36 protein-coding genes, 1 rRNA gene, 1 pseudogene and 1 riboswitch are annotated in these 43,230 nt (G+C 69.3%); of the genes and pseudogenes, 19 read left to right on the forward strand and 19 right to left on the reverse strand.

Annotated features, from left to right (window positions below; all coding sequences use genetic code 11):
- A 5S ribosomal RNA gene (rrf, locus tag ITP53_RS61740) occupies positions 1-74 on the forward strand; the annotation flags it as partial.
- Between the two features lie 257 nt (positions 75-331).
- Here the strand turns inward: rrf and ITP53_RS25245 are convergent.
- Complete coding sequence (locus ITP53_RS25245) at positions 332-1,096, reverse strand: PhzF family phenazine biosynthesis protein (RefSeq protein ID WP_195897925.1); 765 nt, start codon at positions 1,094-1,096, stop codon at positions 332-334.
- Between the two features lie 169 nt (positions 1,097-1,265).
- On the opposite strand from ITP53_RS25245, the gene ITP53_RS25250 reads away from it, so the two are divergent.
- Entirely contained in the window at positions 1,266-1,649 is a 384-nt protein-coding gene (locus tag ITP53_RS25250) for a cell division protein SepF (protein ID WP_195897926.1), read from the forward strand.
- Positions 1,650-2,073: 424 nt separating this feature from the next.
- Here the strand turns inward: ITP53_RS25250 and ITP53_RS25255 are convergent, their stop codons facing one another.
- The 5 genes from ITP53_RS25255 to ITP53_RS25275 all read right to left on the reverse strand — a co-directional run bounded on the left by ITP53_RS25255 (position 2,074) and on the right by ITP53_RS25275 (position 9,335).
- The gene (locus ITP53_RS25255) at positions 2,074-3,402 is read right to left on the reverse strand and encodes a hypothetical protein (protein ID WP_236051169.1); all 1,329 of its coding nucleotides are present in this window, start codon (positions 3,400-3,402) and stop codon (positions 2,074-2,076) included.
- A gap of 120 nt (positions 3,403-3,522) precedes the next feature.
- Positions 3,523-5,250 carry an arginine--tRNA ligase gene (argS, locus tag ITP53_RS25260; protein WP_195897927.1) on the reverse strand — a complete coding sequence of 576 codons (1,728 nt, stop codon included), beginning with the start codon at positions 5,248-5,250 and terminating at the stop codon, positions 3,523-3,525.
- The gene (locus tag ITP53_RS25265; protein WP_195897928.1) at positions 5,247-7,526 is read right to left on the reverse strand and encodes an HAD-IC family P-type ATPase; all 2,280 of its coding nucleotides are present in this window, start codon (positions 7,524-7,526) and stop codon (positions 5,247-5,249) included. Before ITP53_RS25265 ends, argS begins: the two co-directional genes overlap by 4 nt.
- Before the next feature lie 42 nt (positions 7,527-7,568).
- Positions 7,569-8,588: a phosphate acyltransferase PlsX gene (gene plsX, locus ITP53_RS25270; RefSeq protein WP_268961136.1), complete on the reverse strand. Its 1,020-nt coding sequence runs from the start codon at positions 8,586-8,588 to the stop codon at positions 7,569-7,571.
- Between the two features lie 189 nt (positions 8,589-8,777).
- The gene (locus tag ITP53_RS25275; protein ID WP_195897929.1) at positions 8,778-9,335 is read right to left on the reverse strand and encodes a DUF1707 domain-containing protein; all 558 of its coding nucleotides are present in this window, start codon (positions 9,333-9,335) and stop codon (positions 8,778-8,780) included.
- 178 nt (positions 9,336-9,513) lie between these two features.
- Between ITP53_RS25275 and ITP53_RS25280 the strand changes: the two genes are divergently transcribed.
- Positions 9,514-10,830 carry a KamA family radical SAM protein gene (locus ITP53_RS25280; RefSeq protein ID WP_195897930.1) on the forward strand — a complete coding sequence of 439 codons (1,317 nt, stop codon included), beginning with the start codon at positions 9,514-9,516 and terminating at the stop codon, positions 10,828-10,830.
- A gap of 377 nt (positions 10,831-11,207) precedes the next feature.
- On the forward strand, positions 11,208-11,867 hold the full coding sequence (locus tag ITP53_RS25285; protein WP_195897931.1) for a hypothetical protein: 660 nt from the start codon (positions 11,208-11,210) through the stop codon (positions 11,865-11,867).
- A 643-nt stretch (positions 11,868-12,510) separates the two neighbouring features.
- Here the strand turns inward: ITP53_RS25285 and ITP53_RS25290 are convergent.
- From ITP53_RS25290 to ITP53_RS25300, 3 genes are all read right to left on the reverse strand, one after another.
- Entirely contained in the window at positions 12,511-12,684 is a 174-nt protein-coding gene (locus ITP53_RS25290; protein WP_195897932.1) for a hypothetical protein, read from the reverse strand.
- A 151-nt stretch (positions 12,685-12,835) separates the two neighbouring features.
- Positions 12,836-13,702: an ABC transporter ATP-binding protein gene (locus tag ITP53_RS25295; RefSeq protein WP_195897933.1), complete on the reverse strand. Its 867-nt coding sequence runs from the start codon at positions 13,700-13,702 to the stop codon at positions 12,836-12,838.
- Positions 13,695-14,630 (reverse strand): ABC transporter permease, encoded by a 936-nt coding sequence (locus ITP53_RS25300; RefSeq protein WP_195897934.1) that lies wholly within the window; start codon positions 14,628-14,630, stop codon positions 13,695-13,697. The genes ITP53_RS25295 and ITP53_RS25300 overlap by 8 nt, the downstream gene beginning before the upstream one ends.
- 473 nt (positions 14,631-15,103) lie before the next feature.
- Here ITP53_RS25300 and ITP53_RS25305 point away from each other — a divergent pair, with 473 nt between their 5' ends.
- From ITP53_RS25305 to ITP53_RS25325, 5 genes are all read left to right on the forward strand, one after another.
- Positions 15,104-16,741 (forward strand): peptide ABC transporter substrate-binding protein, encoded by a 1,638-nt coding sequence (locus tag ITP53_RS25305; protein ID WP_195897935.1) that lies wholly within the window; start codon positions 15,104-15,106, stop codon positions 16,739-16,741.
- Between the two features lie 124 nt (positions 16,742-16,865).
- Positions 16,866-17,810: an ABC transporter permease gene (locus tag ITP53_RS25310; RefSeq protein ID WP_195897936.1), complete on the forward strand. Its 945-nt coding sequence runs from the start codon at positions 16,866-16,868 to the stop codon at positions 17,808-17,810.
- Positions 17,803-18,747, forward strand: a complete 945-nt coding sequence (locus ITP53_RS25315; protein ID WP_195897937.1) for an ABC transporter permease — start codon at positions 17,803-17,805, stop codon at positions 18,745-18,747. Before ITP53_RS25310 ends, ITP53_RS25315 begins: the two co-directional genes overlap by 8 nt.
- Before the next feature lie 13 nt (positions 18,748-18,760).
- The gene (locus ITP53_RS25320; RefSeq protein ID WP_195897938.1) at positions 18,761-19,798 is read left to right on the forward strand and encodes an ABC transporter ATP-binding protein; all 1,038 of its coding nucleotides are present in this window, start codon (positions 18,761-18,763) and stop codon (positions 19,796-19,798) included.
- Positions 19,782-20,798 (forward strand): ABC transporter ATP-binding protein, encoded by a 1,017-nt coding sequence (locus ITP53_RS25325; protein WP_195897939.1) that lies wholly within the window; start codon positions 19,782-19,784, stop codon positions 20,796-20,798. The genes ITP53_RS25320 and ITP53_RS25325 overlap by 17 nt, the downstream gene beginning before the upstream one ends.
- Positions 20,799-20,901: 103 nt before the next feature.
- Here ITP53_RS25325 and ITP53_RS25330 read toward each other — a convergent pair whose 3' ends face one another.
- The 3 genes from ITP53_RS25330 to ITP53_RS25340 all read right to left on the reverse strand — a co-directional run bounded on the left by ITP53_RS25330 (position 20,902) and on the right by ITP53_RS25340 (position 23,645).
- The gene (locus ITP53_RS25330; protein ID WP_195897940.1) at positions 20,902-22,095 is read right to left on the reverse strand and encodes a S8 family serine peptidase; all 1,194 of its coding nucleotides are present in this window, start codon (positions 22,093-22,095) and stop codon (positions 20,902-20,904) included.
- Positions 22,092-22,694: a hypothetical protein gene (locus ITP53_RS25335; protein WP_195897941.1), complete on the reverse strand. Its 603-nt coding sequence runs from the start codon at positions 22,692-22,694 to the stop codon at positions 22,092-22,094. The genes ITP53_RS25330 and ITP53_RS25335 overlap by 4 nt, the downstream gene beginning before the upstream one ends.
- Before the next feature lie 144 nt (positions 22,695-22,838).
- Complete coding sequence (locus ITP53_RS25340) at positions 22,839-23,645, reverse strand: SAM hydrolase/SAM-dependent halogenase family protein (protein WP_328815694.1); 807 nt, start codon at positions 23,643-23,645, stop codon at positions 22,839-22,841.
- A 118-nt stretch (positions 23,646-23,763) separates the two neighbouring features.
- Between ITP53_RS25340 and ITP53_RS25345 the strand changes: the two genes are divergently transcribed.
- From ITP53_RS25345 to ITP53_RS25355, 3 genes are all read left to right on the forward strand, one after another.
- Positions 23,764-24,063, forward strand: coding sequence for a DUF3263 domain-containing protein (locus tag ITP53_RS25345; RefSeq protein ID WP_195897943.1), 300 nt, complete (start codon positions 23,764-23,766; stop codon positions 24,061-24,063).
- Between the two features lie 39 nt (positions 24,064-24,102).
- The gene (gene otsB, locus ITP53_RS25350) at positions 24,103-24,873 is read left to right on the forward strand and encodes a trehalose-phosphatase (RefSeq protein ID WP_195897944.1); all 771 of its coding nucleotides are present in this window, start codon (positions 24,103-24,105) and stop codon (positions 24,871-24,873) included.
- A 109-nt stretch (positions 24,874-24,982) separates the two neighbouring features.
- Positions 24,983-25,576, forward strand: coding sequence for a hypothetical protein (locus ITP53_RS25355; protein WP_195897945.1), 594 nt, complete (start codon positions 24,983-24,985; stop codon positions 25,574-25,576).
- Here the strand turns inward: ITP53_RS25355 and ITP53_RS25360 are convergent.
- Positions 25,555-26,979, reverse strand: a complete 1,425-nt coding sequence (locus ITP53_RS25360) for an alpha,alpha-trehalose-phosphate synthase (UDP-forming) (protein ID WP_195897946.1) — start codon at positions 26,977-26,979, stop codon at positions 25,555-25,557. The two genes, ITP53_RS25355 and ITP53_RS25360, sit on opposite strands and share 22 nt — an antisense overlap.
- 31 nt (positions 26,980-27,010) lie before the next feature.
- Between ITP53_RS25360 and ITP53_RS25365 the strand changes: the two genes are divergently transcribed.
- The 5 genes from ITP53_RS25365 (at position 27,011) to groL (ending at position 31,752) form a co-directional block, all read left to right on the forward strand.
- On the forward strand, positions 27,011-27,565 hold the full coding sequence (locus ITP53_RS25365; RefSeq protein WP_195897947.1) for an RNA polymerase sigma factor: 555 nt from the start codon (positions 27,011-27,013) through the stop codon (positions 27,563-27,565).
- A 79-nt stretch (positions 27,566-27,644) separates the two neighbouring features.
- Positions 27,645-27,786, forward strand: a riboswitch (SAM riboswitch).
- A 13-nt stretch (positions 27,787-27,799) separates the two neighbouring features.
- Positions 27,800-29,032 (forward strand): threonine synthase, encoded by a 1,233-nt coding sequence (gene thrC / locus ITP53_RS25370; protein ID WP_195897948.1) that lies wholly within the window; start codon positions 27,800-27,802, stop codon positions 29,030-29,032.
- Positions 29,033-29,056: 24 nt separating this feature from the next.
- Positions 29,057-29,335 carry a MoaD/ThiS family protein gene (locus ITP53_RS25375; RefSeq protein ID WP_195897949.1) on the forward strand — a complete coding sequence of 93 codons (279 nt, stop codon included), beginning with the start codon at positions 29,057-29,059 and terminating at the stop codon, positions 29,333-29,335.
- A 245-nt stretch (positions 29,336-29,580) separates the two neighbouring features.
- On the forward strand, positions 29,581-29,781 hold the full coding sequence (locus tag ITP53_RS25380; RefSeq protein WP_049559825.1) for a cold-shock protein: 201 nt from the start codon (positions 29,581-29,583) through the stop codon (positions 29,779-29,781).
- A gap of 342 nt (positions 29,782-30,123) precedes the next feature.
- The gene (gene groL / locus ITP53_RS25385) at positions 30,124-31,752 is read left to right on the forward strand and encodes a chaperonin GroEL (RefSeq protein ID WP_195897950.1); all 1,629 of its coding nucleotides are present in this window, start codon (positions 30,124-30,126) and stop codon (positions 31,750-31,752) included.
- 145 nt (positions 31,753-31,897) lie between these two features.
- Here the strand turns inward: groL and ITP53_RS25390 are convergent, their stop codons facing one another.
- Complete coding sequence (locus tag ITP53_RS25390; RefSeq protein ID WP_195897951.1) at positions 31,898-32,428, reverse strand: YbhB/YbcL family Raf kinase inhibitor-like protein; 531 nt, start codon at positions 32,426-32,428, stop codon at positions 31,898-31,900.
- 63 nt (positions 32,429-32,491) lie between these two features.
- Positions 32,492-34,548, reverse strand: a pseudogene (locus ITP53_RS25395) (HelD family protein).
- Between the two features lie 154 nt (positions 34,549-34,702).
- On the opposite strand from ITP53_RS25395, the gene ITP53_RS25400 reads away from it, so the two are divergent.
- Positions 34,703-35,038, forward strand: coding sequence for a hypothetical protein (locus ITP53_RS25400; RefSeq protein WP_195897952.1), 336 nt, complete (start codon positions 34,703-34,705; stop codon positions 35,036-35,038).
- Positions 35,039-35,266: 228 nt separating this feature from the next.
- On the opposite strand, the gene ITP53_RS25405 is transcribed toward ITP53_RS25400, so the two are convergent.
- From ITP53_RS25405 to ITP53_RS25415, 3 genes are all read right to left on the reverse strand, one after another.
- Positions 35,267-36,919 carry a DNA repair helicase XPB gene (locus tag ITP53_RS25405; protein WP_195897953.1) on the reverse strand — a complete coding sequence of 551 codons (1,653 nt, stop codon included), beginning with the start codon at positions 36,917-36,919 and terminating at the stop codon, positions 35,267-35,269.
- 63 nt (positions 36,920-36,982) lie between these two features.
- Positions 36,983-37,333: a DUF4190 domain-containing protein gene (locus tag ITP53_RS25410; protein ID WP_195897954.1), complete on the reverse strand. Its 351-nt coding sequence runs from the start codon at positions 37,331-37,333 to the stop codon at positions 36,983-36,985.
- A 154-nt stretch (positions 37,334-37,487) separates the two neighbouring features.
- On the reverse strand, positions 37,488-39,032 hold the full coding sequence (locus tag ITP53_RS25415; RefSeq protein ID WP_328815703.1) for a class I adenylate-forming enzyme family protein: 1,545 nt from the start codon (positions 39,030-39,032) through the stop codon (positions 37,488-37,490).
- Positions 39,033-39,388: 356 nt separating this feature from the next.
- Between ITP53_RS25415 and ITP53_RS25420 the strand changes: the two genes are divergently transcribed.
- Positions 39,389-40,792: a hypothetical protein gene (locus ITP53_RS25420; protein ID WP_195897956.1), complete on the forward strand. Its 1,404-nt coding sequence runs from the start codon at positions 39,389-39,391 to the stop codon at positions 40,790-40,792.
- A 126-nt stretch (positions 40,793-40,918) separates the two neighbouring features.
- Here ITP53_RS25420 and ITP53_RS25425 read toward each other — a convergent pair.
- A partial coding sequence (locus tag ITP53_RS25425) for a helicase C-terminal domain-containing protein (RefSeq protein ID WP_236051170.1) occupies positions 40,919-43,230 on the reverse strand: 2,312 nt, incomplete at its 5' end.

Below are 43,230 nucleotides of genomic sequence, written 5' to 3' on the forward strand. Positions count from 1 at the left end.
ACCCGGAAGTTAAGCTTCTCTGCGCCGATGGTACTGCACTCGGGAGGGTGTGGGAGAGTAGGTCACCGCCGGACAATCGTTAATATGGGGGAGGCCCTCGACCAGTAGGTCGGGGGCTTTTCCTGTTGTGGCCTGCCGTTGTTGGTGGGCGGGGCTTCACGCCGGGTGCGTGGGGCCCTTTTTTGTTATCGGGCTCCGGGCGGACGGGGGGCTGCCTGGTTCCCGCCTGGGCTCGGTGGGAAGGCGCTGCGCGCCGAGCAGCGGCCGACCATCATCGACCCGTCTCTGCGTCACCTGCCATCAAGCGCTCGCGCGGTCGGCAGCCCCGTGGCTAGATCTCCAGGGTTCCCGTGAGCACCGTTACGGCCCGTCCCGCCAGGCGGACTCGGTTGCCGTCGTGTGTCACGTGGACGATGCCGCCCCTGGCCGACAGTTGGGCGCCGGTCAGGGAGGCGCGGCCGAGCCGGGCCGACCAGTACGGCGAGAGCGCGCAGTGGGCCGAGCCCGTCACCGGGTCCTCCGGTACGCCGACGTTGGGGGCGAAGAAGCGGGAGACGAAGTCCGTCTCCGTGCCGAGCGCCGTGACGATGACGCCCCGCGCGTCCACGGCCCCAAGAGCGGCGATGTCAGGGGCCAGCGAGCGCACCGTCTGCTCGGAGTCCAGCTCGACGAGCAGGTCGAGGTGGCTCTTTCCGACCTGCACCGGGGTGACGCCGAGTGCTTTCTCCAGGCCGGCGGGAACGGCCGCGGGGGTCACCTCCTTGGCCGGGAAATCCATTGTGAGCGTGCCGTCGGGCAGGCGATTCACGGTGAGCGTGCCGCTGGCCGTGCTGAATTCGAGCTGACCTGTCGCCGCGCCCGTGGAATAGAGGACGTGAGCGGTCGCGAGGGTGGCATGACCACATAGAGTGACCTCCGTCGCAGGGGTGAACCAGCGGAGGGAATCTCCGAGCAGGAAGGCGGTCTCGGAGAGGTTCATCTCGGCGGCTACGCTCTGCATCCATCGGTCAGTAACCGGAGAGTCCAGCAAGCAGACCGCTGCAGGATTACCCTTGAAAGCTGTGTCGGTGAAGGCATCCACAGTGAAGAGGCGCATGCCGCTGATGGTATCCGGAGGGGTGGAAATCCAGCTGCAAGCGGGTTGCAAGCCGTACAAAATGGAATTAGGGCTGGGCGTGTCGCGTGGCGAATGCGGAATCGTCGGTTACCGTCCAATGTGTAGGGACGTGCCGATTACGGTGAGTTCCTGAGGAAAGGACAAGCCGATGGGGGCAGTGCGCAAGGTGGTGAGCTACCTTGGCCTGAGCGGGGTCGATCACTACGACGAGGCCTATGACGACGACGAGCACTACGAGGACGAGTACGTCCCCGCCACCGAGCGGGCCGCCAGGCGGTGGCGTGCCAATGTCGACGCGTCACGCATCGTGATGGTCCAGCCGCTCAAGTACAACGACGCGCCGTTGATCGGTCAGCACTTCCGTGACGGACAGACGGTGATCATGGACGTCACGGGCATGGCGCTGCCCGAGGCGACGAGAATGGTCGACTTCGCGGCCGGGCTGGCGTTCGGTTGCGAGGGGCGGATCGAGCGCATCGCCGAACGGGTCTTCCTGCTCGCGCCCGCTCACGTAGAGATCGAGACCACCTGAGCGGCTTCGGGATTGCCCGAATGCATCGGGGCGCACCGGGCAGGCCCGGAGTCGCCCGGCTATACACGGCCACCTGGGCGGCCTTCGTACTCGACCAGGAGCATCGACCCCGGGTGACGGGACGTCGACCACCCCCCGTTCCCGATCCCACTTACCGCTCTCCGACCTGTTCGAGAGGCGGTCGGCCGGAGCGAGATTGCCACCCCTCCACGCGGTGTTGGACCGTGGGTTCGAAGTGCGGGCCCATCACTCTGCGTGAGGTGATTGTCGCCTGGGTCCGGGCTGGTCTCGAGCGTCCGAGCAGGCCCAGGTCTGTCACGCTGAGCAACCCTGGACAGGTTCAGGGCCGTCGCGTTGGGCGGTCGCTCGCCCAGGAGCCAGGCGTAAGGGCATGGTTCGGGTGTCGTGCTGAGTGGGTCGGGGGCTATGCGGCGCGGGGGCCGCGGCGGATCAGTCGCGTCAGTTCGGCTGCGTCGTCGGCTGCTTGCTTCGCGCGGGTGTCCGCTTCGCGGGCGTAGGCGTGCAGGGCCCACACCGCTCCCTCTGCCAGCTCCTTCAGCTCGTTGACCTGGGCGGCGACGTAGCGGGCGTCGGCCTCGACGAACTTGCGGCGCTGCCAGAGCTGCCAGCCGGCCAGGCCGATCATGGCGACGCCCGCGGCGGCGAGCAGCGGGGCGAACGCCGCGCCCACCAGGCAGGCGACGCCGGCCACGATCAGCAGCATGGCGGCCCACGGTCGGGGGCGGGGCACGACTCCGTCCGCGACGATCGCCGCCTCCGCGGTGGCGAGCGACTCCTGGTCGGGGCCCTCGGGGCGCAGATGGATGCGGTGGCCGAGGAGCGGGACCGTGAGCGTGGTGGGCGGTTCGAGGCGGCTGTCGGCTTCGAGCTCCTCCGCGACGCCACGCAGGATCGGCCCCGCCACGTGCAGCGCGATGGCCGCCAGGTGCGGGTCGGCGCCGGGGCTCAGGTCGTCGAGCAGGTAGGAGTTGATCGAGGCCATCGGGCCGGCCGGTCCACTCAGGCCGACCAGGGACCGCAGCACCGCCAGCGGTTCGTCCTCGGCCCACGTCGTGGCCGGACTGCCCGCGCTGTTGTCGAGCGGCGCGGGGGAGTCGTGCTCACCTTGCCGGGCCGAGGTGATCTCGGCACAGCGGCCGCGTAGCCTGGCGAGCCGGCCGGCGGCCTGAGTCGGCCGGGCCAGCTCCGGAATCTCCGCCATCTCCGGAAAGTCGATCAGGGACGGAGGCACCACGACCGAGGGCTCATCCGGCAGGAGCGCCTGCAGCCACTGCTGCGGATCGGCGTGCTCGGGCACGGCTAGCGCGTCGAGCTTGCGTAGTACGAAGATCTTGCCGGCGGGGCCGTAGGCGCCCCTGGCGGCGGCCAGCCACAGCGAGCGCTGGCCGTGGGTGACGGGCCGGTCGAGCGACAGTTCGCCGAACGCCGTGCCGAGCCAGGAGGCGTGGATGCGACTGCCCTGCCCGGACACGGCGAGGGCCAGGCACAGGAAGAGCGCCGTGTGTTGCTGCTCGCGGCCGGCCGCCTTGCTCAGCGGGTCGAGGGGGTCGTCGCCGCTGAGTATGGCGACCAGCGCCTCGACGGCCGGGGGCAGCCAGTAGCCGGGTACGTCGCGAAAGCCCGGTGGGGCGGGAGGTGCGCTGCCGTCGGCGGCGAGGTGCGCGAGCAACGCCTCGGCGTAGCGGTGCACCTCCGTCGCTGCTTGGGGGCTCGCAGTCAGGTCCGTGCTCAAGGCAGAGAACTCCCCCATTTCGGCCTCTGATGATGACCGCGTAAAGCCTAGCTGTTGGGGCGCGCCAACGGGGTGAAGGCGCGCCCACGACGGAACGGGAGACTTTGAGCCAACTGCCTGTTACATGCGCTCGGGAACAGGGACGCCCAGAAGGTCGAGCCCCGTCTCCAGCACCCGCAGGGTCAGCGCGCAGAGGGCCAGTCGCGAGGCCCGGGTCTCCGGGTCGACGCCCTCCTTGAGCACCGGGCACTGCTCGAAGAAGTCGGTGAAGGCGGTGGCGGTGGCGTAGATGAACGCGCACAGCCGGTGCGGCTCGCTGGCCTCGGTCGTCTGCTCCAGCACGGACCCGAAGCCGAGCAACTGCAGGGCCAGCGCGCGCTCGGCGGGTTGGCCGAGCACGATGGGGGCGGTCGCCGTGGCGGGGTCCACGCCACCTCTGCGGAAGATCGAGCGGATCCGCGCCTGCGCGTACTGCAGGTAGGGGGCGGTGTTGCCGGTGAAGGCGAGCATGCGGTCGAAGTCGAGGACGTACTCGCTGTTGTGGCTGACCGACAAATCGGCATATTTCACGGCGCCCATGCCGACCGCGTGCGCGATCTCCTTCTGGGTCCCCTCGTCGTAACCCCGGTCGGAGATCGCCGCCGCGGCGCGGTCGATGGCCTCCTGGAGGAGGTCCATCAGCTTGACGGACTCGCCGGAGCGGGTCTTGAACCTGCGGCCGTCCTTGCCCAGCATCATGCCGATCTGCACGTGCTCGGCCGACACCGTGTCGGGCAGCCACCCGGCCATCTTCGCCGCGGCGAACACCATCTTGAAGTGCAACGCCTGCTCGGAGCCGACGACATAGAGGATGCGGTCGGCCTTGAGGTCGTGGACGCGGTAGCGAATGGCCGCCATGTCCGTGGACGCGTAGCCGTAGCCGCCGTCGCTCTTCCTGATGATGAGCGGCAGCGGCTTGTCGTCCGAGCCGGTGAAGCCGGGCGGGAACACGCAGAGCGCGCCCTCGCTGATCACCGCCGCCCCGGAGGTCTCCAGGTCTTCGCACGTCTTCTCGAGCATGGTGTTGTACATGCTCTCGCCGGCGATGTCGTCGTCGGTCAGTGTGACGCCGAGCAGGCGGTAGACCTTGTTGAAGTAGCGGAGGGTGGCGTCCATGAAGACGTGCCAGAGCCGCATCGTGGCGGGATCGCCCGACTGCAGCGTGGTCACCCGCACCCGGGCGCGCAGCTTGAACGCCTCGTCGCCGTCGAACTTGGCCCGCGCCGCCTGGTAGAACTCCGTGCCCATGCCGGCTTCGAGCTGCGCGACCGCGGTCTCCTCGCCGATGTCGAGCAGGTGCTCGATGAGCATGCCGAACGGCGTGCCCCAGTCGCCCAGATGGTTTTGCCTGATCACGGTGTTGCCGAGGTGCTCGTGCAGCCGGGCCAGCGAGTCGCCGACGATCGTCGTGCGCAGGTGGCCGACGTGCATCTCCTTGGCCGCGTTGGGCGCGGAGTAGTCGATCACCACGGTCTGCGCCGGAGTGATCGGGGCGACGCCGAGCCGCGGGTCGGCCAGCATCTGCCTGGCCTCGGACTCGATCCACGAGTCGCCGAGGGTGATGTTGAGGAACCCGGGGCCGCTGACCTCGACCTCGCCGGGGAAGTCCGCCAGCTCCGCCCTGATGGCCTCGGCGACCTCCCGCGGGGCCCGTCGCAGACGCTTGGCCAGGCTCATCGCGACGTTCGCCTGGAAGTCGGCGAACTGGGACGGCCGGATCAGCGGGTCTGCGGCGGCGTGCTCCGAGCCGAACGCGCGGGCCAGCGCCTGCTGGACGCGCTCGGTGAGCACAATCTGCGGGTCGGTCATGCTCTAAGGGTACCGGCGACCTTGACCGCGGCGCTGATGGCGACGGCGGCCACGATCGAGATACCGACGGCGGTCAGGTCGTTGCCGAGGTCACCGGGTTCGAGCGCGAAGAGCTCCCTGACGAAGGGCAGTGTGAGCCCGATCCCGAACGCCACCGCCATCGACCCGACCAGTGCCACGCGCCACCAGTTGAGCGGCCTGGCGATCAGCACCAGCACCCACCACGTGGTGAGGAAGAGGGTGATCACCGCGGACGTCTGGTCCTGGACGAGCGTGGAGGTGCCGCTGTGCGCGGCCCAGAACGACAGCAGGACCGCCACCGCGCACAACACCCCCGCGGGTACGGCGAAGCGCATCACCCGCCGGACGAACCCGGGCCTGGCCCGCTCGAGCGTGGGCGCGAGCGCGAGGAAGAGCGCGGGGACGCCGATGGTCAGGGCGTTCGTCAGGGTCGAGTGGCGCGGCGCGAACGGGAACATCACCCCGGCCACCCCAACGGCCAGCGACAACACGATCGCGTAGAAGGTCTTGGTGAGGAACAGGCCGGAGACGCGTTCGATGTTGGCCAGCACCCGCCGGCCCTCGGCCACGACGTGCGGCAGCGTGGCGAACTGGTTGTCCAGCAGCACGACCTGCGCGACCGCCTTGGTCGCCGGGCTGCCCGCGCCCATTGCGATGCCCAGGTCGGCGTCCTTCAGCGCCAGCACGTCGTTGACCCCGTCGCCGGTCATGGCCACGGTGTGGCCGCGAGCCCGCAGCGCGCGTACGAACTCGCGTTTCTGCCGGGGGCTGACCCGGCCGAAGACGGTGTGGGAGTCGAGCAGTTCGCCGAGTTCGTCCGGGTCGTGGGGGAGGGTCCTGGCGTCGACCGCACGGTGGCCGTCCGGTATGCCGAGGCTGGTCGCGATGGCCGCGACCGCGGCCGGGTTGTCGCCGGAGAGCACCTTGACCGTCACGCCCTGCGCGGCGAAGTAGCGGAGGGTCTCCTCGGCGTCGGGCCTGATGCGCTGCTTGAGCGTGACCAGCGCGACGGCCTCGGCGGAGTCCGCCGCGGCGAGGTCGTGCGCACGGCACAGGGCGAGCACGCGGGTGCCGGTGGCGGCCAGTTCGGCGGCCAGGTCGTAGCCGTGGCCGCCGTCGAGCAGCACGTCGGGAGCCCCCAGGAGCCACGTGCCCCGCTCGCCGAAGTCGGCCCCGCTCCACTTGCGCGCGGAGGAGAACGGCACGGTCTCGCCGGCCTTCCACCCGTCCGCGGAGTCGGGGTAACGGGCCCGGATGGCCTGGGCGGTGGCGTTCGGCTGGTGGTCGAGGTGGGCCAGCGCGGCCAGCGCGGCGTCGACGGGGTGGCCGTCGCCCAGCGGCAGCACCTGGTCGAGGTCCATGCCGCCGGCGGTGAGGGTGCCCGTCTTGTCCAGGCAGAGTACGTCCACCCTGGCCAGGCCCTCGATCGCGGGCAGCTCCTGGACCAGGCAGCGGCGCCGGCCCAGGCGGATGACGCCCACGGCGAACGCGATGGAGGTCATCAGCACCAAGCCCTCGGGGATCATGGTGACGATGCCCGCGACCGCGCCGGTGATGGCGGTGCGGAAGTCCGCCGAGTTGCTGAGCTGGCTGTGGATCAGCAGGGCGCCGATCGGGATGACCAGCCAGGTGATGTACTTGATGAAGTCGGCGACGCCCTGGCGCAGCTCGGAGTGGGCCAGGTGAAACTTGCTGGCCTCTTCCGTGAGGCGTAAGGCGTACGCGTCGGTGCCGACCTTCGTGGCGACGAACGCGCCCGCGCCCGCCACCGCGAAGCTGCCCGACAGGACCTGCTCGCCCGGCCGCTTGTGCACGGGGTCGGCCTCGCCGGTCAGGAGCGACTCGTCCACCTCCAGCCCGTCGGACTCGACTACCTCGCCGTCGACCAGCAGGCGGTCGCCCGGGCCGAGCAGGATGAGGTCGCCGAGCACCACCCGGCGCGGCTCGATCCGCTGCTCCCTGCCGTCGCGGCGGACGCGTACGGGCGCCTCGTTGATCACGGCGAGCCGGTCGAGAGTGCGCTTGGCGCGCAGCTCCTGGACGATCCCGATCAACGCGTTGGCCACCATGATCAGCCCGAAGAGGCTGTCCTGCCACTCGCCGAAGATCAGGATCAGCGCCCACAGGACGCCGATGACCAGGTTGAACAGGGTGAAGACGTTCGCTCTGATGATCGCGCTGAGCGACCTGCTCGACCGGCGCGGTACGTCGTTGGCCTTCGCCGCCGCCACCTGTGCCGAAGTGAGCCCGACCACATGACCCCCCGATTCTGTGGATCGGTCTCACACCCTAAAGGCTCACCACAGTCTCGGGGCGCGATGCGCGGGGACTATCCGGTCGCCGATCGCGGCCACGGTGCCGGCGCCGGACAGGTCGGCGGCGAGCCGGCACGCGGCGCTGATCCCTTGGGCCTTGGACGAGCCGTGGGCGATCACGACGGTGCCGTTCAGCCCGAGGAGCACGGCGCCGCCGTACGCCTCCGCGTCGAGGCGGTGGCGCAACTCGCGGATGCGCGAGCGCTGCAGCGCGGCGCCCAGCCTGGCCAGGCTGCTTTCGCTGACGGCCGCCCGCAGCTCGGCGAACGCGTAGCGGACCGCGCCCTCCACGCTCTTCAGTGCCACGTTGCCGGTGAACCCGTCGGTGGTGATGACGTCCACCTTGCCAGTCAGCAGGTCGTGGCCCTCGACGTTGCCGGCGAAGCGCAGGCCGGACGCGGCCTGCAGCAGCTCGTGGGCGCGTCTGACGAGCTTGTTGCCCTTCTCCGGCTCGCTGCCGATCGTCAGCAGGCCGACGCTGGGGGAGTCGATCTCGTACGCGAGCTCGGCGTACGCCGCCCCGAGCTGGGCGAACTGCACCAGCATCTCGGGTTTGGCCTCGGCGTTGGCGCCCGCGTCCAGGAGGAGGGTGGGCCGGGGATGCGTGGGGAGTGCGACCGCTATGGCCGGTCTGAGCACGCCTGGCTGGGCCTTGAGCCTGAGTCTGCCGGTGGCCACGAGGCCCGCAGTGGAGCCCGCTGACACGACCGCGCTCGCGTCGCCCCGGCGTACGAGGTGGCAGGCAACCGCGATGCTGGAACGCGGACGGCGCAGGCTGGCCAGCGCGCCCTCGTCCATCGCCAGGGCCTCCTCGGCCCGGACGATGGGGACCTCCTTGGTGGCGTCGTGGTCGGCCAGCGCCTCGTAGAGCACGCGTGGGGAGCCGACGAGGACGACGGACAGGCCGCGTTCCCGCACGGCGTGCACCGCTCCCGCCACGATCTCGTGTGGTGCGTGGTCGCCGCCCATGGCGTCGAGCGCGATGGGCCTGCTGTCGGACAATGATCACCTCGTACGGCATCGAGCCCGCCGTCACGGCTTGGCCGGAACGCGGGCTCGGCATGTCCGCATCGTAGGCGAGGCAGCTGCCAGGTTAAACCGGCGGGTAGACCCTCATGGTTCCCCCGGCGACGCCTTCCAGTCGCACGCGGCCACGCTCGACGGCTGAAACGCCCGCGTGGCCGGGGATCGTCAGCGGAGGTTCCAGTCGTCCGTGCTCCTGGACACGATCACCTTGGAGAACTTCGACGATCCCGTGACCCGGATCAGCGGGCCGTCCGCCTGCGAGCCGCCCGACACGTCGCGCTTGCCGAACATCGAACGGCCCTCGTCGATCACACGGGCGTTCTCAGGAACGCGCACGATCATCTTGCTGAACCAGGCGTCCGCCTCGATCGTGATCTCGCGGCCGGGCAGCACGGCGTCCGACAGGTCGATGATGAGCGCGCCGAACCGCCCGGACAGCCGGGTGTTGCGGGAGGCGACCCAGCGTCCCTTACGGACGATCTTGCTGAACTTCGAGTCGATGACCTGCTGCTCGATCGCGGCGGGCACGTTGGACGCGGACACCGCGGGCAGGTCCCGCGTGATGGGGACGAGCTCCCCGACCGTCTTCGCCGTATAGGCGGATTCGAGACGGTCGGCGTGCTCGACGCTGGTGAGTCTTCCTGAGGCGAGGGCTTCGCCGAGCACCGCGGCCACGTGGTCGCGATCGGCGTCTGAGGCGCGCAGGTCGGAATCGTCGCTCATGAAAAATCAGTGTATGCCCATTCGCGATATGTCGCGAGTGTCCGCGAACCTCAAGAGAAACTTGGAGCCCAGCGGAACCGGTGACGCGGCGCGCCGCGTCCGGGTATTAAGGACCGTAGACGCGCGACGGGGTCGTGAGGTTTACACCTGATCGAACAAAAAAGATAGGACAGGCTTAGTGATCTTGAACCAAGCAGGCACACGACGCTTTCGGGCGTACACGTCCAAGCACCTCGACGAGCTCCTGAAGCGTGCGGGGCTCGGCGACGACGAGCGGCTGAAGGTCCGCGCCGTCGCCACGGTGCTGCCGTTCCGGACCAACGCCTATGTCGTGGATGAACTCATAGATTGGTCGGCCGCCCTCGACGACCCCATGTACCGGCTCGTCTTCCCTCAGGAGGACATGCTTCCCGCCGCCGACGTCGCCAGGCTGGCCGACCTGCTCAAGGCCGAGGCGCCGAACGCGGAGATCCAGGCGGAGGCCAACCGCGTCCGCGCGCAGCTCAACCCGCATCCAGCGGGCCAGAAAGAGCTCAACGTCCCCAAGCTGGACGAGGAGCCTGTCCCGGGTATGCAGCATAAATACCCCGAAACTGTGCTGTTCTTCCCTAAACAGGGGCAGACCTGTCACGCGTACTGTACTTACTGCTTCAGATGGGCGCAGTTCGTCGGTGACGCGGACCTGAAGTTCGCCTCCGACGACATCGACCAGATGGTGGCCTACATTCGCCGGCATCCCGAGGTCACCAGCGTCCTGATCACCGGCGGCGACCCGATGATCATGGGCGAGACCGTCGTCAGGCGATATATCGAGCCCCTGCTCGAGGTGGAGCAGCTCGAGTCGATCAGGATCGGCTCGAAGGCGCTGGCGTACTGGCCGCAGCGCTTCACCACCGACCCCGACGCGGACGCCACGCTCGGGCTGTTCGAGGAGGTGGTGAACGCCGGCAAGAACCTCGCCTACATGGCCCACTTCTCGCACCCGCGCGAGCTGGAGTCGCCGCTGGTCGAGTCGGCGGTCAAGCGCATACTCGGCACCGGCGCCACGATCAGGACCCAGGCGCCGATGATCAGGTCGATCAACGACGATCCGGCCATCTGGTCGGGGATGTGGCGGCGGCAGCTCAGGATGGGGATGATCCCCTACTACATGTTCGTCGAGCGCGACACCGGGCCACAGGACTACTTCGCGGTGCCGCTGGCGCGCGCGTACGAGGTCTTCAGGGACGCGTACTCCTCCGTCTCCGGGCTCTGCAGGACCGTGCGCGGGCCGTCGATGTCGGCGACGCCGGGCAAGGTGTGCGTCGACGGCGTCACGGAGATCGCCGGGGAGCGGGTCTTCATGCTCCACTTCATTCAGGCCCGCGACCCGTCGCTGGTGGGCCGGCCGTTCTTCGCCCGCTACGACCCGTCGGCGGTCTGGCTCACCGATCTGCGCCCGGCCTTCGCCGACCGATTTCCGTTCGAGGCCGCGGAGGCGCTGCTGCCCGCCTGAGCGCGTCCACCGCGACCGGAAAATCTTCGCCACCGGCCCGTGACATCTTTTCGCGACCCTTTGTTCACGGGCCGGTGAGGCGCTGCGCGCCGGCCATCGGCGCGCTTCCACGCGCGTCCGCATCAATAATGCATTTCCCTTTTTGTCTGCCCGCTCAACGCTCTCCCCCTACTCGGTAACCGGCCTGCAAACCCCTGCTACATGGGCATTCATGCGCCTGCGGCCGGTCACTCAGAGTGATAGAACAGCTGCGTAGCTCAGCCGTGACGGCACGCTTCGTGTGGTGCCCATAGCGCGTACGCCACGGCATTCGGGGGTTATCGATTCGCATTTCCACCGCATTTGAGAGCGATCGATCACGAGCCGGGAAGGCAATCATGAATCGAGTAGTCAAGGCGGCGGTCGCCGTCACAGCATTCAGCTTGGCGGCGGCTCTGTCCGTACCAGCTCAAGCGGAAGTTCGATACAACGCCGCCAGGTACGACGTCGGAGGCGTCGGCGGGGCACTCAGTCCCATCAGCGGTCTGCTGGGCGGCCTGGTCGGCGGGGGCCTGCTCGGCGGGCTCCTCGGCGGCGGCAGCAAGGCCAAGGACGGCCAGTCGACGGGCACGCAGATGTCCGAGGCCGAGCAGGACGCGATCTTCGAGAGCCGGGCCCCGTACACCAGTACGCCGAACTCGGCCGAGGACGTCACCAACCACGGCGGACCGCTGCCCGAGCTGTCGCCGATCCTCAGTGGGTTCTCGCTCGGCGGGAGCGGACTGACCTCCTCCCTGCCCCTCCTGTCCGGCGCGGCCCGCATGGCCCAGCCGGCGACGTCGGCGTTCACGGGCTCGCGGGGCGGGTACGCCGCGGAGGACACGACCGTACGCGGCGCCATGGGCACGGTGACGGGCACGCTCCAGGGCGCCTCCGTCGACCCGCTCACCCCGATCGTCAAGGGTGCCACCGGCGTCGTGGCGGCCAGTGGGGCCTCCGGCGTCTACCAGGGCCTGGCGTCCGCGCTCGGCTGGGTCACCACCGGGCTGGTGAGCTAGGCGGGAAGCTCCCGTGTTCGCGGGCGTCCCAAGGTGCCGACGCTCGGGAACCGGCCGTGACGGTCGCGGGGCGGGCTCGTTCGCACGCCCCAGCTGGACACCGCGTCTCGCTGTGATCGGGACGCCGCCGTAACCGGCGCCACGTCCCGCTGTGGTCGGGACGCCGTCGTAAGCGGCGCCGCGTCTCGCTGTGGTGGACACCGCCGCACTGATGCGGCAGGCCGACAGGGCGCTCTCAGGTGCCGAGCGCCCGGGGCACTGGCGCGCGTGGGTGGTGGGCCGCCGCGCAAGCAAGCGGTCTCATGACGGGCCTGGGCGGACGCGCTCGGGCCCGGGGCTCGCATCGCGCCGCCCTCGCAGGGCAGCGGCGCCGCGAGCACCCCCTGCCGGCCCCGCCTCTCTCGGGGCCGGCAGTTTCGCTTTCACGGCGGCTTCTCTTTTACGGCGGTTTCTCTTTATGCGGTTCGCTTTCAGGGCGGTTTTTTCTTTTACGGCGGGCCGAGTGGGCCTGCGCCACCCGCCGCACGTGGCCATGGCCTCCAGGAAGACGGCCGCTGACCGCCACGTGGCCGGGCGCCGTTACGCCGCGCATCCTTGACCGGCTCGCGGCTGACGTGGGACCCGTGGTCGTCCCTGAGAAGCGTCAGGGGAGCCGGATGCCGGTGCGGCGGGCTATCTGGGCCTGGAGCCTGGCCATCTGCCAGTGCAGCTCCAGGAGTTGCTCAGCGAGCTGCGTCCTGGGGATCTCGGACACGTCCTCGGTGTCCAGGTGGTCGATCGCGGTCGAAAGCTCTCCCATCGCGCGCCCCCACTCCATCGCCGTTCCTCGGCTCGAATTGACGTTCGAATACTATCGGAACGGCAGGCTCGCTGTCAGTCATTCGCCCCTCCGGTCACCCTCGTTTCGCGCATGAAGGAAGCCCGGCCGCGGGCAGGCGGCCGGGGACGGGAAGGGTGGTGGGCGGGGGTCAGCCCTTGTTGTAGGCGGCGAGGACCTGCTTGGGGTCGCCGTCCATCTTGATCTTGCCCTTGTGCAGCCAGATCACCCGGTTGCAGGTCTCCTCGATGACCCTGAGGTCGTGGGCCACGAGGAAGACCGTGCCGGCCGACTCACGGATCTTGCGGATGCGTTCCTGGCTCTTCTTGCGGAACTCGCGGTCGCCGGTGGCGAGGGCCTCGTCGATGAGCAGCACGTCGTGGGTCTTGGCGGAGGAGATGGCGAAGCGCAGGCGGGCGCCCATGCCGGAGGAGTAGGTGGACATGGGCAGCTGGACGAACTCATCGATGCCGGAGAAGTCGACGATCTCCTGGTACTTCTCGCGGACCTCGGACGGCGTCATGCCCATCGCGTAGCAGCCGAGGACGATGTTGCGCTCGCCGGTCAACTCGCGCATGAGAGCCGCGTTGACGCCGAGCAGCGACGGCTGACCGTCGGTGTAGACGGCGCCTTTGTGCGGCGGGAGCAGGCCCGCGATGGCCCGCAGCAGCGTCGACTTGCCCGAGCCGTTGCGGCCCACGATGCCGATGGCGTCGCCGTGGTAGGCCACGAAGGTCACGCCCTTGACGGCGTGGACCTCTTTCATCTGCGGGCGGCCCTGGCGCCTGATGAGGCGTGTGAGGGCGTTGACCGCGTTGCCCTTCTCCGAACCGGAGGCCGCGCCGTAGACGCGGTAGACGATGTGCAGGTCGTCGACGATGACGGTCGGAGTGCCCGTGGGGACGTCCAGTGGCCGCTTGCCCTGGGGCTCCGGGTTGGGATGCACTCTCACATCCTTGCCGGTGACGGCGGGCTTCTCGCCCTTCACCTGTGACAGCTCCTTGGTCAGTTCAGCCACGCCCGTACCTCTCCTCGGACCGCCAGAAGTACCAGAAGCCGAAGCCGAGTGAGAACACCGCCCAGAATACGCAAGACATCCACACCATCGGCGGCGGGTGGTGGCCGAACTCCGTGTTGTGGCTCCCGATGAGGATCTCGCGCATCCACTCGATGTACGAGGCCGCCGGGTTGAGGTACATCACGTTGGCCACCCACTGCGGCAGCGTCGCGGCCTCCACCACCTTGTCCTGGATGGAGAAGAAGACGCCCGAGGCGTAGAGCCAGGTGCGGGTGATGAACGGCAGCAACTGGTTGAGGTCGCGCATGGTGGCGCCGAGCCGGGCGACCACCAGGCCGGCGCCGATGTTGAACAACGTCTGCAGCAGGAGCACGACCGGGATCATGAGCCAGAACCAGGTGGGCACCTCCCCGGTGACGACCACCAGGACGAGGAGCACGCTCATGGAGAAGGCGAGCTGCTGGAGCTCCTGGATCGTGTACGCCAGCGGCAGCGACGCGCGCGGGAAGTGCAGCGCCCTGATGAGAGACAGGTTGCTCGAGATCGACTTCGCGCCCGCGGTGACCGTCCGGTTGGTGAAGGTGAAGATGAACATCCCGGTCAGCAGGAACGCCGGGTAGTTGTCGATGTCCTTGCCGCCGCCCAGGATGAGGCCGAACATCAGGAAGTAGATGGCGGCGTTGAGCAGGGGAGTCAGCACCTGCCACAACTGGCCGAGCGCGGAGCCGGAGTGCTTGGAGACGTTGCGCGAGGTGGCGTACGTCAGGATGAAGTGCCGCCGCTCCCAGAGCTGGCGCACGTAGACAGGAAACCTCGGCCGGGCGATGGCACGGCGAAGTCCATATCTCTTGGCGAGCTTGGCCAGCGGCTCCTGCCCGCTTCGGCCGCCCGCCTGGGCGTCCGCGACAGCGGATTCCGGCTGGCTCATGGCAAGGACTCTATTGGATCCGGGTTGGTGAGATGCCTGCCGCACGGGTCGGCGACAGTCTGTTGGACGACGCCTTGCGGCGCCGGGTTCCCAAGACGTCGTCAAGACCTGGTCAACCGTAGCCCAGCCGGGCGGGCGATGGCGGCAGCGGCACGAGCACTCTTGGACGGGGGGTATTTTTCATCGACTGTTCACGTCCGGGCTCTCCCGGTTGAGGCATGTATGTTCAGTTTGCTACCGACTGTGAGAAATGTCTGTGACGCGGGATAGGCACACGTGTGACCGAACTGCAACGCGCCAGAGACTCCCTGGTGGCAAGTAGTAAGGGATAGTCGCGATCGACTGGCAGGGCGTCGGCTGGTTTGACCATGTCAGCCAAATCCGGGGGGAAACCAGGAACCCCCCGTCAGGCTGCTGACGATCATCGCAGCTCAGCGCTTACGCCCACCTGTAGAGGGAGGAATTCTTTCACCATGCGTGTTACTAAGGGCGCACAGATCGTCGCCGGTACCGCGCTGCTCGCCCTCGCGGTTGCCGCGTGTGGCGGCGGTGCCTCGGAAACCGGCGGCACTGCCGCGGGCGGTGGAGAGACGCCGGTCCGCATGGAACTCGGTGAGCCGCAGAACCTCTTGGTTCCGTCGAACACCACCGAGTCCGAGGGTTCCGAGACGCTTGCCGCTCTGTTCGAGCCTCTCGTCAACTACGACGAGAACAAGAACGCAGTGGAGGCCGCGGCCGAGTCGATCACGAGCGACGACCAGAAGGTCTGGACGATCAAGCTCAAGCCCGGTTACACCTGGCACAACGGCGAGCCCCTCATCGCGCAGAACTACGTCGACGCGTGGAACTACGCGGCCAACCAGGAGAACGCCCAGGGCGCGGGCTACTTCTTCAGCCGCGTCGACGGTTTCGCCGACCTCAACCCGGGCGAGGGCAAGGAAGTCACCGCCGAGGGCATGAAGGGCCTCGAAGCGCTTGACGACTCGACTCTGCAGGTCACCCTCACAGCGCCGTTCTCGCAGTTCAAGGTCATGCTCGGCTACACCGCGTTCTACCCGCTGCCCAAGGCGGCCTTCGGCCCCGACGGCAAGGTGACGCAGGAGTACGGCGAGAAGCCCATCGGCCAGGGCCTGTTCAAGATGGACAAGCCCTACCGCAAGGGCACTGACCAGACCATCGACATGTCGGTGTACGACAAGTACCCCGCCAAGAAGCCGACGGGCTGGACCAAGCTTCAGTTCAAGCTCTACACCAACTCGGACACGGCGTTCAACGACCTCCAGGCCGACAACCTGGACATCCACGACTCCCTCGGCCCGGCGTCGATCGCGACCGCCAAGTCCACGCTCGGCGAACGTTACCAGGACCAGCCGGACGCCGGTGTCGGCTACGTCGGCGTTCCGCTCAAGTACAACCCCGAGCTGAACAAGGTCGACGTCCGCAGGGCCATCTCCATGGCCATCGACAGGAAGACCATCGCCGAGACGGTCTTCTCCGGCACCCGCTCGCCCGCCGACGACTTCATCAACCCGGCCATCGCGGGCTACCGCCAGGGCGCGTGCAAGTCCTGCACGTACGACCCCGCCGCGGCCAAGAAGCTGTACGAGGAGGCGGGCGGCCCCAAGACCCTCGAGATCGGCTACAACGCCGACGGTCCGCACAAGGAGTGGATCGAGGCCATCGCGAACAACCTCAAGGCCAACCTGGGCATCGAGGCCACCGCGAAGCCGTTCGAGAAGTTCGCCAGCATCCTGGACGCCCTGGACGCCAAGGAGTACAAGGGCCTGTTCCGCATGGGCTGGGCCATCGACTACCCGTCGGCGGAGAACTACCTGTCGCCGATCTTCAGCACGGGTGCCGCCGCGACCGGCTCCAACTACGGCGGTTACTCCAACAAGGAGTTCGACGACCTGATCGCCAAGGGTGACCAGGCGGAGACGATCGAAGAGGGCCTGAAGTTCTACCAGCAGGCCGATGACATCCTGCTCGAGGAGTTGCCGTACATTCCGGTGTACTTCTACCGGAACAACTCCGGCTACTCCACGAAGGTCAAGAACGTCAAGATCAACCTGCTCAACCAGGTTGAGTGGGCCGACGTCGAGAAGGCCTGACGTTGTTCCCAGGGGCGGGCGCGGCGCGCCCGCCCCTGCAGGGTTAGCCAGAAGGCAGCTCATCGGCCACGACCCCCAATGGCCGAGCGTGGAGTTGCCTTTTCGGCATGTACGGGAGGCTTAAATGGGCCGTTACATCATCAGGCGTCTGCTTCAGTCGATACCTGTGTTGTTGGGTGCCACCCTGCTCATCTTCGCCATCGTCTTCGCGCTGCCTGGTGACCCCATCCAAGCGCTGGCCGGTGACAAGCGAGCGGATCCCAACATCGTCGCGATCCTTCGCGAGCAATATCACCTCAACGACCCGCTGCTGCTCCAATACTGGTACTACATCAGCGGGGTCCTCTTCAGAGGCGACTTCGGCGTCACGTTCTCCGAAGTGCCCGTGACCCAGATCATGCAGGGCAAGTTCCAGGTCACGCTCAATCTGGCGATCGTCGCCCTGATCATCGAGGCGGTCATCGGCGTCGGCCTCGGCCTCTGGGCGGCGCTGCGCCGCGGCAAGGCGACCGACACCCTGATCCTCGCCTCGACGCTGCTGCTGATCTCGGTGCCGACCCTGGTGTCCGGTTTCGTGCTGCAGTACATGCTGGGCGTGAAGCTCAAGCAGTGGACCGGACTCGACGTCTTCCCGATCGCGGGCATCTCCAACGGCCTGCGCAGCTATCTGCTGCCCGGCTTCGTGCTCGCCGGCGTGTCGATCGCGTATCTCACCCGGCTCACCAGAACCAGTCTGGCCGAGACACTACGGGCCGACTTCATCAGGACGGCCACCGCCAAGGGGCTGTCCCGCCGGCGGGTGGTCGGCAGGCACGGCCTGCGCAACGCGTTGATCCCGCTCATCACGTTCCTGGGCGCCGACCTGGGCAACCTCATGGGTGGCGCGGTGATCACCGAGAGAATCTTCAACCTGCCCGGCATCGGCAACCAGCTCTTCAACTCGGTGTATCTCAGAGAGCAGCCCATTGTTGTCGGTATCGTGACAATCCTGGTGCTGATTTACATCCTGGCCAACCTGGCTGTCGACTTGATGTACGCAGTGCTCGACCCGAGGATCCGCTATGAGTGACATTCGCCCGGGCGGGCCTGCCATCGCCCCCGCGGAAAGCCCGGCCCCACGGCCGCCGGCGAAGACCAAGTCGTCCAAGCCGGCCAGCCTGTGGACCGACGCCTGGCACGACCTGCGACGTAGGCCCATTTTCATCATCTCCTGCTGCATCATCGCCGTGCTCGTGCTGATGGCGGTCTGGCCCTCGCTGTTCAGCTCGATCGACCCCGCCGACGCCAGGACCTGCGACCTGAGCACCGCCAGGCAACTCCCCAGCGCCGGTCACCTGTTCGGCCGCGACAACCTGGGCTGTGACCTCTACGCCCGGACGATCTACGGCGCGGCCAACTCACTGAAGATCGGTATCAGCACCACGATCTTCGCCGCGCTCATCGGCAGCCTGGTGGGCCTCGTGGCGGGCTACTTCGGCGGCGCCGTCGACAGCGTGGCCTCACGCATCACCGAGATCTTCTTCGCCATCCCCAGCATCCTGGGCGCGCTGCTCATCGGCTCGACCTTCCGCGGCAGCGGGCTGGGCATCTGGCTGGTCGTCATCGCACTGACCCTGCTGGGCTGGCCGATGACGTTCCGGATCATGCGGGCGGCGGTCATCACCGCCAAATCACAGGATTTCGTCGTCGCCGCCCGAGCGCTCGGCGCCGGTCCCTCGCGCATCATGTTCAGGCACCTGCTGCCCAACGCGCTGGCCCCCGTGATCGTCGTCGCGACGATCAACCTCGGCGGGTTCATCGCGGCCGAGGCGGCGCTGTCGTACCTGGGCGTCGGTGTGCAGCCGCCGGAGATCTCCTGGGGTCTGATGATCGCGGACGCGCAGGCCAGGTTCCTCGACGCGCCGCTGCCGTTGATCTTCCCGGCCGTGTTCCTGAGCATCACCGTGCTGGCGTTCATCATGCTGGGCGACGCCGTGCGCGACGCGCTCGACCCGAAGCTCAGGTAGAAGGGGGGATCAAGTGAAGAAGACGTCAGAAGATGTGTTGCCCGCCGAGGGAGGGCTGGGCGACCATCCGCTGCTCGCGGTCGACGACCTGCACGTCGAGTTCCGCACGCGGGCGGGGATCGTACGGGCCGTGAACGGCGTGAGCTACACGGTCGGCCCCGGCGAGACGCTCGCCGTCCTGGGCGAGTCGGGTTCCGGCAAGTCGGTGACCGCTCAGGCGATCATGGGCATCCTGGACATGCCGCCCGCGGTCATCCCGCAGGGGCAGATCCGCTTCAAGGGCACCGACCTGCTCAAGCTCTCCGAGGAGGCCCGCAGCCAGGTGCGCGGTCAGCGCGTCGCGATGGTCTTCCAGGACGCGCTCTCCGCGCTCAACCCGGTGTTCACCGTGGGCTGGCAGATCAGCGAGATGTTCCGGGTGCACCGCGGCATGTCCAAGCGCGACGCGCTGAAGAAGGCCGTCGAGCTGATGGACCGGGTCCGCATCCCGGCCGCCAGGCAGCGGGTCAACGACTATCCGCACCAGTTCTCCGGCGGCATGCGCCAGCGCATCATGATCGCGATGTCCATCGCGCTGGACCCCGAGGTGCTGATCGCGGACGAGCCGACCACCGCGCTCGACGTGACCGTCCAGGCGCAGATCATGGAACTGCTGGCCGACCTGCAGCGCGAGAGCCGGATGGGCCTGATCCTCATCACGCACGACCTGGGCGTCGTCGCCGACGTGGCCGACAAGATCGCCGTCATGTACGGCGGCCGCATCGTCGAGAACGCCCCCGTGCACGACATCTACAAGTCGCCGGCGCACCCGTACACGAAGGGCCTGCTCGAGTCGATCCCCCGGGTCGACCAGAAGGGCCAGGACCTGTACGCCATCAAGGGTCTGCCGCCCAACCTGCTCGACCTGCCGACCGGTTGCGCGTTCCATCCGCGGTGCCCGTACCGGCAGGACAACTGCGTGACCGACGTCCCTCCGCTGCACAGGGTCAGCGGCGTGCGCGGCAGCGCCTGCCACTACTGGAGGGAGGTCCTCGATGGCGAACCACAGTGAGCGCATCCTCGAGGTACGCGACCTGGTCAAGCACTTCCCGCTGACGCAGGGCGTGCTCTTCAAGAAGCAGATCGGCGCCATCAAGGCCGTCGACGGCGTGTCGTTCGACCTGCACAGGGGCGAGACGCTGGGCATCGTGGGCGAGTCCGGGTGCGGCAAGTCCACCCTCGCGAAGGTGCTCATGGCGCTGGAGCGGCCCACGTCGGGCTCGGTGCTGATCAACGGCCGCGACATCGCCGAGGCCAGGGGCGGCGAGCTCAAGCGGATGCGCCGCAACGTCCAGATGGTGATGCAGGACCCGTACACCTCGCTGAACCCCCGGATGACCGTGGGCGACATCATCGGGGAGCCGTACGAGATCCACACCGAGGTGGCGCCCAGGGGCGACCGGCGCAGGAAGGTGCAGGAGCTGCTGGAGGTGGTCGGGCTCAACCCGGACCACATCAACCGCTACCCGCACCAGTTCTCCGGTGGCCAGCGGCAGCGCATCGGGATCGCCCGGGGGCTGGCGCTCCAGCCCGAGATCATCGTCTGTGACGAGCCGGTGTCCGCGCTGGACGTGTCGATCCAGGCCCAGGTGATCAACCTGCTGGAGCGGCTGCAGAACGAGTTCAACCTGGCGTACATCTTCATCGCCCACGACCTGTCGGTGGTCAGGCACATCTCGGACCGCGTCGGGGTGATGTACCTCGGCAAGTTCGTCGAACTGGGCAAGGACACGGAGATCTACGACCGGCCGGCGCATCCCTACACGCAGGCGCTGCTGTCGGCCGTGCCCGTGCCCGACCCCGAGGGGCGCGAGCAGCGGGAGCGGATCATCCTCCAGGGTGACCCGCCGTCGCCGGCCAACCCGCCGTCGGGGTGCCGGTTCCGTACGCGGTGCTGGAAGGCGCAGGAGATCTGCGCCGAGCAGGAGCCCCTGCTGCAGATCCGGCCGGGGACCGGGCATGAGAGCGCGTGCCACTTCGCGGAGACGCACGACGTGGTGCACATCGGCTGACCGGCCTCGCCGGCGTCCGGGCCCTTCGAGCATCCCGCTCGGAGGGCTCCTGCCCGTTGACGGCAGACCGTCCGGAGTCCCGCCCAGACGGAGTCCCCGCCCGTCAGACGGAGTCCCGGCCGCGGCGGCGATGGGCCATGATGACCCGTACCGACATCGCGGCCGCCAGCATCAGCATCCCCGCCACCACCGGAGCCCTGGAGGGTGGCGCCTGGCCGGGCGGTCCCGCCCCGAAGTACGCCCCCGGGCCCGGCACCCCGGACGCGCGCACCTCCAGCCGAGCGGCGGCACGCAGGGCCAGCAGCGCGTTGGCCACGCCGTGCCCGTAGGCCGGGCTGTAGCCGTCCGCGGGCCGCCTCCTGGTCCCGAGTTCGATGGCCGTGCGTACGTGGTACGGCGACAGGCCGGGATGAGCCGACTTGATCAGCGCCGCGATGCCCGCCACCATGGCCGCCGCCGAACTGGTGCCGTCGCTGACCACGTACGAGCCGGCGGCGTCGGCCGTCACGATGTCCGTGCCCGGCGCCACCACGCACAGGTAGTCCTGCCTGTTGGAGAACCCCGCCACCTGGAGCCGCCGGTCCACCGCTCCGACCGCGATCACGCCTGGGTAGGCGGCGGGGAAGTTCTTCCTGTTGGAGGTGTCGCCGTCGTTGCCCGACGAGGCCACGAGCACGGCGCCCCTGCCGATCGCGTACTGGATGGCCTCCTCCTCGGCCGCCGAACCCTCCCAGGCGCCGCTGCCGCCGCCGAGCGACATGCTGATCACCTCGGCGCCGTGGTCGACGGCGTACCTGATGCCACGGGCGAGCGCGTCGTGGCCGGCGGAGCGCTGCTTCTCGCGCCGCGGGTCGCCGTTCTCCAGGGTGACCCTGATGGACAGCACCTCGGAGGCGGGCGCCACGCCCAGGACGCCGCGCCCGTCGCCGTGCCCGCGCCCGGCGATCAGGCTGGCCATGGCGGTCCCGTGCGGCCCCCAGAGCGTCCTGCCCGCCTCGGTCAGGTCGGGGCCGGTGGTCACGGCGCCCGCCAGGTCGGGGTGGCGGCCGTTCACGCCGGTGTCGAGCACGGCGACGATCACGTCCTCGCCCTTGCTCAACCGCCAGGCCTCGGGCAGCCGCAACGCGCCGAGATGCCACTGCCCGGCCCGCGCGGCCGCACCCAGGTCGGCGCCCCGGTCGATGTCCCGGTCGATGCCCACGTCGTCGTCCCCGTCGTCGGACACGACCGGTGAGGCGACACCGACGAGGAGGCCGGCGAGGAGCAGGACGAGCGGTAACCGCATGAGCCTGCTCATCGGGTCAGCGTCCCGTGCAGGGTCGTGGCGAGCTGCCGCGCGGTGTCGCGTAAGCGCCGCACGATCCGGTCGCCAGGCCGGTACGGCCGTCCGTCCGCGTAACCGGCGGCGACCGCCACCAGGTAGTGCTCAGCCGAGCCGATCAGCGCCCCGGCGAAGTACTGCCGCTCGCCGAACCGCTCCGCGGGCCCGCCGGGAAAGGCCACGGGCCGCACGGTCGCGGGCCGCCCGGCACCGTACGGCCAGAGCCCAGGCCCGTCGAGCACGGCGATGCCCACGGTGGCGACGAACGTGTTCGTGCTGTCGGCGTACGTGGCGCGCAGGGCGACCCGGCACGCCGGCGGGACGGCGGCAGGCTGGAACGCCGCCCGGCAGGACGCCTCAGGGGCGACCCCGGCCAGCATGTACGTGACCCGCGCCCCCGACGGGCTGAGCCCGGGCAGGGTGACGGGAAAGACCCGGGCCACCGGCCACGCGTGCCAGCGCTCTGACACGGGAAGCTCGGGCGCGGGCCAGAGTGCGGACAGTATGAAGAACAGGACAACGGACAGTTGGTACACGTCGACCTCGAACGGGAGGGGGAGGGGACGCTCGACCAATGAGAGGCCTGCGGCTACGGTCTGGACCGGTCACCGACGTGACGAGCAGGTCCCTCCTTGATGCTCCGCATTCTGACACGCGTCCGATGATTCCAACCGACGCTTCGGTAAACAGACCGATACGCGGAGTAATTCCGATTTGTCCTATGGGGTGGGAGAAAGCCGGACATGTGCGCCAGGTGGGAGCCCCAACCGCTGCGCTGCGTCACCGGAGTTCACCGCGATCGCGACCAGCCCGGCCGAGTCCGCGAACGCCACCAGCTCACCTGGCGGCACCGCCGCGAACGTCTCCCGGTACGGCAGCGACATCTGCCGCCGCCCCAGCCACACCCCGAGCGTGTCGCCCACCCGGACCCCGAGCGCCTGCAGGTCACCGGCCGCGATCGAGAGCTGGGTGTTGCCGTAGCGGTCGACCGAGACGACCTCGCCCTCCACGCAGCCGTCGCGCAGCAGCGACGTCGGCTCCGGCAGCGTGACCAGCCGGTCCACCGGCACCTCGGGGCCCACGTCCGCGGGACTCAGCCCGCCGTACAGCCGCCCCGCGACCGGCGCGAACACGTCCCGCCCGTGGAAGGTCGGCGAGACCGGCCGCAGGAAGTGGGCCTCGTTGCTGATCTCGTACGCGGCCAGCGCGCCGCCGCTGGCGTGCACGGCCCACGACAGCAGCCCGTTGTCCGGGCCGACGAACAGCCGGCCGCCCGCCTCGACGGCCACCGCCCGCCTGGCGCCGCCCGCGCCAGGATCGACCGCGCCGATGTGGATGCCCGGCGGGAGGTACGGGATGGTCTGGGCGAGAACCGCCGCGCCTCGTCGTACGTCACCCGGCGGGATCAGGTGGCACACGTCGATCACCCGGGCCTCGGGGGCGATCCCGGCGATCACACCATGACACGCCGCCACGTAGCCGTCTTCGAGTCCATAGTCGGTGAGGAGCGTGATGACTGAGGTCACATTTGGCGACTGTACGTCTCGCAATCCGCCGTGAACAGCCGCACTCGGCACATTACGATTGGCCACGGGCCGCGTGGTGCGACGTGGTCGTCGCGCCACCCCTTTCGAGGAGGACACCATGGGACCACCGCTGAGCGGTGACAACGCCGCCCAGGAAACGTCCCGCCAACCACTCTCTGAACGCGAACTCGGGCTCCTCGCCTTCGAACGCCAATGGTGGCGCCACGCGGGCGCGAAGGAGCAGGCCATCAAGGAGACCTTCGGGTTCTCCACCACGCGCTATTACCAGTTGCTCGGTGAGTTGATCGACCGGCCGGAGGCGCTGGAGCAGGATCCCATGCTGGTCAAGCGGTTGCGCAGGTTACGCTCCACCCGTCAGCGTGACCGTGCGGCGAGAAGGCTTGGCATGCGTCCCTGACCGGCTGGGTACGGCAGCCGCGTGAGGAACATCCCTGGAATGGAAGCGATCTTGAGCGATCCGGCCGGCGCCGTGATCGGGCTCGACTTCGACGGGACCCTGTCGCCGATCGTGCCCGATCCCGCCGCGGCCGTGATCCACCCGGAGGCGCCCGAGGTTCTCGCCGACCTCGGCGCCCACGTCCTCGCGGTGGCCATCGTGACCGGCAGGCCCCCGGCCACCGCGCTGGAGCTCGGGCCCGGCCTGGCCGACGTACCCGGACTGGTGGTGCTCGGGCACTATGGCTTCGATCGCTGGGAGGGCGGCCGGATCTCGGGGCCGCCGCCTCCGCCCGGCGTTCCGCGGGCCGAGGCCGAGCTGCCGCTGCTGCTCGACTCGCTCGGCCTGCAGGACGTCTCGATCGAGGACAAGGGCCGGGCCGTCGCGGTCCACACGCGGCGCAGCCCCGATCCGGGCGCGGCGCTGGCCATGCTGCGCGAGCCGCTGGCCAAGCTGGCCGAGAAGCACGGCCTGGTCGTCGAGCCCGGCCGCATGGTGCTGGAGCTGCGGCCGCCTGGCATGGACAAGGGACACGCGCTCAGCCTGTTCCTGGCCGAGCGGGCCGCCAGGTCCGTCATGTTCGCGGGCGACGATCTCGGCGACCTGGCCGCGTTCGACGCCGTACGCGCCTCCGGGCTGCCCGGCGTGACCGTGTGCAGCGGCTCGGCCGAGGTCACCGCGCTCACCGAGCGGGCCGACATCGTGGTGGACGGCCCCGAGGGAGTGGTGGCGCTGCTCCGGGAGCTGGCATCGGCGTTCAGCCGTCCGTGACATCCGCGAGCGGGCATCGGCGTTCAGCCGTCTGTGACATCCGCGAGCGGGCATCGGCGTTCAGCGGTTCGTGACCGATCTGCAAGTGGTGCGGCCTAGGGTCGTGCGCATGGCCAAGCACTACCTCGCCGTCGCGGTCGTCGCCGCGGCCACCCTCCTCGCCGCGCCACTGCCCGTGAACGCCGCGCCCGCTCAGCCGTTGAAGCTCAGGGGCGGTTTGACGCTCTACCTCCCGATCAAGTGGCAGGTCCACCGCGTCAGCCCCGACTGGATCCGCGTGGTCACCGGCAAGTGCGCCGCGCCCGGCGGCGGCTTCGGCACTCCCGGATGCGACAGCTTCTGGGTGCTCGGGCCCAAGGCCATCAAGGAGGGCAACGAGCTCTTCCGGCCGTACACAGGGAAGCGGCCGTTCTACCCGGCCACCGACGTGCAGCGGTGCCCGACCAACGCCAAGTGGGGCCAGCGGCTCGGCACCGCCAGGGTGACCGGCCTGCGCCAGGTCGGCCCCGGTCACAAGGCGGCCTACCGCGAGTGGAAGGCCACCTGCGTCTCCTACTCGAGCGGCGAGGTCAAGTCCCGCTACACGCAGCGCGAGTGGTATCTCCCGACGACGAGGATCCTGGTCGTCGACCAGTGGAACACCCCGGGTCTCGCCGACGCGCTCGAGAACGCCGACTGGCGTCAGGCGAGGGCGTCGAGTTGAGCCGCGAGCCACTTCTGCGGCGGCAGCGCCGTGGCGGCGGCGTACAGCCTGTCGCGCCGCGCCCTGCGCTCGTCCTCGGGCATGACGAGCGCCTCGTGCAGCGCGGCGGCCGTGCCGCTGACGTCGTAGGGGTTGACCACGAGCGCGTGCGGGCCGAGCTCCGCCGCCGCCCCCGCCTCCCGCGAGAGCACCAGCGCGCAGCGCGGCGAGAGCACCGGGCCCTCCTTGGCGACCAGGTTCATGCCGTCGCGGATCGGGTTGACCAGCAGCACGTCGGCCATCCGGTACGCGGCCAGCGAACGCGGGTAGTCGTCGTTGACGTTGAGTATGAGCGGGTCCCAGTCCTCGGTGGCGTATTCGTCCTCGATCTCCTGGGCGCAGCGCTGCACCGACGCGGTGTACTCGCGGTATTGGGGCAGGTCGTGCCGGCTCGGGTAGGCGAAGGCCAGGTGCACCACCCGCCCGTGCCACTCGGGGTGCGCGGCGAGGAACTCGCGGTAGGCGACCAGGCCGCGCACGATGTTCTTCGACAGCTCGGTGCGGTCGATGCGGACGATCAGCCTGCGCTCGCCGACCTGGTCCCTGATCGCGGCCATGTGCGACTCGACGTCGGGCTCGCAGGCTCGCTCCCACAGCGCGTCACCGTCCACGCCCAGGCTGTGCACGCCGATGCGGGTGGTCCGGCCCTCGTGGGTGACGCTGCGGCCGACCCGGTCGACCTCGGCGCCCAGCAGCGCCTCACAGCAGTCCATGAACGACTCCGCCCAGCGGCCGGTGAGGAACCCTGCGTGGTCGGCGCCCAGGATGCCTTCGAGCACCTCGCCGGCTACCTCGTCGGGCAGCAGCGAGAAGTATTCCGGCGGTGCCCACGGCGTGTGGCTGAAGTGGGCGATGCGCAGGTCGGGCCGCTCGGCGCGGAGCATCGCCGGGGTCAGCGTGAGGTGGTAGTCCTGCACCATCACGCGGGCGCCGTGCCCGGCCTCCTCCGCCAGGGCCAGCGCGAACGCGCCGTTGTAGTCGCGGTAGGACTCCCACTCGCGCTCGAACCTCGTGCCGAAGTACGGCTCGTTGGGTATGTCGTAGAGCAGGTGGTTGACGAACCACAGGGTGGAGTTGGCCACGGCGTTGTAGGCGCGGTGGAACGTGGCCTGCGGGATGTCCAGCATCCGCAGCGCGCCCGTGTCGTAGCCGGCCTGGTCGATCCGGCCGCCGGGTGCCACCCGCACGGCGCTTCTGTCATCGTTGGACAGCGCGGCGCAGACCCACAGGACGCCCTCGTCCTTGGCCACTCCGGACAGCCCGGACACCAGTCCGCCACCGCCGCGCCGCATGGTCAACTCGCCGTCGTCGGAGACGGTGAAGGACACCGGCCCTCTGTTGGAGGCCACCAGAACGCTGTTCATCCAGGCTCCCTTCGATCATAGGATCCCAGCTATGGCGCTTGATGAGCTAACCGAGGAACTCGCCCGCTCCGCCGCCCGAGGAGATCATCGCGCACTTGGCGAACTCCTGGCACGGATCGAGCCCGATGTGATGCGTCATTGCGCCCGCATCCTGCCCTACCACCAGGACGCGGAGGAGGCGTCGCAGGACACGTTGCTGGCCGTGGCGCGCAACATCGGGCGGTTCGAGGGGCGGGCGAAGTTCAGCACCTGGCTGCACATCGTGACGGCCAACTGCGCGCGGACGACGTACCGGTCGCTCAAGCGCAGGGCGGCCGAGCAGAGCTCGGACGAGTTGCCCGTGCAGCGGCCCGACGTGGGGCGGGTGAGCGTGATCGCGGGCTCGCGGCTCGACCTGCTCGACGCCATGGAGGCGCTGGAGGCCGACAAGCCCGACCTGGCGCAGGCGCTGGTGTTGCGCGATATCGTGCAACTCGACTACAACGAGGTGGCCGAGCAGCTCGGCATCCCGCTCGGGACCGCCAAGTCGCGCATCCACCAGGCACGCAAATACGTCCAGGGGGTGCTGGGTGAGGACTATCGCTGAGACCCCCCGTCTCACTTCTTGAGACGGGTAGTCATTTCGTCCTCTTGGGCGGGTAGAGTCCCTTTCAACAACTGAATATTGCTCATCCAGAGGGGTGGAGGGACCGGCCCTGCGAAGCCCCGGCAACCCTCCCGGCTTGAGACTCGCGACCTGGCGAGGCCGACCGGGACAAGGTGCCAATTCCGGTTCGCGGTCAAGGTGGCCGCGGGCGAAGATGAGGGAAGGCCTCGCTTCATGCCGCTTGACTTTGGTCCTGCCGTCGCTCTCTCCTGCCGCGAATGCGGCACGCGTTACCCCCTGGGTCCCAGCTTCGCCTGCCAGGAGTGTTTCGGGCCGCTCGAAGCGGCCTACTCCTTCGGCAAGGTGACCCGCTCGGACATCGAGTCGGGTCCCGCCAACATCTGGCGCTACCGGTCACTGCTGCCCGTGCCGGCCGACGTCATCACCAAGCCCAACATGAACCCCGGCTGGACCAAGCTGGTCAAGGCGGGCAACCTCGGGCGAGCGCTCGGCATGAGGTCCCTCCATGTGAAGGACGACTCGGGCAATCCCACCCACTCCTTCAAGGACCGGGTGGTGGCCATGGCCGTCGAGGCCGCGCGCAACTTCGGTTTCCACACGCTTTCCTGCTCCTCCACCGGCAACCTCGCGGGCGCGGTCACGGCCGCCGCGGCGCGGGCCGGGCTCGACGCCTGCGTGTTCATCCCGGCCAACCTCGAACAGGCCAAGATCGCCATGGCCCGGGTGTTCGGCGGGAAGCTGATCGGCATCGAGGGCACCTACGACGACGTCAACAGGTTCTGTTCCGAGCTGATCGGCGACCCGCTGGGTGACAAGTGGGGCTTCACCAACATCAACCTGCGTCCTTACTACGCCGAGGGCTCCAAGACGCTCGCGTACGAGATCGCCGAGCAGCTCGGGTGGCGTCTGCCCGAGCAGATCATCATTCCGATCGCCTCCGGTTCCCAGCTCACGAAGATCGACAAGGGCTTCAAGGAGCTGGTGGAGCTGGGGCTGGTCGAGGACACGCCTTACAAGATCTTCGGGGCGCAGGCGGCCGGGTGCTCGCCGGTGTCGACGGCGTACAAGGCCGGGCATGACGTCGTGCAGCCGGTCAAGCCCGACACCATCGCCAAGTCGCTGGCCATCGGAAACCCGGCCGACGGGCCGTACGTGCTGGACATCGCGCGGCGCACCGGCGGGGGCGTCGAGGACGTCACCGACCCCGAGATCGTGGCCGCGATCAGGCTGCTGGCCTCGACGGAGGGCGTCTTCGCCGAGACCGCGGGCGGGGTGACCGTGGGCGTGCTCAAGAAGCTCGTCGAGACGGGTCAACTCGACCCCGAGGCCGAGACCGTGGTACTGAACACCGGTGACGGGCTCAAGACGCTCGACGCGATCGCCGACGGAGCCGCGCCCACGGCCGTGATCCGGCCCTCTCTCGACGCGTTCCGCGCGACTGTCTGACTACCAGGAAAGGCGAGTTAAATCATGAGCGTTTCTGTGCGGATTCCCACCATCCTTCGCACATACACCGGCGGTAACGCGGAAGTCAGTGGCGAGGGCGCGACTCTTCGTGACGTGCTTGCCAAGCTCGACTCCGACTACCCGGGGATCGGCGCGAGAATTCTGGATGAATCGGGCAAGATTCGACGTTTCGTCAACGTTTATGTTGGGGAAGAGGACGTCCGTTTCGCCAATGGGCTGGACACTCCCGCCCCTGAAGGCACTCAGATCTCTATCATCCCGGCGGTCGCCGGCGGCTGCTGAGTACGACGGGACCACACGGTCTTGAAGGCGCCCCTAGTGGGCGCCTTCTGCTTTTCCGGCCAATTCCACCTTGAACGACGTTCGGTCCGATGAAATGCCTGATTTGCGGATTGACTCTGTTGCCAAACCCCGTGCCACAGGTATGGTCGAGGGCGATCGTCTGACTGTTTTTCCGTTAAGTCATGCGATTGCGGGTCTCGCGGAGGAATGGGCGGGATCTGTTAGCCCAGTAAGAGGAGTCGGAAGTGGCGCAGGGCACCGTCAAGTGGTTCAACGCGGACAAGGGCTACGGCTTCATCGCGGTAGACGGTGGTAAGGATGTATTCGTCCATTACTCAGCGATCATGATGGACGGGTATCGATCTCTCGAACAGGGTCAACGCGTCGAGTTCGAGATCACGCAGGGCCAGAAGGGGCCGCAGGCGGAGTCCGTCCGCTCGGTCTGATCACGTCACTGGTATGCACCGGCGGGTTCGCACGGCAGCGCAGTCCGTGCGAACCGTCACCATCATTCGCCGACGGATGCGGCGAGTCGCACGGGGCGGCTCGCCGTACGGACCGGCGGATCCACTGGCGGACTCACTGACCTGGGCTGGAAGGCGGGGCGGCGGGTGCTCGCTTGCACTCGCCGGGGTAGAGTGCTAAACAGTTCGTTGGCACTCTATGCAGTAGAGTGCCAACATCGGATCGAGACGATGGGGTCTGCCGAACGGAGATGCGGACCCATGCCGTCGCGGGCGTCGGCTCGGTCCACGACAAGCCACCCTGCATCTGGGAGGTCTAGCCTTATGGCAGCCAAGATGATCGCGTTTGACGAGGACGCCCGGCGCGGTCTCGAGCGCGGTATGAACCAGCTCGCCGACGCCGTCAAGGTGACCTTGGGTCCCAAGGGGCGCAACGTCGTGCTGGAGAAGAAGTGGGGCGCTCCCACGATCACCAACGACGGTGTTTCCATCGCCAAGGAGATCGAGCTCGAGGACCCCTGGGAGAAGATCGGCGCCGAGCTGGTCAAGGAAGTCGCCAAGAAGACCGACGACGTCGCGGGTGACGGCACCACCACCGCCACCGTGCTCGCCCAGGCGCTGGTGCGCGAGGGCCTGCGCAACGTGGCAGCCGGCGCCAACCCGATGGCCTTGAAGAAGGGCATCGAGGCTGCCGTCGAGCGCGTCAGCGAGGAGCTCTCCAAGCTGGCCAAGGACGTGGAGACCAAGGAGCAGATCGCTTCGACGGCCTCCATCTCCGCCGCCGACCCCGAGATCGGCGCGCTCATCGCCGAGGCGATGGACAAGGTCGGCAAGGAAGGCGTCATCACCGTCGAGGAGAGCAACACCTTCGGCCTCGAGCTCGAGCTCACCGAGGGCATGCGCTTCGACAAGGGCATGACGTCGATGTACTTCGTCACCGACTCGGACCGCATGGAGGCCGTGCTCGAGGACCCGTACATCCTGATCGTCAACAGCAAGGTCTCCGCCAACAAGGACCTGCTGCCGCTGCTCGACAAGGTCGTGCAGTCCGGCAAGCCGCTGCTGATCATCGCTGAGGACGTCGAGGGCGAGGCCCTGGCCACCCTGGTCGTCAACAAGATCCGCGGCCTGTTCCGCTCCGTGGCCGTCAAGGCCCCGGGCTTCGGCGACCGGCGCAAGGCGATGCTCAACGACATCGCGATCCTTGCCGGTGGCCAGGTCATCGCCGAGGAGGTCGGCCTCAAGCTCGAGACCGCCACCCTCGACCTGCTCGGCCGCGCCCGCAAGGTCGTGGTGACGAAGGACGAGACCACCATCGTCGACGGCGCCGGTGACGCCGAGCAGATCTCCGGCCGGGTCAACGAGATCCGCGCCGAGATCGAGCGCACCGACTCCGACTACGACCGTGAGAAGCTCCAGGAGCGGCTCGCCAAGCTGGCCGGCGGCGTGGCCGTCATCAAGGCCGGCGCGGCGACCGAGGTCGAGCTCAAGGAGCGCAAGCACCGCATCGAGGACGCCGTTCGCAACGCGAAGGCGGCCGTCGAGGAGGGCATCGTCCCCGGCGGTGGCGTGGCGCTGCTGCAGGCCGGCGCCAAGGCGTTCGACAAGCTCGAGCTCAACGGCGACGAGGCCACCGGTGCCGCGATCGTCAAGAAGGCGCTGGAGGAGCCGCTCAAGCAGATCGCCGTCAACGCCGGCCTCGAGGGCGGCGTCGTGGTGGAGCGCGTGCGCAACCTCACCCCCGGTGAGGGCCTCAACGCCGCCACCGGCGAGTACGTCAACATGTTCGAGGTCGGCATTCTCGACCCGGCCAAGGTGACGCGCTCGGCGCTGCAGAACGCCGCCTCCATCGCGGCGCTCTTCCTCACCACCGAGGCGGTCATCGCGGAGAAGCCCGAGAAGACCCCCGCTGCCCCGGCTGGTATGCCGGGCGGCGGCGACATGGACTTCTAGGTCTTCTTCGCCGTTGACAAGAAGGGCGGCCCGGAATTTCCGGGCCGCCTTTTCTGTGCGCCGGTTCTGTACGCCTCTTCCGCGCGCGGGTTCCGTGCGCCTCTTCTGTGCGGGTTCTGTGCGCGGGTTCTGTGCGCCGGTCGGGTCAGACGCCGTAGTAGGCGATGAGGTGGCCGCGGGCCAGGGTGTTGGCGGTGATGTTGAAGCCGACCACCGCCGGGCTGGCGTCGCTGTCGACACCCAGTTCGGCGACGCCCAGGGCGTGCACGGTGAAGACGTAGCGGTGCGGGTCGCCGGGCGGCGGGGCGGCGCCGCCGTATTCCTTCGTGCCGTAGTCGTTGCGGGCGTGGACGGCGCCCGCGGGCAGGCCCTTGAACTCCGGAGCCGTGCCCGCGCCCGTGGGCAGCTCGGTCACGGAGGCCGGGAGGTCGAACAGCACCCAGTGCCAGAACCCGCTGCCCGTGGGGGCGTCGGGGTCGTAGCAGGTGACGGCGTAGCCCTGGGTCTCCGCGGGAGCGCCTGACCAGCGCAGGTGAGGCGACTGGTTCTGGCCCGTCATGCCCCAGTCGTTGAAGACGTGGAGGTCGTTGAGCGTCTCACCGTTCTGGAGGTCGTCGCTCTCGACCACGAGCGCGGGCACCGACGGCAGGTGTTCATGTGGAAGGGGTGCGGGCACGGCATCCTCCTAGTTGAAAGCTGCTTGTTCAGTCATCCTAGAAGCGGCCGTGCCCGGCGCCCTTCAGGCGGCCAGCTCGGGGGGCAGCGCCTTGTCGTGCAGGACCGTGAGCGAGGTCACGGCGCGGGTCAGGACGACGTACAGCCTGGCCAGGCCCCGGGGCTCGGCCGCCACGATGTCCGCGGGCTCGACGACGATGACGTGGTCGTACTCCAGGCCCTTGGCGAGGGTCGCGGGGACGATCAGGAGGCGGTGGTCCTCGCCCGTGGAGTCCGGGCCGAGGACGGTGTGGGGGTGCTCGGAGAGCGACTCGGAGATCGCCGTGACCAGGGTGTCCGGGGCTATGACGCCGATCGAGCCCTCCCTGGCGAGGGCCTCGCGGGCGGCCTCCTCGATGGCGGTGCCCCGGCGTACGGTGAGGGAGCCTGGGCCGGGGCGCAGCGACTGCGGGGCGGCCAGGCCAGGGGCGATCGAGGGCAGCAGGCGGGCCGCGTAGTCGAGGACCTCTCGCGGCACGCGGAAGCCCAGCGTCAGCTCCGTCACCTCGCCCTCGCGCTGGCCGAGGTGCGTCAGGACCGACTCCCACGAGCCGGCCGACCACGGGGTCGTGCCCTGGGCCAGATCGCCGAGCACGGTCGCCGAGCCGTTGCGGCAACGCCGCCCGAGCGCCCTCAGCTGCATCTCGGAGAGGTCCTGGGCCTCGTCCACCACCAGGTGGCCCAGCGAAGGGGTGCGCTCCATCAGGTCGCGCAGCTCGTCGAGGAGCGCGACGTCCGCGGCGGACCACTTGGCGGACTTCCACCCCCGGTACGGCTTCCGCCAAAGGATCATTTCTTGCTCATCAGGCGACAAATCGGATTTGGCGGCGGCGCGAGCGAGGAAGTCCGGGTCCGCGAGCAGGCGGTACAGGACCTGTTCGGGCACCAGCTTGGGCCAGACCGTGTCCACGAGCTGCTTCACCGGCTTCGACCTGGCCACGGCGTCCTGTACGCGATCGTCTGGCGACTCGCCACGCTGCTCCATGCGGACCAGCACCAGGTGCGCCAGCCGCTGCGCCAGGGCCGCCCTGCCCGGGTAGTACCGGGTGGTGCCGCGCAGGGAGGCGACGATCTCGCGCACCTCGTAGTCGGCCACCCGGTGGCGTAGGCGCCCTTGGTGAACACCAGGCCCTCCTCGGGCTTGACGATGTGCAGCCAGAGCGCGCGTTCGAGCACCGCCGCCATCCTGGCGTCGCCCTTCACCGCGGCCACGAGCGGGTCCTCCGGCGTGGCGGCGTCACCGAGCAGCCCGGCCACCGTGGTCTGGTCGACCTTGACCTCGCCGAGCGCGGGCAACACCGAGGAGATGTAGGACAGGAAGGCCCGGTTGGGGCCCACGATCATCACGCCGGACCTGGCCAGCCGCTCGCGGTGGGTGAACAGCAGGTACGCGGCCCGGTGCAGGCCGACCGCCGTCTTCCCGGTGCCGGGAGCGCCCTGTACGCACACCGTCTGGGCCAGGGCGGCTCGTACGATCTCGTCCTGGTCCGGCTGGATGGTGGCGACGATGTCGCGCATCGGGCCGGTGCGCGGGCGTTCGATCTCCTCGGTGAGGATCTTCGAGGGGCCGATCTCGACGCCCTCGCCGAGCGGTTCGTCCTCGAACGCGGTCAGCGCGCCGCCGTGGTAGCCGAAGCGGCGCCGGCGTACGATGCCCATCGGTTCCGCCGGGCTGGCCTGGTAGAACGCGCGGGACACCGGCGCGCGCCAGTCGATGACGAGGGGCCTGCTGTGGCCGTCGTGCACGTGGCGGCGGCCGACGTAGATCGTGGTGGGCAGGTCGGCCTGCTCCTCGTCGCTCTCCGGTCCCGCGCTCCTTCGCTCGGGGGTCGCGCGGTCGAGGCGGCCGAAGAACAGCGGGGTGTCCGGATGGTCGGCCAACGCCGCCACTCGCTGGTCGAGCAGCGACTGGAGGATCTGCTGGGAGACCCAGTCGCCGGCCGCGTCCGACGACAGTGACTGGGCGTGGGCGCGCATGGCCTTGAGCGCGGCCCTGGACTCGGCCAGGTGGGCCTGCTCGGCGGCGAGCACGTCGGACGGTATGCCGGAGGGTATGTCGGGGGCCAGTTGGTGTGCGGGCATGCGGAAGCGCCTCCCTGGATGAGTGAACGGAGGTGGTCAAGGCAGCGAATCGACCAGTTTAGTGGCCGCGCGGGCAGGCTTCCAAAGCATTTACCGGCCTGCGACGTGGCCGGCCGCTCGATTGACGGATCGCACGGCCGGGTAGGGACAGGAGGTGGCGCGGCTCCGGCTCGGTTACTCGCCGTTCATCCCCACGTTCGCGAGCTTCCTGCTCGCGGCCCTCTGGGGATTGTCGGTGTTCGCGGGCTGGGCCCTGGAGGCGTTCTGCGCGGGTGACGAGTTCGCGCTGGCCTGCTCCCGGCGCCTGGACGTGTTCTCCACCGTGTCGGGGTGGTTCGCCGCGCTCGCCGCCGGCTGCACCGCGGCCGCCTGGTTGCTTCCACGGGCCAGGCACGACGCACGCACGTTCAACCGGCTCATCGGCGTCGGCATGGTCTTCTGGATCATCGCCGAGGGTGTGCTGTTCCTCGGCGGCATGCTGGCGCGATAGGTACGGTCACCACACAGGCGCGGAAGCGACAGATCGCCATCAGGTCACACAACCTGGAAATACCGAAAAATTCGGGCATATCAGGTGGGTTTGCCGGATCATGGGGGTATGTCGCAGGCGGCGTGATAGTACGCAGGTGAGGGGGGTGGTTCGATTGTCGACGGCCCGCGGAGTCTCGTGGACGTGACACCACGTTGATGCCTGGCCGCTCGGGCGAGCGGCCGGGCATTACACCCCGCCGAGCACGTCGTCGGCGTCGATGATCTGGTACGCGTACCCCTGCTCGGCCAGGAACCGCTGCCGGTGCGCCGCGAACTCCTGGTCGACCGTGTCCCTGCTGACCACCGTGTAGAACCGTGCGCCCCCGCCGTCGGCCTTGGGCCGCAGCACCCGGCCGAGCCGCTGGGCCTCCTCCTGGCGCGAGCCGAACGTCCCCGACACCTGGATCGCGACGGCCGCCTCCGGCAGGTCGATGGAGAAGTTGGCCACCTTCGACACCACCAGCACCTGGATCTCCTTGTCGCGGAACGCCTGGAACAGCCGCTCGCGCTCCTTGATCCTGGTCTCGCCCTTGATGATCGGCGCGTTGAGGTGCTCGCCGAGCTCGTCGAGCTGGTCGATGTACTGGCCGATGACCAGGACCTGCTCACCCAGGTGGCGCCGGACCAGCGCCTCGGTCACCTGCGTCTTGGACGGCGTGGTGGCGCAGAAGCGGTAGCGCTCCTCGGTCTCCGCCATCGCGTACGCCAGCCGTTCCTCGTCCGTCAGCGTGACCCGCACCTCCACGCAGTCGGCGGGTGCGATCCAGCCCTGGTTCTCCATCTCCTTCCAGGGCGCGTCGTAACGCTTGGGACCGATCAGTGAGAAGACGTCGCCCTCGCGCCCGTCCTCGCGCACCAGCGTCGCGGTCAGACCCACGCGCCGGCGGGCCTGCAGGTCGGCGGTCATCCGGAAGATGGGCGCGGGCAGCAGGTGGACCTCGTCGTAGACGATCAGGCCCCAGTCGCGCGCGTCGAACAGCTCCAGGTGGCTGTAGACCCCTTTGCGGCGGGTCGTCATGACCTGGTACGTGGCGATGGTGACCGGGCGGATCTCCTTCTTCGTGCCGGAGTATTCGCCGATCTCGTCCTCGGTCAGCGTGGTGCGCTTGAGCAGCTCGGTCCGCCACTGGTGGGCCGAGACCGTGTTGGTCACCATGATCAGCGTGGTGGCCTGCGCGTGCGCCATGGCGGCCGCGCCGACGATGGTCTTGCCGGCGCCGCACGGCAGCACGACCACACCCGAGCCGCCGTTCCAGAAGGCGTCGGCGGCCTCCTGCTGGTAGGTCCGCAGCGACCAGTCCTCCTGCAGCAGCTTGATCGGGTGGTGCTCGCCGTCGACGTAGCCGGCCAGGTCTTCCGCGGGCCAGCCGAGCTTGAGCAGCGCCTGCTTGACGTTGCCCCGGTCGCTCGGGTGGACGAGGACGGAGTCGGGGCCGAGCCGGTCGCCCAGCATCGGCTGGATCTTCCTGGACCGCAGCACCTCTTCCAGCACGGCGCGGTCGCTTGAGGTCAGCACCAGGCCCTTGGCCGGGTCCTTCTCCAGCCGCAGCCGGCCGTAGCGGGCCATGGTCTCGGCGATGTCGACGAGCAGCGCGTGGGGCACGGGGTAGCGGCTGTGCTTGATCAGCGCGTCGATGACCTGCTCGGCGTCGTGGCCGGCGGCGCGCGCGTTCCACAGCGCCAGCGGGGTGACCCGGTAGGTGTGCACGTGCTCCGGGGCGCGTTCGAGCTCGGCGAACGGCGCGATCTCCTTGCGGCAGGCGTCGGCCTGGTCGTGGTCGACCTCGAGTAGCAGTGTCTTGTCCGACTGGACGATGAGCGGGCCGTCGTTCACGGACATCCCTTCCTATGGTTGACCCTTATCCAACACACACGACGGCAGGAACAGTCCCTGAACAGGTAATCAGTCGTCGAGTCGGCCGGTGAGGCCGAGGAAGAGGAAGAGCCCGATCGCGAGTGCGAAGCCGAGCCCGAACAGCACCCAGCTCCATACCAACATCCTACGGGCGGTCTGGGGCTCCGTCTTCGCGCGGCCGAGCGCCAGGCCGGCCAGGATGGCGCCGGGCAGGCCGAGGATGTTGCAGCACGAGACGAGGGCGAAGAGGTTGAGCACGAGGGCGACGATGGCGTTGGCGGTGGGCCCCTCGTCGCGCGGAGGCGGCGGATATCCGTAGCCGTACTGTGGGGGCGGCTGCTGGCCGTAGGGAGCGCCATAAGGCTGGTACGGGTAGTCCGACGGACCTTCCTGACTCATGTTCACCTCCAGACACGTCAACACTTATCACGGAATTGAGACGGGTCTGACCCGGTCTCCGATCTCGCCATCGATGCCGTCCGCCCCCTCAGCCCAGCCTGCTGCCGCCCGCTCAGCCCAGCTTGGCCCGCAGCACCTGCTCAGCCGAGCCTGCTCAGCCGAGTCTGGCCCGCAGCGCCTTGCGGTCGAGCTTGTGCACGCTCGTCACCGGCACCGAGTCGACGAAGCGCACCTCGCGGGGATACTTCACCCTGCCGACCCGGTCGCGGGCCCACTCGATCAGCTCCTCGGCCGTCGCCGTGGCGTCCGGTCGGAGCTGGACGAACGCCACGACCTCCTCGCCCACCCGCGGATCTGGACGGCCCACGACGCCCGACATCACCACGTCGGGGTGCTGGTTGAGCGCGTCCTCGACGTTGCGCGGGAACACGTTGAAGCCGCCGCGGATGATCAGGTCCTTCTTCCTGTCCACGACGTAGAGGTAGCCGTCGTCGTCCACGCAGCCGATGTCGCCGGTCCGCAGCTCCTTGTCGCCGCTGCCGGTGTCGCCGTCCAGCCCGTCGGCCGGCCCGTCGACCAGCCCATTGGCCGGCCCGCCGACCAGTGTGGTGCCCTCCGGGTCGGGCTCGTGCTCGCCCCGGTAGCCGAGCATCAGGGAGTCGCCGGAGACGCAGATCTCGCCGACGTCGCCGGTCTCCACCGGCTCGCCCGCGCCGTCGCGGATGGTGATCGCGTATCCGGCCAGCGGCAGGCCGACGCTGCCCACCCTGCGCCGCCCCGGCGGGTTGAACGTGGTGACGGCGCTGGTCTCGGTCAGCCCGTAGCCTTCCAGGATCCGCACGCCCGGCATCCTGCGCTCGAACTCCGCCAGCACGTCGCGGCCGAGTGGCGCCGCTCCGCAGGTGAGGAAGGCCAGGTCGGGCAGGGGGTGCGACTCGAGCGGCTCGGCGAGCAGCATCTGGAGCATGGCGGGCACCACGGTGCCGTACCGTACGCGCTGCTCGGCGGCCAGGCTCAGGAACGTCTTCGGCTCGAACCAGCGCATCAGCACCGCCTGCTGCGGCTCCGTCGCGTGCATCGAGGCGACGGAGATGATGAGCCCGTACGCGTGCGACAGCGGCACCGGGACCAGCGCGCGGTTCATTCCTTCCTGGTGGGACAGGTCGAAGGCGTCCTTGGCCACGTGCCAGAGGCCGCGGTGGCTGAGCATGACGCCCTTGGCCCGGCCGGTGGTGCCGCCGGTGTACATGAGCGCGGCCAGGTCGCCGGGATCCCTGCGGACCGGCCCGTGCTCGGGTGCCCGCTCCAACTCGGCCGTGTCCACATATATCGGGATATCTACCTCGGCGGATCGTACGGTGTCCGCCAACTCGGGCGACGTGACGATCGCCGACGCGCCGCTGTCGGTCAGGATGTGCCGCAACTCCTCGGCGCCGACCAGGAACACCACCGGCGTCACCACCGCGCCCGCGGCCCACAGCGCCTGGTAGATCAGCGGCACCTCGGGCGAGTTCGCCATCATCACCGCGACCCGGTCGCCCGGCCGGATCCCGGCCGCGACGAACCCGCCGCACATCCGGCGCGCCCGCTCGGCGAGCGTGTGGCTGCGGTGCCAGACCTCTTCGTAGAACACCGAGTCGTGGTCGTCGAAGCGGTCCCACGACTCCTCGGCCAGCAGGCCCAGCGTTTGCTCGGTCACATGCCCAACCTGATGCGAGCCAGGACGCGACGTCAACCCTTGTTCTCCTTGACCGGTCATTGTGGGCGGTGCTCTCATCATCTGTAAATGGCGACAAATCTTCCTCTATCGCCATTCGTGTTTTCTTGATGGTCTAAATCGTGCAATGGTGGGAGATCTAGCTTCGACCGGCCTACCAGATCATGGAGGGCGTGATCGACATGTCCGCGTCAGCGGTTCGGGTCGGGAGTCACGTACGAAATGCCTGGTCGGAGTCGCATGGTAACGCTGCGCAATGCTTTCGTGGGAAAAGAAGAAACTCGTTAGGCAAGAACATTTCCTGTAGAAAATCTTCGAGTTAATCCCGGGGTGACTTCGTGACCGACACGCCTGAACCGGGCGAGCTCGACCTTGACGAGATAACCGTCATGGCCATCAACGACCACGTAAGAGCCGTCGCCGCGCCGGTCACCCGAGACCTGTACCGGCGGGAGGCCGACACGCTGCTCCGCTCCTACCTGGAGCCGCCCGGCTTCCCCGAGGCGGTGCGCCGGCTGTCCATGCGGCACCTGCTCGTCCTCGTGGGCGAGGAGGGGACGGGCAAACGGCTGGGCGCCATCGCCCTGGTGTCCAGGATGTCGCTGGCGGAGAGCACGATCACCGTGCTCTCGCCCGCCGGCACCGTCCTCGACCTGCTCACCGGGACCGAGTACGAGCCCGGGCGGGCGTACCTGCTGCATGACTGGATCGCGGCCGGCACCGACAGGACCGAGCTGGCGAACCTGGCGCGCAAGCTGGCCGAGCTCGGCTCGTACCTGGTCATCACCAGGAACGGCGCTCCCTCGCAGGCGGTCGAGGTGGAGCAGCCGTGGGCCGTGCCCGATCCTGGAGAGTTGTTCGACTTCTGCCTGAGCACGTTCGGACGGGCGGGCCTGCCGCGGGAGCGGCTCGACCGCGCCAGGGACCGCGTGCTGGCCGCCCCGCCGCCGCCCGCCGAGGTCGCGCGCCTGGCCACGCGCCTCGCGAGGGGCGAGGAGCCGGTGGTGGAGGAGGTGGTGTCCTGGTTCGACACGAAGCCGCCGATGCGCGAGGTGCTCGCGGTGGCGGCGCTCGCGTTCCTGCATCCGCTGGCGGAGGCGGACTTCACGGCCCAGCTCGCCAGACTGTACGAGCTCAGCGACGAGCCGGTGGGCCGCCCGCCCCGCGGCCCGCTGATCAACGCGTCCGAGGGGGTCGTCGACTTCCGTGTGCCGCGTCACCGGGAGGAGGTGCTGGCCGAGCTGGCCGGGCGGTACGGGTTCTGGCTGTGGCAGCCGTTGCGCGAGTGGGTTCGCTCGCTGGCCGGGCAGGGGTCCGGCGTCCGGATGCGGGCGGCGGCGGGGGTGGCGGCGCTGGCGGCGTACTCGCTGAAGGATGTCAGGCAGGAGTTCCTGGAGGTCTGGGCGCGCGGCTCGGGGCGGGAACGGCTGGCGGCGGCCGATGCGCTGTCGTACATGTCCGCCGACGACACCCTGGCCCCCGAGGCGCTCAAACTCGCGCTGACCTGGGCGGGGGATCCCGGGGCGGCGGTTTGTGCGTCCGTGGCGCTGTGTGGCGGGTTGTCGATCAGGTATCCGGCGGACGCCGTACGCATCCTGTGGCGGCTCGCCTCAGACGGCGGCCCGGCGGCGAAACAGGCCGGCCGGGCACTGGAGCTGCTCACGAAGCACGCCGGTGAGCGCGACGACGCCCAGGCCCGCCTGGTGACCACCCTGGCCGCCACACTCAGCGAGCGCCGCTGACCACCTCAGGAAGGCTCACCTGGCGAGCGCCACTGACCACCTCAGGAAGACTCACTCGGCGAGTGCCACTGACCACACCCGGGACAGGTGCTGTCCGGGCCGCCGCCACCGGGCCCGGGCGGGAGGTCAGAGGCCGGATACGCCGGTGATGCGGTGGAGGGCGAAGCGGTGGACGGCTGCTCTCGTCTCGTCGTACGCGGTCAGGTAGCCGCCTTCCATCCTGGCCGGCTCCAGGATGCGTGAGGTGGCGTTGCCCTGGGAGTCGAGGTAGCCGATCCACACGCGTACGCCCTGCTTGATCGCGTCCTGCAACGCCGAGATCGTGGCCGTCGCGGCCCCGCGCGGCACCTGACCGGCCGGCGCGTCCACGGGCTCGCGCCGCGACAGGTGGGCCGCGTCGCCGGCCCGCAACGCGCGTACGGCCGCCGCCGCCACCTCCGAGTCGACGCCGTTGGACGACACCACGGCGCGGGCCGGCGCCAGCCCCTCGGTGCGGCGGCTGTCGAGCTGGGAGATGATCACGTCGCCGTCGAGCGACTCGGCGACGGGGGCGTACCCCATCGCGCGCAGCGAGTCGACCAGCGCCGCCCGCGACGAGCGGGAGGCGATCACGGTGGGGGCCAGCCGCCGCAGTCGGAGCGCGGCCGAGCGGCGGTCAGCGGTGATCTGGTCGAGCAGCGCGGGATCGTCGCAGCGGATGTACGCGCTCGCGGTGCCCACCCGGATCCTGCCGTGCCGCCTGGCCACGTCGGACACCAGGTAGGACAGCGCCTGCGGCACCGGCGTGGCCGAATGGCGGGCCAGCATCGACAGCAGCTCCTCGGCCCCGTGCCCGGCGTCGAGCGCGCGCCGGATCGACGCCTCGCCGAACCGGTAGACGGTGGCCCCGCCCTTCGACTCGACGTCGGCGGTCAGCGTCATCCATCGGTTGAGCTCGCTCATGAGCGGCCCAGGCGCCACCGCGGTGAGGTCGGCCTGGAGTAGTACGTGATCGACGGGCTCGGGCAGCAGCGGCGCCAGCGCGTGGGCCGGGTCGCCGCCCTCGATCAGCGCGCGCCCGTGTTCGGACAACGTGCCCAGCCCGGTCACGCCCACCTGCTCGGCCTCGCGCAACGCGAACTCGGTGAGCTGCTCACGCAGTGGCCCCCGGCGGCGCGGCTGCTCCCACGCCAGCCGTTCGAGCACGGCGTCGCGAGCCGGCGCCAGGCCCGGCGCCGCGGCCAGCACGCCCAGCACGGCCTGCCTGACGGCCGGCGCGGACGAGCGGCGCAGGTCGGTGTGCAGGGCGTTGAGCGGCCTGTCGCGCTCGTCCCGCTCGCCGACCAGGCCGGGGACGCGGTCCATCTGCAGCCACGTGGCCGCCAGCGCGACCCACCGGTCCGCGGTCCCCCTGACCCGCCACAGGTCGTAGCCGGAGGTCGGCAGCCACTCGCCGTCCACGCCGCCGCCCGCCGCGATCAGCCCCGCCGCGTGCGCCACCTCGACGACCAGCGCCGCCACCCACTCGGGCAGGTCCAGCTCACTCGCCGTACGCTTCAGGTCGCGCACGCCCAGCCCGCCGGTACGCAGCACGCCAGGCGGCTCGACGCTCCACCGCTCGCACAACTCCTCGACCGACCTGACGAACGCGAACGCCTGCCCGGCCGCGGTCCGGTCGGCCAGCTCCCGATCGCGCGCGGCCCCTTCGAGCGCCGGCGGCACGGCCATCAGGTCGCGGTGCACCCGGCCGCCCCGCAGGTAGAGCGCGACCTCGCGGGGCAACGTCACGCTCTCCTCGCCGGTCGCGGCCAGCAGCCCGCGGGCGAGCAACTCCTCTATGGGCGAGCGGGCCGAGGCCACGCGTACCTCGCGCCTGGCGTTCGGCACGCGGCCGGTCGGCGGCCCCCAGACGAGCTGGTCGAGCGCGCCCCTGGCCTCGGGCGACACCTGCTCGACCAGCGCGGCGGGGGCGGCCAGCGCGGCCGCCAGCCGCTCCCTGCCCGGCCCCTCGGTGCCCGGCGCGATCTCGTCGGCCATCTCCTCCAGCTGCTCGGGCGCGTGGTGCCGGAACGCGTCCACGGCCCGCGGACCGAGCCCGGCCGCGTCTTCGAGCACCTTGCGCACGCCGGGACCCAGATCGAGCGCGTCGTCGGGCCCGTAGACCAGGGCCAGGTCGCACAGCTTGTCCAGCGCCGCGGAAAGCGCCGGCTCCGGGTCGTCTCCGGAGACGACCCTGGCCGTGCCGTTCGCCTGCGCCGCGCCGTTCGCCCGCGCCCGCCGCCCCGCCTGGGCAGAACCCTTTCCTCGCGCCGGACCGTTGTTTCTGGTGGGGCCGGTCGCTTCGGCTGGGCCCTTCGTCTGCGTGGGGCCGGTCGGTTGGGTTGGGTCCTTCGTCCGGACGCGGCCGGTCGCTTGGGCAGGGCCCTTCGCCTGGGTGGGGTCGGCCGCTTGGGCTGGGT

This window comes from Nonomuraea cypriaca (assembly GCF_015645445.1).
GTDB lineage: Bacteria > Actinomycetota > Actinomycetes > Streptosporangiales > Streptosporangiaceae > Nonomuraea > Nonomuraea cypriaca.

Bases quoted from the DNA above. Each gene is read 5' to 3' on its own strand.
- ITP53_RS25330 (WP_195897940.1), bottom strand. From the start codon at position 22,095: ATGAGCAGGCTCATGCGGTTACCGCTCGTCCTGCTCCTCGCCGGCCTC.
- ITP53_RS25300 (WP_195897934.1), bottom strand. From the start codon at position 14,630: ATGAGCCAGCCGGAATCCGCTGTCGCGGACGCCCAGGCGGGCGGCCGA.
- ITP53_RS25285 (WP_195897931.1), top strand. From the start codon at position 11,208: ATGAATCGAGTAGTCAAGGCGGCGGTCGCCGTCACAGCATTCAGCTTG.
- ITP53_RS25290 (WP_195897932.1), bottom strand. From the start codon at position 12,684: ATGGAGTGGGGGCGCGCGATGGGAGAGCTTTCGACCGCGATCGACCAC.
- ITP53_RS25355 (WP_195897945.1), top strand. From the start codon at position 24,983: ATGGCCAAGCACTACCTCGCCGTCGCGGTCGTCGCCGCGGCCACCCTC.
- ITP53_RS25375 (WP_195897949.1), top strand. From the start codon at position 29,057: ATGAGCGTTTCTGTGCGGATTCCCACCATCCTTCGCACATACACCGGC.
- argS (WP_195897927.1), bottom strand. From the start codon at position 5,250: ATGACCGACCCGCAGATTGTGCTCACCGAGCGCGTCCAGCAGGCGCTG.
- ITP53_RS25345 (WP_195897943.1), top strand. From the start codon at position 23,764: ATGGGACCACCGCTGAGCGGTGACAACGCCGCCCAGGAAACGTCCCGC.
- ITP53_RS25245 (WP_195897925.1), bottom strand. From the start codon at position 1,096: ATGCGCCTCTTCACTGTGGATGCCTTCACCGACACAGCTTTCAAGGGT.
- ITP53_RS25275 (WP_195897929.1), bottom strand. From the start codon at position 9,335: ATGAGCGACGATTCCGACCTGCGCGCCTCAGACGCCGATCGCGACCAC.
- groL (WP_195897950.1), top strand. From the start codon at position 30,124: ATGGCAGCCAAGATGATCGCGTTTGACGAGGACGCCCGGCGCGGTCTC.
- ITP53_RS25250 (WP_195897926.1), top strand. From the start codon at position 1,266: ATGGGGGCAGTGCGCAAGGTGGTGAGCTACCTTGGCCTGAGCGGGGTC.
- ITP53_RS25410 (WP_195897954.1), bottom strand. From the start codon at position 37,333: ATGAGTCAGGAAGGTCCGTCGGACTACCCGTACCAGCCTTATGGCGCT.
- otsB (WP_195897944.1), top strand. From the start codon at position 24,103: ATGGAAGCGATCTTGAGCGATCCGGCCGGCGCCGTGATCGGGCTCGAC.
- thrC (WP_195897948.1), top strand. From the start codon at position 27,800: ATGCCGCTTGACTTTGGTCCTGCCGTCGCTCTCTCCTGCCGCGAATGC.
- ITP53_RS25365 (WP_195897947.1), top strand. From the start codon at position 27,011: ATGGCGCTTGATGAGCTAACCGAGGAACTCGCCCGCTCCGCCGCCCGA.
- ITP53_RS25305 (WP_195897935.1), top strand. From the start codon at position 15,104: ATGCGTGTTACTAAGGGCGCACAGATCGTCGCCGGTACCGCGCTGCTC.
- ITP53_RS25315 (WP_195897937.1), top strand. From the start codon at position 17,803: ATGAGTGACATTCGCCCGGGCGGGCCTGCCATCGCCCCCGCGGAAAGC.
- ITP53_RS25405 (WP_195897953.1), bottom strand. From the start codon at position 36,919: ATGTCCGTGAACGACGGCCCGCTCATCGTCCAGTCGGACAAGACACTG.
- ITP53_RS25360 (WP_195897946.1), bottom strand. From the start codon at position 26,979: ATGAACAGCGTTCTGGTGGCCTCCAACAGAGGGCCGGTGTCCTTCACC.
- ITP53_RS25325 (WP_195897939.1), top strand. From the start codon at position 19,782: ATGGCGAACCACAGTGAGCGCATCCTCGAGGTACGCGACCTGGTCAAG.
- ITP53_RS25310 (WP_195897936.1), top strand. From the start codon at position 16,866: ATGGGCCGTTACATCATCAGGCGTCTGCTTCAGTCGATACCTGTGTTG.